The 57,671-nt window shown below is 50.4% G+C and carries 50 protein-coding genes, 2 tRNA genes, 2 rRNA genes and 1 pseudogene (1 of these 55 running past the window's edge); 25 read left to right on the forward strand and 30 right to left on the reverse strand.

The features are described from left to right. From AC1S52_RS20835 to AC1S52_RS20850, 4 genes are all read right to left on the reverse strand, one after another. Window positions 1-283, reverse strand: a 23S ribosomal RNA gene (locus tag AC1S52_RS20835); the annotation flags it as partial. A 245-nt stretch (window positions 284-528) separates the two neighbouring features. Continuing rightward, window positions 529-601: transfer RNA gene (locus tag AC1S52_RS20840), tRNA-Ala, on the reverse strand. A 4-nt stretch (window positions 602-605) separates the two neighbouring features. Continuing rightward, window positions 606-679, reverse strand: a tRNA-Ile gene (locus AC1S52_RS20845). Between the two features lie 115 nt (window positions 680-794). Next, a 16S ribosomal RNA gene (locus AC1S52_RS20850) occupies window positions 795-2,284 on the reverse strand. 321 nt (window positions 2,285-2,605) lie between these two features. On the opposite strand from AC1S52_RS20850, the gene glyQ reads away from it, so the two are divergent. Beyond that, a complete protein-coding gene (gene glyQ, locus AC1S52_RS20855; protein WP_482030975.1) occupies window positions 2,606-3,493 on the forward strand; it encodes a glycine--tRNA ligase subunit alpha in 888 nt (295 codons plus the stop codon). Between the two features lie 147 nt (window positions 3,494-3,640). Then, complete coding sequence (locus AC1S52_RS20860; RefSeq protein ID WP_482030976.1) at window positions 3,641-3,763, forward strand: hypothetical protein; 123 nt, start codon at window positions 3,641-3,643, stop codon at window positions 3,761-3,763. Window positions 3,764-3,837: 74 nt separating this feature from the next. Here AC1S52_RS20860 and AC1S52_RS20865 read toward each other — a convergent pair whose 3' ends face one another. Continuing rightward, entirely contained in the window at window positions 3,838-3,966 is a 129-nt protein-coding gene (locus AC1S52_RS20865; protein ID WP_482030977.1) for a hypothetical protein, read from the reverse strand. 110 nt (window positions 3,967-4,076) lie between these two features. On the opposite strand from AC1S52_RS20865, the gene AC1S52_RS20870 reads away from it, so the two are divergent. Next, complete coding sequence (locus AC1S52_RS20870; protein ID WP_482030978.1) at window positions 4,077-5,402, forward strand: glutamate-5-semialdehyde dehydrogenase; 1,326 nt, start codon at window positions 4,077-4,079, stop codon at window positions 5,400-5,402. Between the two features lie 108 nt (window positions 5,403-5,510). Here AC1S52_RS20870 and AC1S52_RS20875 read toward each other — a convergent pair whose 3' ends face one another. The 8 genes from AC1S52_RS20875 to AC1S52_RS20910 form a co-directional block, all read right to left on the reverse strand. Continuing rightward, window positions 5,511-5,720, reverse strand: a complete 210-nt coding sequence (locus tag AC1S52_RS20875) for a hypothetical protein (protein WP_482030979.1) — start codon at window positions 5,718-5,720, stop codon at window positions 5,511-5,513. 200 nt (window positions 5,721-5,920) lie between these two features. Then, window positions 5,921-7,141 (reverse strand): DUF790 family protein, encoded by a 1,221-nt coding sequence (locus tag AC1S52_RS20880; RefSeq protein WP_482030980.1) that lies wholly within the window; start codon window positions 7,139-7,141, stop codon window positions 5,921-5,923. Between the two features lie 37 nt (window positions 7,142-7,178). Beyond that, window positions 7,179-7,466 carry a 4a-hydroxytetrahydrobiopterin dehydratase gene (locus tag AC1S52_RS20885; RefSeq protein ID WP_482030981.1) on the reverse strand — a complete coding sequence of 96 codons (288 nt, stop codon included), beginning with the start codon at window positions 7,464-7,466 and terminating at the stop codon, window positions 7,179-7,181. Beyond that, entirely contained in the window at window positions 7,463-7,675 is a 213-nt protein-coding gene (locus AC1S52_RS20890; RefSeq protein WP_482030982.1) for a hypothetical protein, read from the reverse strand. The genes AC1S52_RS20885 and AC1S52_RS20890 overlap by 4 nt, the downstream gene beginning before the upstream one ends. A 44-nt stretch (window positions 7,676-7,719) precedes the next feature. After that, window positions 7,720-8,073: an STAS domain-containing protein gene (locus AC1S52_RS20895; RefSeq protein ID WP_482030983.1), complete on the reverse strand. Its 354-nt coding sequence runs from the start codon at window positions 8,071-8,073 to the stop codon at window positions 7,720-7,722. 389 nt (window positions 8,074-8,462) lie between these two features. Further along, complete coding sequence (gene carA / locus AC1S52_RS20900; RefSeq protein WP_482030984.1) at window positions 8,463-9,620, reverse strand: glutamine-hydrolyzing carbamoyl-phosphate synthase small subunit; 1,158 nt, start codon at window positions 9,618-9,620, stop codon at window positions 8,463-8,465. A gap of 494 nt (window positions 9,621-10,114) precedes the next feature. Further along, window positions 10,115-11,215: an anthranilate phosphoribosyltransferase gene (gene trpD / locus AC1S52_RS20905; protein ID WP_482030985.1), complete on the reverse strand. Its 1,101-nt coding sequence runs from the start codon at window positions 11,213-11,215 to the stop codon at window positions 10,115-10,117. Window positions 11,216-11,494: 279 nt separating this feature from the next. Further along, window positions 11,495-11,683: a CsbD family protein gene (locus AC1S52_RS20910; protein WP_482030986.1), complete on the reverse strand. Its 189-nt coding sequence runs from the start codon at window positions 11,681-11,683 to the stop codon at window positions 11,495-11,497. Between the two features lie 332 nt (window positions 11,684-12,015). On the opposite strand from AC1S52_RS20910, the gene hisB reads away from it, so the two are divergent. From hisB to AC1S52_RS20930, 4 genes are all read left to right on the forward strand, one after another. After that, complete coding sequence (gene hisB, locus AC1S52_RS20915) at window positions 12,016-12,675, forward strand: imidazoleglycerol-phosphate dehydratase HisB (protein WP_482030987.1); 660 nt, start codon at window positions 12,016-12,018, stop codon at window positions 12,673-12,675. 143 nt (window positions 12,676-12,818) lie between these two features. Further along, window positions 12,819-13,277 carry a thioredoxin-dependent thiol peroxidase gene (gene bcp / locus AC1S52_RS20920; protein ID WP_482030988.1) on the forward strand — a complete coding sequence of 153 codons (459 nt, stop codon included), beginning with the start codon at window positions 12,819-12,821 and terminating at the stop codon, window positions 13,275-13,277. Between the two features lie 101 nt (window positions 13,278-13,378). Beyond that, window positions 13,379-13,834, forward strand: coding sequence for an NUDIX hydrolase (locus tag AC1S52_RS20925; RefSeq protein ID WP_482030989.1), 456 nt, complete (start codon window positions 13,379-13,381; stop codon window positions 13,832-13,834). A gap of 56 nt (window positions 13,835-13,890) precedes the next feature. After that, entirely contained in the window at window positions 13,891-14,703 is an 813-nt protein-coding gene (locus AC1S52_RS20930) for an alpha/beta fold hydrolase (protein ID WP_482030990.1), read from the forward strand. 103 nt (window positions 14,704-14,806) lie between these two features. Here the strand turns inward: AC1S52_RS20930 and AC1S52_RS20935 are convergent, their stop codons facing one another. Beyond that, window positions 14,807-15,646, reverse strand: coding sequence for a pantothenate kinase (locus AC1S52_RS20935; RefSeq protein WP_482030991.1), 840 nt, complete (start codon window positions 15,644-15,646; stop codon window positions 14,807-14,809). Window positions 15,647-16,151: 505 nt separating this feature from the next. Between AC1S52_RS20935 and AC1S52_RS20940 the strand changes: the two genes are divergently transcribed. Continuing rightward, window positions 16,152-17,876: a diflavin flavoprotein gene (locus tag AC1S52_RS20940; RefSeq protein WP_482030992.1), complete on the forward strand. Its 1,725-nt coding sequence runs from the start codon at window positions 16,152-16,154 to the stop codon at window positions 17,874-17,876. Window positions 17,877-18,242: 366 nt separating this feature from the next. Continuing rightward, complete coding sequence (locus tag AC1S52_RS20945; RefSeq protein ID WP_482030993.1) at window positions 18,243-20,054, forward strand: diflavin flavoprotein; 1,812 nt, start codon at window positions 18,243-18,245, stop codon at window positions 20,052-20,054. Between the two features lie 2 nt (window positions 20,055-20,056). Here AC1S52_RS20945 and AC1S52_RS20950 read toward each other — a convergent pair whose 3' ends face one another. The 3 genes from AC1S52_RS20950 to AC1S52_RS20960 form a co-directional block, all read right to left on the reverse strand. After that, window positions 20,057-21,076, reverse strand: a complete 1,020-nt coding sequence (locus AC1S52_RS20950) for a hypothetical protein (RefSeq protein ID WP_482030994.1) — start codon at window positions 21,074-21,076, stop codon at window positions 20,057-20,059. Between the two features lie 147 nt (window positions 21,077-21,223). After that, window positions 21,224-21,514 (reverse strand): Asp-tRNA(Asn)/Glu-tRNA(Gln) amidotransferase subunit GatC, encoded by a 291-nt coding sequence (gene gatC, locus AC1S52_RS20955; protein WP_482030995.1) that lies wholly within the window; start codon window positions 21,512-21,514, stop codon window positions 21,224-21,226. A 194-nt stretch (window positions 21,515-21,708) separates the two neighbouring features. Continuing rightward, entirely contained in the window at window positions 21,709-22,230 is a 522-nt protein-coding gene (locus tag AC1S52_RS20960; RefSeq protein ID WP_482030996.1) for a photosystem I assembly protein Ycf3, read from the reverse strand. Between the two features lie 656 nt (window positions 22,231-22,886). Here AC1S52_RS20960 and AC1S52_RS20965 point away from each other — a divergent pair. The 3 genes from AC1S52_RS20965 to AC1S52_RS20975 all read left to right on the forward strand — a co-directional run bounded on the left by AC1S52_RS20965 (window position 22,887) and on the right by AC1S52_RS20975 (window position 25,933). Further along, a complete protein-coding gene (locus AC1S52_RS20965) occupies window positions 22,887-23,543 on the forward strand; it encodes a PAS domain-containing protein (protein WP_482030997.1) in 657 nt (218 codons plus the stop codon). Window positions 23,544-23,546: 3 nt separating this feature from the next. After that, on the forward strand, window positions 23,547-24,659 hold the full coding sequence (locus AC1S52_RS20970; RefSeq protein WP_482030998.1) for a zinc-dependent alcohol dehydrogenase: 1,113 nt from the start codon (window positions 23,547-23,549) through the stop codon (window positions 24,657-24,659). Between the two features lie 119 nt (window positions 24,660-24,778). Further along, window positions 24,779-25,933 (forward strand): pyridoxal-phosphate-dependent aminotransferase family protein, encoded by a 1,155-nt coding sequence (locus tag AC1S52_RS20975; protein ID WP_482030999.1) that lies wholly within the window; start codon window positions 24,779-24,781, stop codon window positions 25,931-25,933. 150 nt (window positions 25,934-26,083) lie between these two features. Here the strand turns inward: AC1S52_RS20975 and AC1S52_RS20980 are convergent, their stop codons facing one another. From AC1S52_RS20980 to AC1S52_RS21000, 5 genes and pseudogenes are all read right to left on the reverse strand, one after another. After that, window positions 26,084-27,064 (reverse strand): sensor histidine kinase, encoded by a 981-nt coding sequence (locus tag AC1S52_RS20980; RefSeq protein WP_482031028.1) that lies wholly within the window; start codon window positions 27,062-27,064, stop codon window positions 26,084-26,086. Between the two features lie 69 nt (window positions 27,065-27,133). Then, window positions 27,134-27,511: pseudogene (locus AC1S52_RS20985) on the reverse strand (response regulator); the annotation flags it as partial. A 17-nt stretch (window positions 27,512-27,528) separates the two neighbouring features. After that, complete coding sequence (locus AC1S52_RS20990; RefSeq protein WP_482031029.1) at window positions 27,529-30,195, reverse strand: hybrid sensor histidine kinase/response regulator; 2,667 nt, start codon at window positions 30,193-30,195, stop codon at window positions 27,529-27,531. Window positions 30,196-30,365: 170 nt separating this feature from the next. Continuing rightward, window positions 30,366-31,364 carry a BMP family protein gene (locus AC1S52_RS20995; protein ID WP_482031000.1) on the reverse strand — a complete coding sequence of 333 codons (999 nt, stop codon included), beginning with the start codon at window positions 31,362-31,364 and terminating at the stop codon, window positions 30,366-30,368. Window positions 31,365-31,409: 45 nt separating this feature from the next. Then, entirely contained in the window at window positions 31,410-32,738 is a 1,329-nt protein-coding gene (locus tag AC1S52_RS21000; protein WP_482031001.1) for an acetamidase/formamidase family protein, read from the reverse strand. A gap of 579 nt (window positions 32,739-33,317) precedes the next feature. Between AC1S52_RS21000 and AC1S52_RS21005 the strand changes: the two genes are divergently transcribed. Next, on the forward strand, window positions 33,318-33,941 hold the full coding sequence (locus AC1S52_RS21005; RefSeq protein ID WP_482031002.1) for a pentapeptide repeat-containing protein: 624 nt from the start codon (window positions 33,318-33,320) through the stop codon (window positions 33,939-33,941). 83 nt (window positions 33,942-34,024) lie between these two features. On the opposite strand, the gene AC1S52_RS21010 is transcribed toward AC1S52_RS21005, so the two are convergent. Together AC1S52_RS21010 and AC1S52_RS21015 are read right to left on the reverse strand one after the other, a co-directional pair. After that, window positions 34,025-35,134 (reverse strand): hybrid sensor histidine kinase/response regulator, encoded by a 1,110-nt coding sequence (locus AC1S52_RS21010; RefSeq protein WP_482031003.1) that lies wholly within the window; start codon window positions 35,132-35,134, stop codon window positions 34,025-34,027. 3 nt (window positions 35,135-35,137) lie between these two features. Further along, complete coding sequence (locus AC1S52_RS21015) at window positions 35,138-36,574, reverse strand: sensor histidine kinase (RefSeq protein WP_482031004.1); 1,437 nt, start codon at window positions 36,572-36,574, stop codon at window positions 35,138-35,140. Window positions 36,575-37,222: 648 nt separating this feature from the next. On the opposite strand from AC1S52_RS21015, the gene AC1S52_RS21020 reads away from it, so the two are divergent. From AC1S52_RS21020 to AC1S52_RS21030, 3 genes are all read left to right on the forward strand, one after another. After that, the gene (locus AC1S52_RS21020; protein WP_482031005.1) at window positions 37,223-37,588 is read left to right on the forward strand and encodes a nucleotidyltransferase family protein; all 366 of its coding nucleotides are present in this window, start codon (window positions 37,223-37,225) and stop codon (window positions 37,586-37,588) included. Then, on the forward strand, window positions 37,549-38,019 hold the full coding sequence (locus tag AC1S52_RS21025; protein ID WP_482031006.1) for a ribonuclease toxin HepT-like protein: 471 nt from the start codon (window positions 37,549-37,551) through the stop codon (window positions 38,017-38,019). The genes AC1S52_RS21020 and AC1S52_RS21025 overlap by 40 nt, the downstream gene beginning before the upstream one ends. A 363-nt stretch (window positions 38,020-38,382) precedes the next feature. Next, window positions 38,383-39,081, forward strand: a complete 699-nt coding sequence (locus AC1S52_RS21030; protein WP_482031007.1) for an esterase/lipase family protein — start codon at window positions 38,383-38,385, stop codon at window positions 39,079-39,081. A gap of 70 nt (window positions 39,082-39,151) precedes the next feature. Here AC1S52_RS21030 and AC1S52_RS21035 read toward each other — a convergent pair whose 3' ends face one another. Genes AC1S52_RS21035 through AC1S52_RS21045 form a run of 3 tightly spaced genes read right to left on the reverse strand, consistent with a single transcriptional unit; the run spans window position 39,152 to window position 41,187 of the window. Continuing rightward, window positions 39,152-39,856 carry a carbonic anhydrase gene (locus AC1S52_RS21035; protein ID WP_482031008.1) on the reverse strand — a complete coding sequence of 235 codons (705 nt, stop codon included), beginning with the start codon at window positions 39,854-39,856 and terminating at the stop codon, window positions 39,152-39,154. 40 nt (window positions 39,857-39,896) lie between these two features. Next, complete coding sequence (locus tag AC1S52_RS21040) at window positions 39,897-40,211, reverse strand: P-II family nitrogen regulator (RefSeq protein WP_482031009.1); 315 nt, start codon at window positions 40,209-40,211, stop codon at window positions 39,897-39,899. Window positions 40,212-40,215: 4 nt separating this feature from the next. Then, complete coding sequence (locus AC1S52_RS21045; RefSeq protein ID WP_482031010.1) at window positions 40,216-41,187, reverse strand: sodium-dependent bicarbonate transport family permease; 972 nt, start codon at window positions 41,185-41,187, stop codon at window positions 40,216-40,218. A gap of 374 nt (window positions 41,188-41,561) precedes the next feature. Here AC1S52_RS21045 and AC1S52_RS21050 point away from each other — a divergent pair, with 374 nt between their 5' ends. After that, window positions 41,562-42,257, forward strand: coding sequence for a cytochrome b N-terminal domain-containing protein (locus AC1S52_RS21050; protein WP_482031011.1), 696 nt, complete (start codon window positions 41,562-41,564; stop codon window positions 42,255-42,257). A gap of 172 nt (window positions 42,258-42,429) precedes the next feature. Here the strand turns inward: AC1S52_RS21050 and AC1S52_RS21055 are convergent, their stop codons facing one another. Continuing rightward, entirely contained in the window at window positions 42,430-44,370 is a 1,941-nt protein-coding gene (locus AC1S52_RS21055; protein ID WP_482031012.1) for a cation:proton antiporter, read from the reverse strand. Between the two features lie 162 nt (window positions 44,371-44,532). Continuing rightward, entirely contained in the window at window positions 44,533-46,290 is a 1,758-nt protein-coding gene (locus AC1S52_RS21060) for a PAS domain-containing sensor histidine kinase (protein WP_482031013.1), read from the reverse strand. A gap of 324 nt (window positions 46,291-46,614) precedes the next feature. Here AC1S52_RS21060 and AC1S52_RS21065 point away from each other — a divergent pair, with 324 nt between their 5' ends. From AC1S52_RS21065 to cax, 3 genes are all read left to right on the forward strand, one after another. Continuing rightward, window positions 46,615-47,886: an amidohydrolase family protein gene (locus tag AC1S52_RS21065; protein ID WP_482031014.1), complete on the forward strand. Its 1,272-nt coding sequence runs from the start codon at window positions 46,615-46,617 to the stop codon at window positions 47,884-47,886. Window positions 47,887-48,003: 117 nt separating this feature from the next. After that, entirely contained in the window at window positions 48,004-48,390 is a 387-nt protein-coding gene (locus AC1S52_RS21070; RefSeq protein ID WP_482031015.1) for a hypothetical protein, read from the forward strand. Next, on the forward strand, window positions 48,387-49,472 hold the full coding sequence (gene cax / locus AC1S52_RS21075; protein WP_482031016.1) for a calcium/proton exchanger: 1,086 nt from the start codon (window positions 48,387-48,389) through the stop codon (window positions 49,470-49,472). Before AC1S52_RS21070 ends, cax begins: the two co-directional genes overlap by 4 nt. A 150-nt stretch (window positions 49,473-49,622) precedes the next feature. On the opposite strand, the gene AC1S52_RS21080 is transcribed toward cax, so the two are convergent. Then, window positions 49,623-50,369 (reverse strand): PEP-CTERM sorting domain-containing protein, encoded by a 747-nt coding sequence (locus AC1S52_RS21080; protein WP_482031017.1) that lies wholly within the window; start codon window positions 50,367-50,369, stop codon window positions 49,623-49,625. Between the two features lie 638 nt (window positions 50,370-51,007). Between AC1S52_RS21080 and AC1S52_RS21085 the strand changes: the two genes are divergently transcribed. The 5 genes from AC1S52_RS21085 to AC1S52_RS21105 form a co-directional block, all read left to right on the forward strand. Next, window positions 51,008-52,819 carry an ABC transporter ATP-binding protein gene (locus AC1S52_RS21085; protein WP_482031018.1) on the forward strand — a complete coding sequence of 604 codons (1,812 nt, stop codon included), beginning with the start codon at window positions 51,008-51,010 and terminating at the stop codon, window positions 52,817-52,819. A 256-nt stretch (window positions 52,820-53,075) separates the two neighbouring features. Beyond that, entirely contained in the window at window positions 53,076-55,046 is a 1,971-nt protein-coding gene (gene sir / locus AC1S52_RS21090; RefSeq protein ID WP_482031019.1) for a sulfite reductase, ferredoxin dependent, read from the forward strand. 157 nt (window positions 55,047-55,203) lie between these two features. Next, window positions 55,204-55,983, forward strand: a complete 780-nt coding sequence (locus AC1S52_RS21095; RefSeq protein WP_482031020.1) for a 16S rRNA (uracil(1498)-N(3))-methyltransferase — start codon at window positions 55,204-55,206, stop codon at window positions 55,981-55,983. 254 nt (window positions 55,984-56,237) lie between these two features. Continuing rightward, a complete protein-coding gene (locus AC1S52_RS21100; protein ID WP_482031021.1) occupies window positions 56,238-57,326 on the forward strand; it encodes a tetratricopeptide repeat protein in 1,089 nt (362 codons plus the stop codon). A gap of 262 nt (window positions 57,327-57,588) precedes the next feature. Next, window positions 57,589-57,671, forward strand: partial view of a response regulator gene (locus AC1S52_RS21105; RefSeq protein WP_482031022.1) — the 5' end (the start) only. The gene runs 325 nt beyond the window's last position; only the first 83 of its 408 coding nucleotides appear in the window; it begins with the start codon at window positions 57,589-57,591; the stop codon falls past the right edge of the window.

The following is a 57,671-nucleotide window of genomic DNA, read 5'->3' on the forward strand; positions in this document are numbered from 1 at the left end:
GTGGTGCAAATTGGTCTACCATTCGTGCTCCCTACCACCTACCACCTGCCCCTGCGTCTTAGAATCGTTGCTGAACTTACGCCGCAGCCTACTAAGCTGTCCCCTTCACACAGCGAGTCTCTTTTCCACCTATGGATTCAGTGGGTAGTATTTAGGGTTGCCCCATTCGGAAACCCCCGGATCAATGCTCGCTTCCAACTCCCCGGGGCATATCGCCGGTAACCGCGTCCTTCTTCGCCTCTGTGTGCCTAGGTATCCACCGTTAGCCCTTATTAGCTTGACCACTTAACAAGTTCATTGGTGTCTGTAAAGGTCATTTGCCTTTTGTCATTTGCCCTTTGTTTCTGAGGATTAACTCATTACAAGTAACCAATGACATTTGACCATGACATCTTCTACCTGACAAGTTCTATGCAGTTTTCAAGGTTCTGGCTGGTATTAACTCCAGCAGGCTATCTAACTAAGCACAGTTGCTTACCTAGACTAGTTGCTGAAATCGCTTTTTTAATTGAAAGCTCTCGCTCTCAGTGGAGGTTAGCGGACTCGAACCGCTGACATCCTGCTTGCAAAGCAGGCGCTCTACCAACTGAGCTAAACCCCCAAGGTGGGCCATCCTGGACTCGAACCAGGGACCTCACCCTTATCAGGGGTGCGCTCTAACCACCTGAGCTAATAGCCCATTTCCGAACCAAGCTAGTTTGAAAGCCAACACTCAATCCTCGAACGACCTTGGGATGACCAACTCTATCCTAATTACATTGTGCTTTCAGATTTAGAGTGGGTAGGTCTCCCTAAAAGGAGGTGATCCAGCCACACCTTCCGGTACGGCTACCTTGTTACGACTTCACCCCAGTCATCAGCCCTGCCTTCGGCGTCCTCCTCCGCAAGCGGTTGGAGTAACGACTTCGGGCGTGGCCAACTCCCATGGTGTGACGGGCGGTGTGTACAAGGCCCGGGAACGTATTCACCGCAGTATGCTGACCTGCGATTACTAGCGATTCCGCCTTCATGCAGGCGAGTTGCAGCCTGCAATCTGAACTGAGCCGTGGTTTATGAGATTAGCGCACCGTCGCCGGTTGGCTGCTCTTTGTCCACAGCATTGTAGTACGTGTGTAGCCCAGGACGTAAGGGGCATGCTGACTTGACGTCATCCCCACCTTCCTCCGGTTTGTCACCGGCAGTCTCTCCAGAGTGCCCAACTTAATGATGGCAACTAGAAACGAGGGTTGCGCTCGTTGCGGGACTTAACCCAACATCTCACGACACGAGCTGACGACAGCCATGCACCACCTGTGTTCGCGCTCCCGAAGGCACTCCCCCCTTTCAAGGGGATTCGCGACATGTCAAGCCCTGGTAAGGTTCTTCGCGTTGCATCGAATTAAACCACATACTCCACCGCTTGTGCGGGCCCCCGTCAATTCCTTTGAGTTTCACACTTGCGTGCGTACTCCCCAGGCGGGATACTTAACGCGTTAGCTACGGCACTGCCCGGGTCGATACGGGCAACACCTAGTATCCATCGTTTACGGCTAGGACTACAGGGGTATCTAATCCCTTTCGCTCCCCTAGCTTTCGTCCATGAGTGTCAGTTCCGGTCCAGTTGCGCGCTTTCGCCGCCGGTGTTCTTCCCAATATCTACGCATTTCACCGCTACACTGGGAATTCCCGCAACCCCTACCAGACTCTAGCTGACCAGTTTCCACCGCCTTTACGGAGTTAAGCCCCGCGCTTTGACAGCAGACTTGACCAGCCACCTGCGGACGCTTTACGCCCAATAAATCCGGATAACGCTTGCATCCTCCGTATTACCGCGGCTGCTGGCACGGAGTTAGCCGATGCTGATTCGATTGGTACCGTCAGATCTTCTTCCCAATCAAAAGAGGTTTACAACCCAAAAGCCTTCCTCCCTCACGCGGTATTGCTCCGTCAGGCTTTCGCCCATTGCGGAAAATTCCCCACTGCTGCCTCCCGTAGGAGTCTGGGCCGTGTCTCAGTCCCAGTGTGGCTGATCATCCTCTCAGACCAGCTACTGATCGTTGCCTTGGTGTGCCGTTACCACTCCAACTAGCTAATCAGACGCGAGCTCTTCTTCAGGCAGCAAGCCTTTCACCTCTCGGCATATCGGGTATTAGCGACCGTTTCCAGCCGTTGTCCCCAACCTGAAGGTAGATTCTCACGCGTTACTCACCCGTCCGCCACTAAGTCCCGAAGGACTCCGTTCGACTTGCATGTGTTAAGCATACCGCCAGCGTTCATCCTGAGCCAGGATCAAACTCTCCATGATGTGATTCACTTAGAATCTGTCTTTGGCTCCAGAAACTTCTCAGTCTCCGGTTTAATCTATCTTTTAAGGATTTCTCCCTAAACACTCTTTCCTTGACGAGGTTTAAGTGCTATTCTGGCTTTCAAACTATTCTCTTTTCTTGGTTCGACTCGCAACTCGGTTCGCTCCGCTTTCGCGTCGCTTCCCCTCACCGCGCTTATCTAATGTAGCTAAATCATCTAGGCCTGTCAAGCGCTTTTTTCTGATTTCCCTAGAACGTACTATTGGCAAGCTTTGAGCGACAATAGCCAATGTGTTGTGATTGCCTGAGAGGGAAAATTTGTGAATTTTCAAACGGTCATTGTTACGCTGCACCAATTTTGGGGTGAGCGGGGATGTTTGATTGTCCAGCCCTACGATACGGAGAAGGGGGCAGGTACTATGAGTCCCCATACATTTTTGCGGGCGATCGGTCCTGAACCCTGGGCAGTCGCCTATGTAGAACCATGTCGAAGACCAACGGATGGTCGTTATGGAGAGAACCCTAACCGTTATCAGCATTATTACCAGTATCAGGTGTTGATAAAGCCATCCCTAGATAATATTCAGGATGTCTATTTGGATTCGTTGCGAGCGCTGGGAATTCAGCCAGAGGATCATGACATTCGGTTTGTGGAGGATAACTGGGAGTCTCCAACCCTAGGAGCATGGGGAGTTGGTTGGGAGGTTTGGTTAGATGGAATGGAAATCACCCAATTCACCTATTTTCAGCAGTGTGGTGGAATTGATTGTCGCCCAGTGTCGATTGAGATTACTTACGGGCTAGAACGGCTAACGATGTACCTTCAGGAGGTGAATGCTTTCACCAAGATTCGCTGGAATGATGAGGTCAGCTATGGGGATGTCCATCTTCAAGGGGAGATTGAGTATTCAACCTATAATTTCGAGGCATCCAACCCAGATATGTTGTTTACACTATTTGGATTGTATGAGCAGGAAGCCCAGCAGTTAATCGAGAAGGGTCTGGTCTTACCTGGTCTGGACTATGTTTTGAAGTGTTCGCACACATTTAACTTGCTGGATGCCCGGGGTGTTATTTCGGTGACCGAGCGAACCCGGTATATTGCCCGCATCCGAAACATGGCAAGGCAAGTAGCGCAGCTTTATCTAAGGCAGCGGGAGGAAATGGGCTTTCCACTGTTAAAGGCTGAAGATGCTAAAGCAGCTTAGCTCGGCTAATCTTTGATCGTTTTGATTTTCCTTAGGTAGGAGTGAAAAGCAAATAAAGGCGATATGGTTCATCCGAATCAGGTGAAATTGCGTGACATGGGTGGAAGACCAAATATGTGATTGTTGCTCAAGATCGACGGAATATCCATGGCAAAGGGGGTCCTTCCTCAGAAGCCCCAGGTATTAAAGGTTGGAGGGTTGTGGGGATTGAACTATGGGTTTGTGGGGCGCGATCGCATCGGCAAAATCCAGGAACACCAGGTTGGCTAGTTTCCTTTGATAGTAGAAAACTCTATGTAATCACAACATCGTTTGATCCTGCGGGTTTGCCCGGTGGGTTCAGGTCATTGCAAAAATTGCAACGGTTTGAGCCATTCCTGACTGAAAATAGTTGGCACTCTGAAGTTATCGGCTGCAAGGTAGTCAAGTTTGAGTACCTGCACCTTACGTTTTTTCTCAGAAACAACAGACATGGGACAGAAACCTCAATTTCGTGCGATCCTAAGCTATCGGTTTATGTTAGCCTGTACCCTTTAGGGAAAGGGTTTCTGAATTTTCCACAGCTTTTTTTGCCTCTAAGAACATGAGTATTTCATCTGTCACCAAGTCCAGTTCTGGGGCTGCTTTATCGCTGATTGACCTTGCCCAGCAGACCCGTGACAATGCTCGACTACTGGCTACATTGCCCACTGAGAAGAAAAATAAGGCGCTAGAGGCGATCGCCCAATCTCTGGAATCTGCTGCATCAGATATTCTGGCGGCAAACAAAGCTGACTGTCAGGCGGCAGAGGCAGAGGGCATTTCTCAGGCGATCTATGCCCGGTTGAAGTTGGACGAGGGGAAATTGCAGGGGGCGATCGCAGGTGTGCGAGATGTTGCCAAATTATCTGACCCAATAGGTGAAGTCCAAATTCATCGGGAGCTGGATCAGGGGTTGGTGCTTAAACGCATTACCTGCCCTCTGGGAGTATTAGGCGTCATTTTTGAAGCGCGACCGGATGCAGTGGTGCAAATTTCTAGTCTGGCGATTAAGTCCGGTAATGGTGTGATTTTGAAGGGGGGTAAGGAAGCTCTACAATCCTGTGAGGCATTGGTTGAGGCGATTCGCCAGGGATTGTCTGTAGCAGGAATTGACCCTTCTGTAGTTCAACTGCTAACGACACGGGAAGAAACCCTGGAACTGTTGAAGCTGGATCAGTATGTAGACCTGATTATTCCTAGAGGTTCCAATTCCTTCGTTCGGTTTGTCCAGCAAAATACGCATATTCCTGTACTGGGACATGCCGATGGAATTTGCCATTTGTACGTGGATAAGGCAGCGAACGTGCAAAAGGCGATCATGATTGCGGTAGATGCTAAGACCCAGTATCCTGCTGCCTGTAATGCAATTGAGACATTACTGGTCCACCAAGCGATCTCGTCTGAGTTTTTGCTAGAAGCGGTCGTTGCCTTGCAGTTGAGAAATGTAAAATTGCGCGGTGACGATCATACTCGCGAAATTCTCAATATCCCAGCAGCCACGGAAGAAGACTGGACAACCGAATATAGCGATCTGGTTCTGGCAATCAAGGTGGTGGACTCCCTGGAGGAGGCGATCGCCCATATTAACACCTATGGCTCCCGGCATACGGAAGCGATCGCAACTGAGGATGTACGCGCAGCGGAAATCTTTATGGCACAGGTAGATGCAGCGGGGGTGTACCACAACTGCTCAACCCGCTTTGCGGATGGGTTCCGCTATGGGTTTGGTGCTGAGGTTGGCATCAGCACTCAGAAAATGCCACCCAGAGGTCCAGTCGGTTTAGAGGGATTAGTGACCTACAAATATCAATTGGTCGGTAATGGACATATCGCAGCGACCTATTCAGGTGCTCAGGCTAAACCCTTTACCCATCGGAATTTGCATTAACTAAAGCAGATTTCAAGTGCCCGGAAGAAAAGGATAGTGCGACAGGTTGTGCGTCTGTTGACGTGTACTATTGCTTATAACTACGGCGATCAAAAGAATGGGATAGGTTTAGTCAGCAACTTTTAGAAGACCCATTTGCAGGCGATCGAGAACATCCGTCACCATATCCATTTCATAATCATTCAATGCAGTTCCGCTGGCTAATGTTTTAAAGAAAAACATCTCATCCGCGCGGGTAATTTTTCCGGTGGCAAGAATATGGTTGAGAATTTGTCCTATCGTCAGATGAGAGCGGGAACCAGGATTGATAGTCTTCATGTGATATCGAAATCTGATATTAGGGCTTATTGCTCCTACTAGATTCCCCCAGAAAGCAGCCTGATTTCGCCATCCAAATGGATGGGTCTGACTCACCCAATCGAATGAATTTAAAGATTAAGTAAAGAGAACCTCTGCCACAGAATATTCGCGACAATTAGCCAACAGAGTGGCAGAGATAGGTTTGACTGTGACAGAAGTCAGATCTCCAGTACTTCCAACACCGTTTTAGGAAGCAACTGATCCTTAAACCAAATGACCCTGGCAGCGGTCTCGTTAAACTTGACTCCCGCTTTTTCTAAATTAAGCCGTTCTGAAACCGCCAGAATCAGGTCATGCCGTCCCGCCTGTCGCACCTGGAAAAACTTCTTCTTGAGATACTCTGGACGCCAGTAGCCCACAATTTCCAGCAGAAAAGTGCGCCCATCCGGGTGAACCAACCGAAAGTCTGGAATCATCACACTACCCGGAATGGGGATCAGATCTACTTCCCGCTCCAGTTGCCAGTCAGTTTTGACTTTTGCCCAGCGATCGACAAAACCCAACTCCAGCATACTGTCGTAGGTTTTACCAGGAGGATAATGGGTCACTAAACCACAGTTGGAGTTCAGAGAAAAGCGCTTGGTTCGGGTAGCGCCAGAATAGGTGTCCTTAAGTTGCAGGGTAGCCGTCAGGCTCCACTTCGTAACATGGAGCAGAGCAGGTAGGAGCATCGCCAGCTTTAAACCATAGTTCGTATTCAATTTAAACAGGCTAGTCGGACCATCAATCGTCAGAGTGAAGCCGTGGTCGGCATCACCTTCGATATAGGTCATGAGACTAAACAGCTTCATGTACCGGAATAAGAGCTTATACTCACCTGGATCGTTACGGTGAGCATTGAGGATAACGTGACTGGCACGATAAAACACACCCTGCACCTGAGACAGGTTGTAGCGGTGCAATAATGCCTCTGGAGTCGGTGCTTCAAAACTGATCAGAATCTGATTATCGGGCAGATCTGCATATAGTCCTGCTTGAACTTGTTCTGGCAATACTCCCTGGTCAAGTTTCTGGGTCAGTTCATCTGCGACCCTTTGGAGAATAACCTGGGTTGCCTGGAGACTGGGGGCTGACTCGGCGGAGAGAGCAAAGATCCGCTGACGCAACTCCAATGGATCAAGGGGGCTGATGGTTTCAAACTGGCTAAAGGCATCACCATTGAGCAGGTGCGCCAATCCTCGCTTGATCCGGTAATCAGTACTTTCTCCCTCCAACTCCTGCAACTGACGGTTCAGTTCGCGGCGGGGGCTACCCTTTGCACACTGGAATAGATCAATCAACGTAGCTGCCGTAGTCAGATTTTCCTGACTCAGCGCCAGTCGTTTAGGAATGACCTCTTCCCCACTGTGGCGATGGATTAAAAGATTGGTGGGAAGCATTAAAGATAGTAGTTCAGCCCACTCGTTACTTCACTCATTATTTTGCTAATTCATTCGCTCTTTTAGCGAGATCAACATCTTTCTGAGTAATGCCGCCAGAGTCATGGGTAGTCAGGTCAATGGTGACGCGATTGTAGACATTGAACCACTCCGGGTGATGCCCCATCGACTCGGCAACCAGCGCCAAGCTAGACATAAACCCAAATGCCTCAACAAAAGAGCCAAATTGATACTGGCGATGGAGTTTAGCATCTTTAACACTCCAACCATCAAGCTGGCTTAAAGCGCTTTTCAGGTCGTCTTCAGAGAGACGAGCGACACTCATGGGATCTCCTGGAGTTCCTTAACAATGGCAGGTGGCTGAATCGCAGGCGGCTGAAATGCTGATTGATGAACATCCCTAGATTCGGCAGCCAACAGAACAGGCGGGCAGGTTAGAAAGGCGATCGCCACTAACAACCCTAACGCTAGAGGGACAGCAGCCCCAATTGAAGCTTGCTGCCAGAACCTCCTAAACCCCTGCTTTGAGACCATCCTTTTAAATAGGTAGGCTTTACCCCATCAGCTTCAGCATCGACTTAACCTTTCACGTTTTCAATCGCAACATCAACCGAAGTTTGCAGAGCAAGAAACTGCTCCAGACGAACTAGCTTTACGGTTTGGGTAACGCGGGCGTTCGTCACAATTTGCAGGGTGCCTTCAGCCGTCTGCGCCTTTTTGGCAAGCTGAACTAAGGCACCCAGTCCGGAGCTGTCTACGAAATCAATCTTCGACAAATCCAGAATGATGTGCTTGGGACCTTCCTCGACACATTTAGTCATCACCTTACGAAAGGTTGGTTCGGAGAAAGCATCCAGAAGACCAGTGAGGCGAAATAGCTGGTAGTTATCCTTGACTTCGCGGGTGCCTCGTAAGCTGACAGTCAAGGTCATTGGCTCAGGAATAAAACCCTCCTAGCGTTTCAGTCCTAAATTCGACGCTTCAGTATACACCCCGGCTAAATAATTTGGTACCGGCAGTGGTTCTGAAGTTCCCATATCTTAGCGAAGAATTGGCAATATAAGAAAAAAGATGAAAGATAAAGAATAAAGGGTAAAAGTTTTCATCCTTGATCCTTCAGCTTTTTTCTGAGAATCACAGACTTAACCACTCCGGCGTTTGTCATCCTGTAGCTTGCTTGCCCACCGGGTAAGAGCGCCCAGAAGCATTCGCATGAACCTTTGCTGGGGAGAACTCTGAGCTTCTAAACCTCCGACAGGCAACGCCGACGCTGTCGCCCGGAATGATAGAAAACTTTTGGATGTTATTTCATTCTCATTCCTTACTTTTGAGATTTTTTCCGATCCTGACGCATGGCTTCAACGAAGCGATCAAATAGATAATCCGCATCGTGGGGACCAGGGCTGGCTTCGGGGTGGTACTGAACAGAAAAGAGCGGCAGGGATTTATGGCGCAAACCGGCAACAGTACGATCGTTCAAGTTGAGGTGGCTGATCTCTACACTGGCATCGGGAAGGGACTCCGCCGCGATCGCAAAACCATGATTCTGACTGGTAATTTCCACCTTTTCGCGGAGTCCACAGGGCTGGTTCAGTCCCCGATGCCCAAATTTGAGCTTAAAGGTTTCACCACCCAGGGAAAGCCCTAGAATTTGGTGCCCCATGCAAATACCAAACATCGGCTTCTCAGATCCTAACAACGCTTTAGTCGTCTGAATGCCTTCGACATTGGCAGCAGGATCTCCCGGTCCATTGGATAGGAAAATACCATCCGGGTTGTATTTCAGAATTTCTTCAGGAGGCGTATCGGCAGGGACAACTATCACCCGGCAACCATAGCTGGCAAGACGACGCAGGATATTACGCTTAATGCCAAAGTCGATCGCCACTACAGTTAGCGGCTCTTGGGCGGTTCCGGGTTGAGTAGAGCCATACTCCCATTCTGGTTGGGTAATGCTAGACCACTCATAAACCTCCGAGGTAGTCACCTCACGAACCAGATTAAGCCCTGCCATACTAGGTGCATCCTGCACTTGCTCCAGCAGTTCTGCCGGATCAAGAATTTCGGTTGAGATTGCGCCATTCATCGCGCCGACTGAACGGAGTTTGCGTGTAAGGGCACGAGTGTCAATACCATAGATTGCCAGGATATAGTGCTGCTTCAGGTAGTCAGGCAGCGACTGGGTAGAACGCCAGTTACTCGGTTTAGGGCAGATGTTACGGGCGATCACTCCCCGCACCTGGGGATGGCTTGACTCCTCATCCTCAGGGTTGACACCAGTATTGCCCAACTCAGGATAGGTGAAAGTAACAATCTGCCCACAATAGCTTGGGTCGGTCAAGACTTCCTGATAACCCGTCATTCCCGTATTAAAAACGACCTCTCCAATTGTGGTGCCGGTCGCCCCAAACGACCAACCCTGGTAAGAGGTACCATCGGCTAAAACCAGCAGTGCAGGCTGAGTAGAAGAAACTGCCATAGACCTCGTTACAAAGTTATAGGAAACAAACGCCTTATTATGGCACGACCTAATTTAGACATGGAGTCAGGAATGAGCAGATTGGCGAAACTTTAGAAGGTGATGGTGGTGAGGAGTGAGGAGTGAGGAGTGAGGAGTTGTTAATAGTTAGAAATGAGAAATAAATAAGTTCGGAATTGGGGAGGGGCGGGTTTTGCTGTCAAATCCATCGCGCCAGGCAAATTGGACTGCTAAACCCGCCCGTACAGTTTGCGGGGTGATTAAATCCAGGATTCTTAGTAAGGAGCAAAGGTTTCCTGGCTACCATTACCGATTTCCCGTGTCCATTACCCATCATCCATTACAGCAGTTTTCAGATGCTTAGACCCCAGAAAATACGGGGAGTAGGGAGTGGGGAGTAGGGAATCGTGTGGCTTAACCAAATGAAAATCGCTGTAATTCTCAACTCAAAACTCTCAACTTAAAACTCTCAACTCAAAACTCTCTTCACCCTTTCACCCTGCCAAAAACTCAGCTAGTTGCTCCAGCTTTTTCCAGGCGGCACCGCTGCTTAAAACCTCTTTGGCAAGTGAAATTCCAGCCCTGTAGGAGTTTTCTGTCTGGGGGATGGCTTCGCCCACTTGTAGGGCAAGGGCAGCGTTGAGGGCAACCACATCTTTTTGTGCCTGGGTGCCACCGCCTTTCAGCACAGTTTTTAGAATCTCGGCATTTTGCTGAAGGTCACCGCCTGCGATCGCACTCAGGGGGGCAGACTCCAGCCCTAATTCGGTGGGATTGATGCTGGTCAGGTGTACCTGCTGATTTGAGAGGATTGCCAGGTCAGTCGCATCCCCTAATCCCGCCTCATCCAGGCGTTCCCGTCCATAAAGAACAATCGCCCGTTGCGTACCTAACTGGTTTAATGCCTGGGCAATCGTTTTCGCCAGGTCAGGATCACACACACCAATCACCTGTCCTGTAGGGCGCATCGGATTGACCAAAGGACCCAACAAGTTAAATATCGTTCGCACCTTCAGAGTCCGACGCATCGGCGCGATCGCTTTCATTGCCGGATGCCAACCGGGCGCAAATAGAAATGTAATTCCAACCGCTTGAACCGCCGCCTGAATTTTTTCGGCAGGGGCGGACAAATTTACACCCAACGCCTCCAGAACATCCGCAGACCCGACTCGACTGGAAGCAGAACGATTTCCATGCTTGGCGACGGGAATTCCGGCGGCGGCGGCAACAAAAGCGACAGCAGTAGAAATATTAAAGGTCCCGGCTCCATCTCCCCCCGTCCCGCAGGTATCAATTAAGGGTGTGGGGTATGGGGTGTGGGGTGTGGGGAGGGAGGCAGCCTGTGCTTGCAAAACCCGCGCCATCCCTGCCAGTTCATCCGCCGATACCCCCTTTGCCTGAAGCGCTGCCAGGATAGCGCCTGAAAGAACCGGCGGCACCCTTTCACCCAACCAGCCCTGCATTAACGCTGCTGACTGTTCTTGGGAAAGGGATTGGCGATCAAGTAACTGTTGCAGTAACCCAGACCACACGCCTGGATCATCGGCAGAAACAACAGGAATCTGTACATCAGAACTGCTAGAACTTTGAACCACGGGTTTAATGTCGCTGTTTCAAATTGTTAATCAGCATCCTACTAAAAAACCTGTAGTTAAAACAATCTATATAGGGCTGCCTGGTTCTTTACGATAACCATCAGAAAGATGCAAATTTTGATGGCGAATGAACCGGAGTCACTCCCAAAAAACGAATTTCAGCCGTCGTCTTGAATTTGCAGTCGTTGCCAATCGCATACCTTAGAAATGAGGAATTTAAAACGAAGCCCCTCTTCTAAGAATAGAAAAGGGGTTCAAAGAATTTAGGATGGGTGATAACTAGGCTCTATCAATCGTGCGCTTGACGTTATCTTTGATATCCTCTTTGCTATGACGGGCAGAAGCTTCAGCTTGCTTGAGCTGTCCCTCGACTTGATCTTGAGGATCGCCGGTCACATTTCCGATCGCTTCCTGGACTTTACCTTCTACGTTTTTGGCAGTTGCTTTTGCTCTTTCTTCTAAACTCATTGTTTTACTCCATTTATCAGAAGATCTTGTATTCGTCGTAACAGGCTGGACTAAATAGTCTATGTTTTCCAACCATGACTCCAGATTAAAATCACTTTTTTGTTTATTCATCCTTCAAAAGTAGTAACCATAACATTTACTTGGCAACCCCTTCTATGTCTACGGAAAGACCCCTCCTGGTCAATTTGCATCAGTTCATTTCAAACACCCTCTGATACTAGAGTCTTCTGAAAGACAGTAGGGGATGCCCACCTCACATAAGGGGCTTGCGGATAGGCATTTAGCAGCAATACCGGGATAATAGAATTGCCTACGTGTTTGATATAGATGCCATGCAAACTAGCGATGCTCTGTCAGAGCCACAAGAACGCCGCCTCAATCTTCCCCAAAATTTGATGCTGCCCACCCGAACAGCGTCCGTCAGCCGCAAAACCGGCGAAACCAATGTTCAGGTGAGTATCAACTTAGATGGCACTGGACAATGCACAGCGAAAACAGGTGTGCCTTTTCTGGATCACATGCTGCACCAAATTGCTTCCCACGGTTTGATTGACCTGGATGTGCAGGCGCAGGGAGATTACGAAATTGACGATCATCATACCAACGAAGATGTGGGCATCACCCTGGGAATGGCGTTAGGCAAAGCCCTGAGCGATCGCAAAGGGATTGTTCGGTTTGGGCATTTTGTCGCACCGCTGGATGAAGCCTTGATCCAGGTAGCGCTCGACTTTTCCGGTCGTCCCCATCTCACCTACGGATTAACCATTCCAACCGAACGGGTAGGCACCTATGACACCCAACTGGTACGGGAGTTCTTTGTGGCGATTGTGAACCATTCCCAGATGACGCTCCACCTGCGTCAGTTGGATGGAATCAACTCCCACCACATCATCGAAGCTAGCTTTAAAGCATTTGCCCGATCGCTCCGGATGGCAGTTGAGATCGATCCACGCCGCGCCCAAGCTATACCCAGCTCTAAGGGCGTTTTGTGACCTGGACAGTGTGTGACCTGGACAGTATGTTAAGAAACCTTTACCCTATCAAATGGGATTCTCTTTGAGATCCCTCAACCTGGTTCAAGCTTTATCCAGCCCAGTCATTCATCATTCATACCTCATCCTTCATCCTTGTACCTATGTCTCTTAAAGTTGGCGATCGCGCCCCTGATTTCAGCTTGTCTGACGCTAAAGGCAATATCGTGAATCTGTCTGACTTGAAAGGCAAGCGAGTTGTACTTTACTTTTACCCGCGTGACAACACTCCAGGTTGCACCAAAGAAGCTTGCAATTTTCGTGACTCCTACACAGAGTTTCAGGGAAAAGATGTGGTGGTTTTGGGTGTTAGCACGGACGATGCCAAATCCCATGAAAAATTTGCCACCAAGTATGACCTTCCCTTTCCCCTGCTGATTGATGAAGGGGGTAAAGTGGCTGAAACCTACGGCAGCTATGGACTGAAAAAGTTTATGGGCAAGGAGTATATGGGCATTAGCCGCAACACTTTCCTTATCGACTCAGATGGTACGATTGAAAAGATTTATACCAAAGTCAAGCCCGACAATCATGCTGAAGCAATTCTGGCTGATCTCACCTGAGACATTGCAATGTTTTAGTAATGGTTCTGAAAGGGTTTTATACAAACCTGGGCATCTGCTTGCGATCGCTAGTAGGAGTTTCTGCTAAATAGCCTTAATTTATGCGTCGATGGTGGCACTTTACACAAACAGTTCTGGGTATTCTATTCCGCCATCCGGTCATGGGAACCAGCATCATTCCCATTCTGCCGGATGGTCGCATCGTGCTGATTCGGCGGCGCGATAACGGCATGTGGGGGTTGCCCGGTGGCATGGTCAACTGGGGCGAAGACATTCCCACAACGGTTCAGCGGGAATTGGAGGAGGAAACCGGGTTGCAATTATCAACCATTCGCCGTCTGGTCGGTGTCTATTCCTCTCCAGAACGGGACCCACGGGTTCATTCCATCTGTGTCGTGATTGAGGTGGAGGCCCACGGAGAGATGCAGGTTCAGGACACGATGGAAATTGCCGATGTGCAGGCATTTTCTCCCAATTCTCTGCCCATTGGTACCCTTTCCCACGACCACGATCGCCAGTTGCAAGACTATTTCAATGGGTTGACCACACTGGCTTAGGCGATTTTGTAGTTTTGAAAAGTGATAGGGTACAGGGAATGCATGGCTCAATCAGGATGGCTCTACCAGTCCGAAACTCTCGTATCAAGCTATCTCAAGGGTTAGTCTTCTGGCGCGAAGTCGGTCAAGGTACTGCCCTGGTGTTTTTGCATGGTTCCTGGCAGGAAAGCAGCCAGTGGATGGCTGTGATTGAACAGTTAAGCCTGGACTATCACTGTCTGGCACCGGATCTTTTAGGATTTGGCGAGTCAGAAAACCCCAATATCCATTACTCCATTGATCTGGAGGTGGACTGTCTGGCGGAGTGGGTGAAGGCGTTAAAACTGCCAAAAGTTTACCTCGTAGGGCATTCGCTGGGAGGATGGGTAGCTGCCAGCTTTGCCCTCAAGTATTCCAAGCAGGTGGCAGGGCTTGTGCTGCTGGGTTCCGAAGGAGTACAAATTCGCCAGAAAGGCGATCGCTGGTCCTCATCACGGTTGCTCCTGGCTCCCTGGATAGAGTGGGGGCTGCGATCGCTCCTCCCCCTGAGCAAATTCTTCAAATTTCGAGTGATTGAGCGCCTGCTGCACCAACGCAGACAGTTATTAGAGTCTCTTCCCGCCTGCAAATTACTGTTCTACCGCCGCCGATCCGAAGTAAAAGCAGAGTATTTGGACGATCGGTTGCGCTGGCTAAAAATTCCGGTACTGGTTTTACAAGGTCAACAGGATCACACCATTTCTGCTTCCTTAAATCAGGCTTACACCCAACTGACTCCCAAAGCCAAGCTTGAACAAATCCTCCAGGCTGGTGAGAATATTTTAGAAACCCATCCTGACCAGGTTGCAGAAAGGATTCGGGAATTTATTGCAGTGACAGGCAAAGGGTGAGGAGTGGAAAGTTGAGAGTTTTGAGTTGAGAGTTTTGAGTTAGAAAGAATGCCGTGTGGGACAGAGGCAACTCTCATCCCCCCTACTCATCTGCCCCTCACCGCTACCGCTGGTTCCTGATCATACTGATGCCTGCAAAAATGATGTGGGGATTCAGGCTGATTTTCGCTATCAGGTTGGGGGTCTCTCCACTGGAAAGTTTGTGCCAATGGGCGGTCAAGCAGTGATACAGGAATTCACCGTCGCCGCCAGTTAATACCACTGGGCTGTCTGGAAATTGCTGCCACCAGTTTTCAACAAAGGATTGAATGCCTGCCAGTAGGGTATGGAGGATGCCACTGGCGATCGCACTGTCGGTGGTGCGTGCCCAGCGATCGGGGAGGGGAGTGGGGAGTGGGGAGTGGGGAGTAGGGAGTGCGGGTAAGGCAGCGGTTTCCTGTACCAGGGATTGAAATTGCAGGCGTAGACCGGGCAGAATGGCTCCGCCAATCAGTCGACGGTGGCGATCGGCTCCGGTAAAGGTGAGGGCGGTACCCGCATCAATGACTAAAACCGGATTACCGATGGTAGAAATGGCACCCCACAACGCCAGGGCGCGATCGATGCCAAGGGTAGGGTAAGTCTCCTTCAGGGGTACCTGTTCCAGAGTCAGAAAGCGGACAGGAAAGTAATCTTGCCAGAGGTCACTCTGAGATGGCACAACCGAGGCAATCCAGAGTTCGGGAGAGATTAAGGAAATGTCAATATGGTTGGCAATGATGCCAATCCCTTCCGCCAGGGAAGATAGATGGGGGGTGTCCCAGGTAGATAGGAGTTGATCTTTACAGAAGATCGCCCAGTGCAAGCGGGAATTGCCAATCACCAGTGCCAACCAGGAGTTTCTGGTCATGGGAAGGACTGGGCGATCGCCAGAGTTGCTGTTAGATGAAGAGGATTGGCTCAAGGGTTTGTGCCCAGAAATTCAAAGTCTTACTAGGAGATTTCTCCAAAACAATACACCCGTCTTACAGCGATTTTCACTTGGTTAAGCCACACGATTCCCTACTCCCCACTCCCTACTCCCCGTCTTTGCTGTGGTCTACGCATCTGGAAAACTGCTGTAAGGTGCCAGCCCTGCGGGCATGGCTACGCTAAAGCGAAGCGTAACGCACTATAAGTTGGTATTTTCATTGCTGGAAATTTCCGTAGGAGTGGATTTGTCCATCAGGTGAATGGCGCTGAACTGAGGGATTTAGATCCCCGGCATCTTTAAGGTGCTGGGGATCTGGACAGAGGTTTATGCTTGAATCAGTCTTCTGTAATAACCGTTGCCTGCTCGATGCAACGAGGTTGATAAGACTGGCTAATAAGTAACTTTACCTAACAAAACTTTACACAATGGGGGCGTTTGCATCAATAATAGGAAAGGAATGTTGCAAACATTACGATTTTGAGCAGGAGGCAGTTTAATGATCGCACTCACTCCAGAACGAGTTCAATCCAGACTGACCCTGGAAACGATTGATATTGCAACGGACACCACTGCCATTCGCTGCCTCGACTGGGATCGCGATCGCTTCGACATTGAATTTGCCCTGCAAAACGGCACCACCTACAACTCTTTCTTAATTCGGGGAGAGAAGATTGCCCTGGTGGACACCTCCCACGAAAAGTTTCGCCAGCCTTACCTGGATACCTTGACCGGGTTGATTGACCCGACCCAGATTGACTACATCATCATCAGCCATACCGAACCAGACCACAGTGGTTTGGTCGCAGATGTTTTGAAGTTGGCTCCCCAAGCAACCGTAGTCGGAGCAAAAGTCGCCATCCAATTCCTGGAAGACCTGGTGCATCAGCCGTTTAAGCGCAAACTGGTCAAGAGTGGAGAACACCTCGACCTGGGTAATGGTCACGATCTGGAATTTGTTTCTGCCCCTAACCTGCATTGGCCCGACACTATCTTTACCTACGACCACAAGACCCAGGTATTGTTTACCTGTGATGCCTTTGGGATGCACTTCTGCGACGACTGCACCTACGACGAAGACCTGGAACTGCTCAACCCCGACTTCCGCACCTACTACGAATGCCTGATGGAACCGAATGCCCGATCGGTACTGTCTGCCATCAAGCGGATGAATGAATTACCGGCGATCGCTCAAATTGCCACCGGGCATGGTCCCCTGCTACAACACCATGTTTCTGAGTTGGTCGGACGCTACAAGGAATGGAGTCAGGCAAAGGCAAAGGCAGAAACCACTGTGGTTTTGTTTCATATGTCGGAGTATGGGCACAGCGATCGCCTGGTCCATGCCATTGCCCAGGGAATTGCTAAAACCGGAGTTGCTGTCGAGCAGGTGGATTTCCGCGCGGTTGAACCCCAGGATGTCCGCGAGTTAATTGACATTGCTGCGGGCATCGTGATTGGGATGCCACCTCAATCCCAATCGGCAACCACTCAAACCGTATTAAGCACCATTCTGGCTGAAGCGAACAGTAAACAGTCCTTCGGCTTGTTTGAATCTGGCGGGGGGGATGATGAGTCGGTTTACCCATTACGGAACCGATTTCAGGAACTGGGGTTGAGCGAAGGGTTTCCTCCTATCTTGATTAAGGAAACCCCCACCGAAAACACCTATCAGCTTTGTGATGAAGCCGGAACCGACCTGGGACAGTGGCTTACCCGCGATCGCAGCATCAAACAAATGAAGTCCCTCAACAGCGATCTGGACAAAGCCCTGGGTCGGATCAGCGGTGGACTCTACATCATCACCGCAAAAAAAGGTGATGCCTCCAGTGCCATGCTGGCATCCTGGGTGGCACAGGCAAGCCTGGAACCGTTAGGGATTACAATCGCGGTTGCCAAAGATCGGGCAATTGAATCATTCATGCATGTGGGCGATCGCTTCATCCTCAACGTTCTTCAGGAGGGCAACTACCAGCCCTTAATGAAACACTTCCTCAAGCGATTTCCCCCCGGTGCTGACCGATTTGAAGGGGTCAAAACCTATCCCGCCAATAACGGCTCTCCCATCCTGGCAGATGCCCTGGCATACCTGGAGTGCGAAGTCATCAGCCGCCTGGACTGCAACGACCACTGGCTAGTTTACAGCTCTGTAGAAACGGGGCGTGTTTCCAGCACCGATGCCCTGACAGCCGTCCACCATCGTAAGGTGGGGAATCACTATTGATGAGTGAGGGGAGAGGGGAAAGGGGTTGTTAGTTGTTGGTTGGTGGTGGTTAGTCAGTGGTTAGTGGTTAGTAGTTCTGGATTAATTGGTCATTGATCATTAGTCATTGGTCATTGGGATTTTACAGAGCACCAAGGATGAATGACAAAGGACAAACGACAACCGATTGGGTAAGCCTTAAAGACTGTGCCTTAACTCCTTGAACCCCTGACTCCCTCGACTACCTTTCCAAAATTGACACAAACCAATTGACAAACCCAACCGATTACCCATTCCCTATAAACTCTGAGTTCCAAACTTTCAACTCTCAACTTTTAATTTCTTCCCCTCACTCGTGCCCCTCTGCTCCCCCTCCCATCCCTTACCATGACTCTCCTCACCCCTCATCCTTCCTCTCTCACCTCCAAGCCTCGCGATGTCCAAACGGCTGAAATTGGGACCAATACATTGGTGCTGCGATCGCGCACCTGGGATCGGCTTAAGTTTGAGGTGGAATATGCTCGGCAGAAAGGAACGACTGCAAACGCTTATCTGATTCAGGCACGGGAGTCTGCTCTGATTGACCCACCAGGAGAGTCCTTTACTGACCTCTTTTTGGATGAGTTGCAACAGTACCAATATCTTCAACGGCTGAATTACATTATTCTGAGTCATGTCAACCCCAACCGGATTGCGACCCTGAAACGGTTACTGGAGTTAGCCCCTTACACCACAGTCATTTGCTCCAAACCGGGTGCCCTGACACTGCGATCGACCCTGGTGGAGCAGGTAGTTCCGGCAATGATTGATGATCAAGCGCTGGACTTAGGGATTGAGTATGCGGCAAACCGGACACTCCAGGTGCATATCGTTCGGGATGAGGAAGTCATTGACTTGGGAGATGGTCACGAACTTCAGTTCCGTTTTGTGCCAACGCCCCGCCACCCGGATGCGCTCTGCATCTATGACCCGACTACGCGCATTTTATTTACTGACAAGCTCTTTGGGGCACACGTCTGTGATGAATCGGTCATGGACGAACACTGGAAACAATATGAAGACGATCGGCGTTACTACTTCGATTGCCTCCATGCGGCTCAGGCAACCCAGGTTGAAACGGTTCTGGATCGGTTGGCTCCCCTGCCTACCAAAATCTATGCCCCTGCTCATGGTCCCATGGTGCGCCATAGCCTCAGCCGGTTAAGGCTGGAATATCGTCAGTGGTGTCAGCAGCAACAAAGCCAGGATGTAAGTGTTGCCATGCTTTACACCTCGGCGTATGGCAATACGGCAGCGCTGGCGCAGGCGATCGCGAAAGGGATTACAGAGGCAGGGGCGGCGGTTGAATCCATCAATTGTGAATATACTGACCCGGAGGACATTGCCCAGGCAATTGAGCGATCGGATGGCTTTGTCATCGGTTCGCCAACCCTGGGGGGTCATGCCCCAATCCAGATTCAAACCGCGCTGGGAATTGTCCTATCCTCTGCGGCAAAGACCAAAGTGGCAGGGGTGTTTGGCTCCTATGGCTGGAGTGGAGAAGCGGTTGACCAGATTGAAAATAAACTTCAGGACGCGGGCTATCGGTTTGGATTTGACACCATTCGGGTCAAGTTCAAACCCACGGAAGAAACGTTACAGCAATGTGTAACGGCTGGGAGTGAGTTTGTCCAGGCAGTCAAAAAAACCAAAAAAGTGCGGACTCCCCGCCAAATGGCGGTTGAGACTCAAACCGATCGCACCGCCCAGGCAGTGGGAAGAGTCACAGGTTCACTGTGCCTGATCACGGCAAAGCAGGGTAATACGTTGCTAGGTGTCCTCACTTCCTGGGTGTCCCAGGCTAGCTTTAGTCCGCCAGGGTTAACCATCTCGGTCAGGAAGGATGGGGTGGGTGCCATGCTGGCATCCCCAGACGAGCAATTTGTGCTCAACCTTTTTAAGGAAGGCAAAACTATTCCCCGTTCTCTACTCAAGCCTCAAGTTCCCGGTGAAGACCGATTTGCTGGCGTGGCAATTCAGACAGCCTCCAATGACTGCCCAATTTTGACAGATGCTCTGGCATATCTGGAATGTACCGTGAAGAAACGGATGGAGTGCGGCGATCACTGGTTAATTTATGCCACGGTTAATACCGGCAAAGTAATAGATGCCACTGGCATGACTGCCGTCAATCATCGTAAAGCTGGAAACCAGTATTAAACCTACTCGTACTCCCCAATTCGCTGATAGCCAACTTCTTCATAGGCAGCCAGTTGGAGCTTCAGAAACTGGTTCTGGTCTTCAATTTCCTGGAGTTCTGCTAATCGTTGGGCGATCGCCCGTGTGAAGTTATCGGAGTTGGGTAATTGGTCAGCTATCCAGGAGGTATCGATTTCAATCTCAATCATCTTCAGGGTACGTCGGTATTCCCGTATCAGGCGATAGTTATTCGCAATTTGCTGTTTCAAAATACCCACAGCCCCCGTTGAACGATGGATCCGAACCGAGTACAGATCCCGATCCAGATTCAGCATTTTTTGTTTCAGGTCTTCTATCTGTTCAATTAAAAACTGAGTCGATTGGCACTCATGGTTGATTTCATCCACCCGATGTTCCAGCTTGGCTTTGTGCGCCAAGAGTTTCTGATCTGCCATCAACCGATTTCCTTCTCGTCCATGGGTTTCTAACGATGGGCTGTTCAGATGAGCGGTATCGGTAGCTTTCAAAATCAACACCGCTGTCAGCGCACTGACCGCAGCCGTCAGAAACAGGCTAACCCCAGCCACATAGGAGCTAATCAATAGTCCGAGGATGACAGTACCCAGAATCACCGTTAAATAGCTGGTACTGGGAATTGGGTTAGGTAGAATGTAGCGCTTCCCTGTCGTGTGATTGGTAATCACAACCAGCTTTTTCATGACATAGCCCTGTAACGTATACAGGGCAGAGACAATATCTCCATGCTGTACCGGCAGCACATCGGTTTTGCCTGGAACCGAAAACTGGAGCAATTTCAGGTTGCGATCGGGTGTGGTGATCTGTAAGGTATAGTGCCGTCTGTAGAACGTCGGCAATTTTGCAGAGAGGTGAAGCAGAGTTTCGTAGATGGACGATCGCCGCGAGAGCTTGCCATAAACGACCCCGTACCGACTTTTGCAAAATGCGCAAGAGACTTGAGAGGTTACACCCCTTAAATCTGAAATCGGACGTGAACAGGAGGGGCATTGCAGCGACGGTTTCATCAAAGATCACTCCCAGGGCAAAAGCACGTCAGGCTTTTTGGATCTTAGTACTCCCAAGCAATGAACTGGGGAGCCACGTAATACCGTTTAACAAATCCCACCCTGACCCCAAAGGATTCTATTGGGTAGTGATGCCACGTCAATTTTTCATTCAGGATTAATGATCTTAGGCACCTTAAAGAAATCCCCTTCCCGGTCGGGGGCACAGTCTAAAATCGCTTCCCGGTTTGGATAGGGCTGAAGCGCATCAGTACGGGTCACATTGCTGACCTCGATCGCCCGTGTGGTAGGCGGTACATTGCTGGTGTCCAATTCGCTCAACTGCTCAAAGTACTGCAAAATGTCACTCAGTTGGGTTGTAAACCGCTCTTCTTCCTCAGAAGTCAATTCTAACCGGGCAAGATGGGCAACTTTATGAACTTGATCGCGATCGAGCATGGGCTTTGTTATGCCTGGTAAGTGGTTAGCAGGTCAGTCTTTCGATTGGCTGGGCAGCTAGTACAGTAAACAAAAAGTTTTGAAAGGGTGAAGGGGTTCCACCCCTTCTTGGGGGCTTCGCCCCCAACCCCCCATGTTGCAAAATTTAGTCTTTGTAACACCAGTTTGCTCATCCCTAACCACCCACCAATGACTTAAAAATAAACGTCTATTTGAGACCGTCCAGTGGTCTTGAGCCAGTTTTGGGCTTCGATGTAGTTATTGGGAGCAAGGCGAATCGCCCGCTTCCAGTAATCGGCTGCTTGAATGAAAAAGGCTTCCGCTTCGTCACCATTGCCTGCCTCTTTTTCCCGTTCTCCCAAATAGTGGAAAATGACCGCGACATTGTTGAGTGCCTGGGGCATTCTGGGGTTCAGCTCTAGCGCCTGATGGTAGAGATCTAGCGCCACGTCATGTTCTCCATTGCTGGCATGAATCAGCCCCATGTTGTAGAGAATATAGCTGCGATCATAGGGGTCTTCTTCGAGCTTGAGCGCTTCATCGTAGTTTTCCAGCGCTTCTGCATATTCACCATCCGCCTGAGCTGACATGCCATCGCGATAGTAGGCAAAGGCTTCTTTTGCTTTCTGGTTCGCAGGCAGAATTTTCAGGATGATATCTGCCATCACAGTAAAGCTCTTGTCAATGAAGTTGTCGTTGCGTTGAGTTCTGGGCATAGGTCATTCCGCGATCGCGACTGGAGAATAAAGCAGATAACTCTAGAGATTTTTAACCAATGTCCATTAGTTTAGCGCTGACAGGTATCCCTGAGATCGTTCGATCTGGGACAAACACCCTCGCAGTTTTACTGGGTTCAATCAGAAAGTCACTCAACCAATTTTCTTAACAAATCCGGGAATCTACTGTTGTCAGTGATAGGGGGCACCCGATCGGGTGAATCTGGTCAGCCTAAAGCATAGCTTTTAATCACCTGTAAGGAAGACTACATTCACACGCTGGCAGCATCTTTATCACCCAACCTGGGCTAGAAGTTGTCCATAGTAGAGAGCAGGGTGACATAAGAGGCATTACAGAAAGATTGTTTTGTGTGGTTTCCTTTCCGTATAAATGCGACCTTGCTACCCATCTGCCAGTAACAGGTGTTACGTAGTAAGCGCCAGGGGGAGGAAAAGGCAGTATGCCTGAGTTTGTACCTCATGCTTGTGGTCTAACGCTTCTGGCTGGGGCTATAGATAGACCCTTCAACCTCAATCCCCAAAACCATCCTCAAAAATCAGTCCCACGGCTGCCATAGCAAAAGCCAGGGTTTCGGCTAGCACACCTACCCTGGCTTGACTCCACCGTCCAGTAGAACTTGAGGAGCTAATTTCCCATGGTAAACAAAATCCCTTCACAGGCTCAAAAGCCACCTAACCAGGTTGCGGATCTACCGTCCCAGGTTATCGATTCGCAATTGCACCAGTCCCGGTTAAACCATGACTATGCCGACGCAGACATCCTGCGACTATCCACATTTTTTAGAAACAACCCCAACCCCATTCTGGTATTTAATCCCGATGGCAACGTGCTGAAAGTGAACCCAGCGGCTGAACGGCTGCTCAAGCGTTTGCACATTAACGAATCCGATCTTCTACCAGCGGAGCATGTTCAGATTGTGGAGGCATGTCTTGATCAGCGGATGCGGGAATGGGCGATCGAAGTGAACACCCATCACCACATATTTGCCCTGACCTATCACGCACTCCCAGCCTTTCAGTTGGTCTACCTCTATGCCATTGAAATTACAGAATTCAGACGCGCAGAGGAAGATTTACTGCGAGTGGTCGCCAGTACGCTCACCCTGGCAAAGCAAGCCGTTCTGCGTTTGAAAGCATTTCGTCAAACATTGCCTAAACCAGCAAAGCAGTCCCGGCAGCCAGATGCCTTTTCAGAAATGTTTGTGGCAATGGATGGCTGTGTTTTCACATCCAATGACCGGCTGGGAGAGTGGGATTTGGGTTCCAGCAGGCACACAAACCCAGTAAGATGATGGGTGGCAATTTCTGAGAGGTTGAAAGGCTTGCTGGCAGCACTACTTTACGGGCAAGAGGATCTGCGTCTGGAGCAAGTTGAAGACCCGACTCCAGCGGCAGGGGAAGTAGTGATTCGGGTGGGAGCCGCTACGACCTGTGGGACAGACTTGAAGGTGTGGCGCAGGGGTGGTCATGCCCGCATGCTAAAGCCGCCAACCCTGTTTGGACATGAGGCGGCGGGTGAAATTGTTGCCCTTGGTGAGGGAGTGACAGACTGGCAGGTCGGCGATCGCGTGGTTGCCAATAACTCCGCGCCCTGTCTGGAATGTTTCTTCTGTAAAAAAGAAGAGTACTCCCTCTGCCAGAACTTGCTGTTTAACAATGGCACCTTTGCCGAATATCTGAAAATTCCGGCTGCGATTGTGCAACACAATTTGCTGTCTATTCCCGACGAATTACCGTTTGCACTGGCATCGATGACCGAACCTTTAGCCTGTGTTCTGCATGGAGCCGCCCGCTCCAATGTCAAACCAGGCGATCGCGTCGTGGTTCTGGGGGATGGGGCGATCGGCTTAATGTTTGTGGCGGCACTGGCTTCGGGACAGGGAGACTGGAACAGCCATCTGCCTTCCCCTGGCTTCAATTCCAGCGTATCCGATCCTTATATCAACGTGTTTTTGTTGGGGGGCAGCGATCGCCGTTTGCAAGTCGGCGAACAATTAGGAGCGGTGAAAACCTTTAACTATCGTCAGGTAGAAAATATTCCTGCGCTGGTGCAAGACCTGACGGATGGTTGGGGAGCCGATGTGGTGATTGAAGCAACTGGTGTGCCGTCGGTCTGGGAAACGGCGATCGCCTGTGCGCGACCGGGGGCGACCGTGAATTTGTTTGGTGGTTGTCCCCGTGACACGACGATTACGGTCAATACTGAATTACTCCACTACAGTGAACTCACTCTTAAAGGGGTGTTTCACAATACCCCCCAATACGTCCGGGCTGCTCTAAAGTTACTGGCAGGTCAAACCTTGCCCTTTGAGTTGCTAATCAGTGCAGAACAACCTCTAAGCCAGCTAGGGCAGGTATTTGAAGAAATGAAGCAGCGAAAAGTCATTAAGGTAGCAATGGTTCCCTGAAGCACAGACACAAAATCTATCGCACCTTCATAACTGGAATAGCAGCATCCCTTCTGAAATTGTGTAATCCTGGATCTTGCACAATTGAAAGGAACTTCTTTGAGACAAGGGGCAGACAAATGGACGACAAGCTGATGCTGATGATTCCCGGTCCAACGCCGGTACCAGAGCAGGTTTTGCTGGCAATGGCAAAGCACCCAATGGGACACCGAAGCGGTGATTTCTCGAAGATTATGGAAGAGGTGACCGAAAACCTGAAGTGGTTGCACCAAACCCAGAACGATGTCCTGAGTCTGACGGTGAGTGGTACGGGAGCAATGGAAGCGGGGATCATTAACTTTCTCAGCCCTGGCGATCGCGTCCTGGTGGGGACAAATGGTAAGTTTGGGGAGCGTTGGGCATTGGTCTGCAAGGCATACGGAGTTCAGGCAGAAGTTATTTCGGCGGAATGGGGGCAAGCCCTTGATCCAGAACAATTCCGCGCCCAGTTAGAAGCAGACACCGAAAAGTCGATCAAAGCCGTGATTGTCACCCATAGCGAAACCTCGACTGGCGTTCGGAATGATCTGGAAACTATTAACCGCTATGTCAAAGCGCATGGTGAAGCGCTGATTATGGTTGATACCGTGACCAGTCTGGGTGCTTACAACGTCCCGGTCGATGAGTGGGGGTTGGATGTCGTCGCTTCTGGCTCTCAGAAAGGTTATATGATTCCCCCTGGATTAGGCTTTGTAGCGGTCAGTGCCAAAGCCTGGAAGGCTTATGAAACGGCAAAACTGCCCCGTTTTTACCTGGATCTGGGCAAGTACAAAAAAGATGCCGCCAAGCATACCACCCCGTTTACGCCGCCGGTTAACCTGTTTTTTGCGCTGCAAGCAGCCCTGCGAATGATGAAAGCGGAAGGGTTAGAGAAGATCTTTGCCCGTCATCTCCGCCTCATGAATGCCACCCGTGCTGCGATTAAAGCGTTAGGTTTACCGCTGTTTGCTGCCGATGATGCCGCCAGTACTGCCATTACTGCCGTTGCTCCGGAGCAGGTAGAAGCAGAACAAATTCGCTCCGTGATGAAGAAGCGGTTTGATATTGCTCTGGCAGGCGGACAGGATCATCTCAAGGGCAAGATTTTCCGAATTGGTCACCTGGGCTTTGTCGGCGATCGCGACATTCTCGCTGCGATCGCTGCCCTGGAAGCCACCCTGCAAGAACTAGGATACGAAAACTTTACCCCCGGAGCCGGAGTCACGGCGGCGGCAAAGGTGATTGGGGGCTTTTAGGAAGGTTGTTGGTTGTTAGTTGTTGGTTGTTGGTAGCAGAACCTGAACCTCCCAGACCTCCGAGGTTTTGAAAACCTCGGAGATCTAAGCCTAGCCTGCCTTCCCTTGCTCAACGCTCAACTCCTCACCCCTTACTCCTCACTCCTCTTCCTAAGCAGCAGTTGCCTCGGCGGTCATCTGGTGAATCGGCAACTTAATCCAAAATTCTGACCCCTTGCCTGGTTCTGAAACACACCAGAGGGAACCTTTGTGTTTTTCAGTCACAACCTGATGACTGATCGATAGGCCCAACCCGGTTCCCTTGCCCATCGGTTTCGTTGTAAAAAAGGGATCAAACAGGCGCTTTCTGACTTCTTCCGACATTCCCGTTCCGTTATCCGCAATTCTGATGGTAATGAAGCTGGATTCTGCCACTTCAGTGTAAATGCTAATGGTCGGGTGGGAAGTCGGGAGGGAGGGGGTTTGGCTGGACTCAGAATTCAAACCTTTGACCTTTGAACTATCTTCCAAGGCATCGATCGCATTGCTTAAAAGATTCATGAACACCTGGTTCAGTTGTCCGGCGTAGCACTCTACAGCAGGCAGGTTGCCATATTCCTTAATCACCTGAATTTCAGGATGGTCTGGTTTTGCCTTTAAGCGGTTGTGCAGAATGAGCAGGGTACTGTCGATGCCCTCATGAATATCGACAGCTTTAAACTCTGCTTCATCCAGGCGCGAGAAGTTACGCAGGGAAAGGACAATCTGGCGGATGCGATCGACCCCCAGCTTCATAGATCGGACGATTTTCTGCAAGTCTTCCTTGAGAAACTCCAGGTCAATTTCTTCCAGGTATTGTTGCAGGGTAGGGGCAGGGTCTGGATAATTTTCTTCAAATCGATGGATAAACTCCACCAGGTTCTGGGTGTACTCATCAATATGGGTCAGGTTGCCCGCAATAAAATTGACGGGATTGTTGATCTCATGGGCAACTCCAGCCACCAGTTGACCCAGGCTGGATAATTTTTCACTTTGAACGAGCTGAATCTGAGTTTGCTGAATCTGATGTAAGGCTTTAGAAAGGTCTGCGGTGCGATCTGCAACCCGTTGTTCTAACTCCTGAGTCAGTTGTTGCAGGGAAGCTTCTGCCATCCGGCGTTCTTCCACTTCTCTTTTAAGCAGCCCATTTTGCTGCTCCAGGGTACGAGCCAGTTTTTTGAGTTTGAGGTGTAATTTGACCCGTGCCAGTACTTCCTCTTGCTGAAACGGCTTGGTAATGTAGTCCACCGCGCCTAAACTCAGCCCTTTTACCTTATCGGCAGCGTCGGAGAGGGCAGTCATGAAAATAATCGGAATATCCTGGGTTGTCGGGTTCATCTTCAACCGCTGGCAGGTTTCAAACCCATCAATTCCCGGCATCATCACATCTAACAAAATCAGATCGGGAGGATCATAGGCAATTTGGGCGATCGCCCCTTCGCCATCGTTTGCCACCGCCGTTTCATAGCCAAAACTTGCCAGTGCATTAGACAGGACTTCTAAATTAGTCGGGTTGTCATCAACAACTAAAACAACCCCCATTTCTTGTGCTTGAATCATAATTTGCGCTCTCTTTGCTATCGTTCCATAGAGGAATCTGCCATTTGCGATCGAATAAATTCCCGTATTCGCTGAACCTGAAAGCCTCTAGCAAGTTGGCGCAGGTGATTAGCAAAGGGAGTGAGGTGGGAATTGGCTTGCTCCAGAGTTTCTAAATGGTCGATCAGGCTTTTGACTCGTCCCTTCATTGCCAGGTCATACAGAGCTGTCAGGTCTTCTGGGGCAGGCAGTGCCATGGTTGCCGTGGGAGCATTTGAAGTGTCTGAGAAACTTTGAATTATCGTAATTGGCTCTGCATCCTGCTCATAAGTCCATTCCAGGTGAAGATGCTTTTGCAGAATGTGGAGCAGATCGTTTGCCTGGACGGGTTTAGGCAGAAAATCCGCTCCCCCCGCCTGCAAGAATTTGCGCTGGTCACTCTCAAACACGCTGGCAGAGGAAATGATGATCACGGTTGCCCGTAACTCTTCTGCCTCACAGAGTTTGTGGATCAGTTCCAGTTCATCCATCCCATGCACGTGGGGTTCTGTAATAATCACATCCATCTGGGACGACAGGGCTTTGCTGAGGGCATCGGAGGCGTTATCTGCCTCGATCATGTCAAACCCCAGGGGTTCCAGCAGATTCAGGACAACGGAGCGATTTTCCCATTTGTCATCCACCACCAAAATCCTTTTCTTGGAACCTTGGTAGCCTTTGATTCGTTTTTGATCCAGCGCCAGACCTGTCTGTGCCCATTCGCTGGCTTCTGTCAGGTTCAGATCGATCCAGAACATGCTGCCTTCCGCTGGATAGCTCTTAACCTGAATGGTTGAACCCATGATTTCAATGATTTTCTGACTAATCGCCAGCCCTAAGCCCGTGCCCTCTGCCTGTTGTTTGAGATGACCCACCTGCTCGAAGGGCAGGAAGATTTTTTCTAAATGTGCCGTTTCCATTCCAATGCCGGTGTCTTCTACCTGAAACCGGATTTTATAGCAGGTGGGCACAATCCCTTTCCCCGCTCCACCACCTGACGGCTGCTTTTCCAGCACGTCTACTCGAAAGGTAACGCTACCCACTTCGGTAAATTTGATGGCGTTACCCAACAGATTAATCAACACCTGGCGCAGGCGTTTTTCATCGGCGTAGACTCCCACAGGCACTTCAGGAGATAGCTGGTAAACAAAGGTAAGTTGCTTTTGCTCTGCTCGCACCTGGGAAATTTCAGCGATGCCCTGGAGAAAAGAGGGAAAGTGAAACTCGGTGGGGCACAGTTCTAACTTACGGGCTTCGATTTTGGAAATGTCGAGAACGTCGTTGATCAGAGTGAGCAGGTGGGTGCTGCACTGGCGGACGATCTCAATGCCCCGCAGATCTTTGGCAGTCATGGTCGGCGATCGCTCCAGGATTTGGGCATAGCCCAGAATGCCGTTGAGCGGCGTGCGTAATTCATGGCTCATGTTTGCCAGAAACTCACTCTTGGCACTGTTGGCAGCATCGGCGGCTTCCTTTGCCTCCTGTAACTCCATCGTGCGCTGTTCAACTCGCTGTTCCAGGTCTGTGTTTGTCTTTTCCAGGGCAGTGAAAGACTCCTGCAACTGCCGTGCCATTCGGTTGAACGAGCCTGCCAGCAACCCCAGTTCGTTGTGGGCGCGGGTGGTGACCTGGATACTGAGGTCACCACTACTAATGCCAGCAGCGGCAGCGGTGAGTTTCTGTAAGGGAGAAATGATACGGCGAGACATCAAGAAGCCCAAGCCAGCGGCAACCAGAGTAGCGATACCCAGCACGCCCGATGTTGCCCAAATGGAGTTGCGAATGGCTCGGTAGGCTTCCTCCGTCGGCAGTTCTACGACCACGCGCCAGAAGGTCGTGGGCACGATCGCAGTGGCTCCCAGTACTTCCTGATCATGCAATCCCCGATAAATCATGGGTGGGGTGGCAGTGGTCAGAGAAAGTTGTTTAACAAAGGGGCGACTGGCAACGTCCTCCAGTTCAAAGCGGTTATCGTTTGTGGTTCTGGCTCTGGCAATCACCACATTGCGATTGTCAATGACGTAGGTATAGCCCGTTTTCCCCACTTCCGTTTTAGAAACGACGAAATCCAGAAACCGTAAATTGACTTTGGCAACCAGAACCCCGTCTACCACATCTTGCTGATTCCGAATGGGAACCGCCAGCATGGTGGAAAGGTTACCGTCTGCACCAAAGTCCACCGTATCGACAAAATCTTCCTGGGCTTTAAACGCCCGCCGAAATAACGGTGTGCTGGCAAAACTGCCAATTCGCAACTGGGCATAGGGGGTGATGACCGAGACCGGCGTGCCAGTGTTGTTGACGATTGCCACCATCTCATAGGCATCATTATTGCGGGTTAATGCTTCCAACAAAGTCTGTTGCATCGCCGGTGGCAGGTTAGTTAAGCCTCGAATCCTTGCCACATAGTTCAGCTTTCGGATTAAGTCATCCATGTAGGCATTGATGGTTTCAGCCGCTGCCCGCGATCGCTCTTTTTGCAGCAGTTTTGACTGCTGCTGCTGCACCTCATAGCTGGAATAAATTAACATTCCTCCCGTCACCAGCAAGCTAGAAGCCACCAGGCACACGAGTCCGACACAAAGCTGATTCGCGATCGACGATTTCCACAAATGGCGTAGTTTACGGCTGGAGTGGGCGATCGAATGATGATTTTTCTTGAACATGCGTGCCACTGAGAACCTTCCTCCATCTTTCTTGGCTTGGCGATCTCAGGTTGGGTGGATAGGTGTGAGGTGTGAGGTATCAGTCGTCCGCCTAAAACTCTCAACTTTCAACTCAAAACTGGTTCCCTCCCCTTCATCCGCTCTCCTCTCACCCTCCTCCCCTCACCTCCCTACAGGGAAACATCAACCTTGCCAGTGAGAATGTCTTCTTTGACTTGTTGTACTGTGGCTTCTTCCTCAGGTTTAAGCGCTCCCCGAAAGGGAGCCAGATCTTGCACCCCTTCCCGCAGTCCAAACCTGTACTGTTTCCCTTCCCATCGCCCCAGGCGGACCAGATTAGCACCTTGCAGCATTAGCTCAGGCATCCGCTGAATGCCACTGGTCAGCACGGCTGCCGGAGCCAGGTCGTACTGGTCTTTGCCCCAGCCAATCGTATACACATTCATCTCCTCAGCCATCTGGTGGACTGCCTCTCCTGCTTGGTCCGCTTTCACCAGGAGAACGTCGCTGCCCTCGCGGATCTGGCGCTGAGCAATTTCCTTTGCCCTGGTTGGATTGGTTGAACGACCTATCCATTGGGTACGAACCGTGATACCAGATTTGACGGATTTTGCTCCCCGCTCAAACAGGAGAGCCACTTCCCTAGAATCGAGGGAATCACCACTGCCAATGAACGCAATCTTGCCCGTGGTGCTCTTTAATGCAGCCACGACCCCACACAGATAACCCAGTTCACCGTCCCTAAACGAGAGGCTACCAACATTGAAATTGTTTCCTGGATAGGAAGCCACGATCGCAAATTTTGTGCGGGGAAACTGCCGGGCGATCGCTTCCACAGAGGGAATATAGGTCCCACTTTCACCAATCACAAAATCAAATCCCTGTTCGGCATACTGACTAAAAATGTTTCTCGTCTGCGTTGTCGGCAGGTCAGCAACCTGGCTGGTATAGGCAGTCTTGGCAACGAGTTGTTTTTCAATCAGCTTTAGCCCCTGGTAGGCAGACTCACCCAAGGCTTGATCGTCCACTTCGGTGGGTAAAATCGCCGCTACTTTGAAATTACTGACTAACTCTCGCTCAGGCTCCGTCCCTACCCCGTTACAACTTGCCATCAGTCCAGCCAGAACTGCCAGGGTGCTGTATCTAACCAACCCGATAAGTCTATTCATTGCACGAATGGCAAATCACCACGATAAATTGCATCGGCACGGACTTTACCCTTCATAGGGCGCTGGCAGAAAGATGTTTTTGGGTAAGGCAGCATGACACCCCTGCCGAATATCCACAACCTGGGTCACCCCAAAGTCAACCCCTGCCGAAATGATGCTATACGCCTCATCAGCGCTGATCTTCTTCTTCGTTTGCAGAAAGTCCATCATCTGCTCGGCACACTGTCGCATGGCTTTGTTCAAATCCTCGTTAAAGCCGTGGGTAATCCAGTGGGCATCGGTTTCCAGGATCGGGTTGGTGATTGGAAAATCTTTAAGCACAAAGATTTGTAGATAGCCATTCATCGAAGCCTCGATCGCCGTTCCTGCTAGCTCCGCATCCCCCTGTGCCATGTGGGGATCCCCCACATAAAAGTTTGCCCCTTTGTTGAACACCGGATAGTACATCGTGGCACCCGCACCGATGCGCCAGTTGTCGATGTTGCCGCCAAAGGGACCCGGAGGAATGCTGTTAATTCGTCCACTTTCTGCTGGGGCAACTCCCATGACCCCAAAGTGGGGACGCATCGGAATCGCAACTCTGGCTTTGAAATCCTGCCTTGCTCCTTTATTGGGCTGGGTGATGTGTCCCGGTTTGTTATAGAGGGGCAGATCCTTGAAGTCATAACCAAAAATCGGCTGTGCGAATCCTGCCAGAGAATCTAATCGGTAAATGGTGATGCGTTCCTTCTTAAAGGTGTTGTAGAGATAGCCCCAATGGGCAGCGGCGTTGCTGCCGTAGGGCAGGCGAGGCTGGGCGTTAAGGATTCTGACCATGAGCGTATCGCCCGGTTCGGCTCCTTTGACGGCGATCGGACCCGTCATGATGTGAACCCCGGGACCTCGCTCTGTGAGTTTGTCATAAACCTCTCTGACCCCATCATCCATCAGCAGATCGGGAGCATCACCGGCATGGTGGGTAAGGGATTCAACATAGACAATGTCACCCGACTCAATCGTCAAAACAGGGGGAAGAGTTTTGTCAAAAAAGCCCCAAAAGCACGTCTTAGAGGTTGCCTTGAGGGTATGAAAATTGCCTGCACTGCGGATGGCATCGCCTGCGGCAATGGTTTCCTGCTTGGCTTCTTCCGGATCCCGATTAAATCCTCGGCTCGAACAACTGGAGGCTGTGATCGCTGCCATTGCGGCTGTAGAAGCCAGAAATGCTCGTCGAGATTGTTTAGAGAGAAACTGGGGATGCTCCTCTAGCGAATCATCTTCCGGTTGCACCGGAGTAGACCTCAGCGGTTCAGCATGCTGCGCATCGGCGGTACTGGGTTCATGGTGGTTACAATCAGAACCATGTTCGTGGGCGTGGTGGTTGTGTTCTTCCATAATTTCCCTGGGGCAAGTCAGCAGTCGTTCGGATTACACAGTCATCGTAATAGCAGCTTTTATTTAGATGAGATATATCGACACCCCGTTTCCAATTGCGATCGCGCGGATGGCTAGTGGTCTGTCAAGAATTAATTTTGGGGTGGCTGGTTGAAAGGCTGAAGCTGGAAACGTTCAAAGATTCACAAACTGTTCTAAATCGACGGGACAATCGCAATAATGGGAATAGATCTGATTTAAATTAGGCTTCTGAAGTTCTTTAAGCGTTATGCACCGGGCAGATTCACCAACCTTGCACTACAAGGGTTCCCTGACAGCTTGTAGCAGTAACAGGTATTTTTTAAGAAGCGTCTCTAGCGATCGCCCGCCTGGTCGGCGTGGCTGATTCCAGGTATGAGTTAGAGGTTGTATGAATTGAAACTTTGTTCCCCTTCATACGGCTATTCAGATCCTCCGTATAGTCAGGACATTTTGGATCTGAATCGTTCAAACGTTAAGCTGTTCATAGCATTCGCGAGTTGTCCTGCTGGATGGGGTGCTATTAGGGATAAGAAACCCTGACAAAATGCAAACTAAGTGATGAATCGTAAACCAATGCTGACGGCAACCTTTCTTCCTGGCGCTGATTTAGAAGATGAAGACCTGTCGGGTCAAAATCTTCAAGGAGTTAACCTGGCAGGGGCAAAACTGACCGGGGCAGACCTGAGTCAGGCAATTCTGAGCGGAGCTTCTCTAGAAGGTGCGAATTTAATTGGCTGCCAGCTAGTCCGGGCAGACCTGCGTGCCAACTTGATGGGGGCAAACCTGATGCAGGCGGATTTAACCGAAGCTGACCTACGGGGCGCAAATCTGCGAGGTGCAAACCTGATGCGATCGCGTCTGCACAAATCCACCTTCTCTGGGGCATTCCTCAGTGGCGCAAATCTGATGGGTGTTAATCTCCAGGGTGTTGACCTGCGCGGTGCTGACCTGCGGGGAGCCAACCTGAGTAGTGCCAACCTGCATGGGGCGAACCTGAGTCAGGCAGATTTGCAGGGAGCCTTATTAGCCGAAGCCAACCTGGAGGAAGCCGACCTCCAAGGGGCAAACCTGGCAGGAGCCAATTTTTCAGGTGCCAACCTGCTCTGTGCCGAGCTAGAAAACGCCAACCTGGAGGGAACTAATTTTGCAGGAGCCTGTTTAGTAGGGACAGTGAGGGGATGAAGGATGAAGGCTAAAAACACCTACCACCGTTCGGCTTCGACGTGAACGCTCAGCCGAACACCTCACCCCTGACACCTCACCCCTCACCCATTCGGCAACGCAACCGTAAAACAGGTTCCCTGTCCCACAGTGCTTTCGACGAAAATTTGTCCCTGGTGCAGGTCAACGCATTGTTTGGCGATCGCTAACCCCAGTCCGGTGCCTGGAATTTTACCGACGTTACTGGCTCGCTGAAAGGGCTGAAACAGATTTCCTAGAGCCTCTTCTGGGATGCCGATGCCTTCATCCTTGACTTGCAGATAAATGGTTTTGGGGTGACAAGTCAGTTTCAGCGAAATAGTACCGCCCTGGGGCGAGTATTTAATCGCATTGGATAGCAAATTATTCAGTAGGTGCCACAGCAACTTTTCGTCTAGTGGGGGATTACAGTCATCACTATTAGCGGTGAAGATGAGTCGGTACTGATCACCCACACTAAACTTCAACGCTTCAATCAACTCCTGGCAAGAAGTGATTAAGTTAACAGGGACAGGATTAAACTGAAATCCAGAATCTATCCGTTCCAGGGTCAATACGTCTTCCAGCAGGTAGTTCAGGCTTTCAATGGCTGATTTAATTCGTTCCAGGTGTTGCTGTTTCTTGTCTTCGGGTAGCTGATCTCCGTAACGCTGCAAAAAATCTGCCGCAAACTGAATCGTTGCCAGGGGATTCCGAAATTCATGGGATGCCATTGAGAAATACTCGGACTTGACCTGAGCGTAAGACTCTACCCGCTTCCGATGGCTTTCAGCCGATATGAGTGCTTGATACACCTGGTTTTCTGCCCGATGGCGCGCCAGGGCAATTTCGATGGTGGTTGCCAGAATGGTCTCATTGAAGGGTTTCAGAATGTAGCCATAGGGGTGAGTGCCTTTAACCCGTTCTAGAGTTGCCCGGTCAGCATTGGCGGTCAGGTAGACAACGGGAATTTGAAACGTAGATTGGATATGCTCTGATGCTTCAATTCCATCCATTGCCCCAGCCAGTCGAATATCCATTAAGACCAGATCAGGCTGAAGTTGCGCTGCCTGCTGGATTGCCTCTTCGCCAGTTGCTGCCAGAGCAGGGACTTGATAGCCCAGAAGCTCCAGCGTTTCTCTCAAATCATCTGCAACCAGATGTTCGTCTTCAACCACGAGAACGTTTAGAGGCATGGTTCATGTCCTTGGAAACGTAATGCAGAAATGGGTGCCCTGGCTTTGTCTCAGGGTAAGGGTGCCTTTCAGTTGAGTGACCAAGTTGCGAACAATTCTTAAACCTAAGGATGGGGAGGTTTGCCAGTCAAGGTTTTGTGGGATGCCAATGCCATTGTCTGAGATCGTTAGTATGCCCTGGTAGCTATCGATACGCTCATGGCAAGGCTGGGATTGTAACTGGATAGCAATGGTGCCTGATTGACCATTGGGGAAGGCGTATTTGAGGGAGTTTGAAACCAGTTCATTCACAATTAACCCACAGGGAATTGCGGTGTTGAGGGTGAGGTTTGGCTCGTTCGTTTCAATTTCGAGGGCGATTTGCTGCTGACTGATGCCGTAGGAGTGGAACAGATTATTGACCAGTCTATAGAGGTAATCACCAAAGTCAATCTGGGAAAGATTGGGAGACTGATAAAGCTGTTCGTGGATCAGCGACATGGACTGCACCCGATGTTGGGCATCCTGGAACAGGGCTGCGGTGCTGCCATCGTTGGTCTGTCTGGCTTGCATTCTGAGCAAACTGGAGATGACCTGAAGGTTGTTTTTGACTCGGTGATGGACTTCTTTGAGCAGCACTTCTTTTTCCTGGAGAGAGGCTTTGATTTGCTGTTCGACTTGCTTGCGAACGACTTCGTCATGCTTCGCTTCGCTAATATCTTCAACCATGCCCATGCTGTAAAGCGGAGTACCGTCTTGGTGCCGGATCAAGGTTGCGGTCAAATTGCCCCACATCACCGCTCCATCTTTTTTAATAAACCGTTTTTCCATTTGGAACCTGGATGTGGTGCCTGCGATCATTTGCTGAAGCTGCTCCAGATCGGAATGAATATCATCCGGGTGGGTGAGTTGGATGAAGTCCATCTGGGTCAGTTCGGCTTCACTGTAACCCAGCATCTCAGCCAGCATGGCGTTTGCCCGGAGGCAACGGCAGGTTTCTGGGTGCATCAGCCCCACACCGATAGGGGCATCTTCAAACAGTTGGCGGAAAATGATATCAGGTATATTTTCCACGAGGGTACACAATTCGTGCTCCCCCTGATATAGGATTTCTGGGGAAGTTGGCAGTTCCTGGGTGCGTTTCAGCCTGGTTTCGTACTGTGGTTTGGCTGCCCGTTCCTGCTGAAGGGTAAGCTCGTACTGCCGCACCTGTTCTTCCAACTCTGCAATTCTGGCTTGGAGGTTTGCCAGAGACTCGGTTGTGGATGAGGGGTTATTGGGGGAAGGCTGGGCAGCCATTGGAGGAACACGATCCGAGGAAAAATAGATTGCCGTGTAAGGGGAATGGTCAGAAACCAGGCTAATTATAGGGGTTGATTCATGGGGCAAACTGGATCGGCGATCGCCTAAAACGCCCACACTGTAAATCTCCTCTATTCTACTTTGTAGAGCAATTTTCACCGATATCTCCTACACCCTCACCCTGTCTTAACGGGATGTACCTGACTGAAGAGAAGTCACCATTGATCCATATTTGGTCATTTGTCTTGGTCATCCATCAGTCAAACAAGAGTTGAGTGAATTAAAACTCTGTTCTTGCTTCATCCTGTTTGTCAGCACAAAAAAAGACCAGCCCCAAGGACTGGTCAATTGAAGTCAATTACGTTGTTCTCTCATATTGGAGGAAAACCGACTGCGCGTTCCCAAACTTGCAGCGGGTTACTATTCAAAGTAATCCCCCATTCGAAAGTATTGTAACAAGATACACAAACTTTGTGACATGAATCTTCACAGTTTCCTGACATAAGTCTTTCTAACGGAGGAGGAAAACGTAAAACACCACCCATCCATTTTTTCCCTACCCTCCCTCTCATTCCTCTCTTCACGCACCCTTGAGAGATCCCAAAAGGAAACTCCTCAAGCGCGATCGCATGGCAAAGACCGACAATCAATTAAGGGAGACAATCTCATTTGTGAAGGGCAAATCACCCGCCTCGCCGTGAGATCGCCCGACCGCGAAGAACCTCACCATAGTAATGCACCTCTCGGCGTCCGTATCCTAAACTAGGAGCATAGGAAAATACCCTGAATACTCTGAGAAAGAGTGAAATGACAACCCAGTTGCTGAATCAACTTATTCAACAGCGACGCGAGATCCAGGAGCAAGAACGCCAGGCGATCGTGCAAAAAGTTCAGCAATGGTTCGATCAGCATGGATTTGACTATGGCATCAGGCAAGCGTTTATCTTTGGGTCTGCCAGCCGCGCAGGACAGTTCCATGACACCTCCGACGTAGACATTGCCGTTGAACAGATTAAGTCCGATCAATACTTCATCGCCATCAGCCTGCTGTCTGCCTATTTAGAGCGAGATGTCGATCTCATCGAACTGGGAAAGTGCCCATTTCAGCATCGTATTCGCGAAACAGGAATTGCATGGACAGAGCAGCCCGACTTATCTTTGTCACCGACCTGACGGCTCAGTTGGCGACCCTGCGTCGTATTGCTCACCGTCTCAATGATCGAGCCACAGGCTTAAGTCCTGACAATGTTATTCGTATGGAGAGTGTGGCTTATCAACTTCACAACTTCTACAACGCGGTTGAAGATTTGCTCAAACTCATTGCCACTCATTTTGAAAACAATATTTCAGACTCAGCTCGGTGGCACTCTGCCCTACTACAGCGCATGATGCAGGATGTGCCTGACATTAGACCATCCGTTCTCTCCCTCGAAACTTTTATTGCCTTAAACGGGCTGCGTGGATTTCGCCACTTTTTTCGCCATGCCTACGAGGTACCTCTCAATTATGAGCAACTCACGGTCAATCTGACGTTGGCAAAGTCTGTTTTACCCCAGCTAGAGCAGGATATTGAAATGTTCTTGAGCAAGATTCAGGAGTCGTAAATGGGATGGATCGGTACTGCCGTCTGATCGCTGTTCCATTTACAGCCAGTTGAAGCCTGTCCCTTTCTCCACAGACACTTGTTAAGCTTGGGCTGGACATAGACTTCAGTGCTGAATGCAAGCTTGAAAACGATGAAAGCCAGAGTCTACTAACTTACAGCGTTCTTCAGAGGAGTAACCCACAATTGCATGGGGATGAGTGGATGTGGGTGGGTGGCTTACGCAAGCGGAAACGGCTATAAGGCTGTTGTCAGTAACAGCCTTGAGAACCTTAGCTAGTCCAATGAGACGATCCGGGGCGGATATTACAATGCTGGTTTAGACTAGATTGAAAGAACTTCATAATTCGTTACGTGAAATAGCATGGCACTGCCAACGGTTATTTTGCCGGGATATCTTGCCGGGGCACCGGAGTATCAGGAGATCGCACAAAGCTTACAAGCCAGGGGCATCCCTGCAACAGTGGTGCCAATTCGCTGGCAGGACTGGATTCCAACTCTAGGAGGGCGGTCAGTCACTCCCATCCTGCGAAAACTGGACAGCACCGTTAAGCAGGTACTTCAGCACAGTGGGTCTAGTCAGATCAATCTGGTAGGGCACTCGGCAGGAGGATGGCTGTCGCGTATTTATTTAGGTGAAAAGCCCTACTGTGTTCATCCCAAAGATACGGAAGATTGCGTCTGGAATGCACGCGAGTCCGTCTCCACGCTGATTACCCTGGGTACCCCCCATACCAGCCTGGAGCGCTGGACACGCAAGAACCTGGATTTTGTCAACCTCAGCTATCCAGGGGCGTTTTATCCAGAGGTCCGCTATGTGTGTGTGGCAGGCAAAGCAGTCTATGGCGATCGCTTCAAGTCCTGGCTGGCATACAGCAGCTACAAGCTCACCTGTGGGCAGGGCAATTGCTGGGGCGACGGCATCACGCCCATCGCATCAGCCCACCTGGAAGGTGCAGAAAACCTGACTCTGGATGGCGTGCGCCACTCGCTCAAAGCAGGGCTATGGTACGGATCGCCTGAGCCTATCGACACCTGGCTTCCCTACCTGGGGAAAGAATGAAGGATGAAGGAAAGAGTTGAAAATGACCAGTGACCCCACTCCAACAACAACCAACAATTCCTCCACCTCTCTAGGTCACAATAGAGACTTCCCCATTATCCAGGTCATACCGACCACCTACGATTTTGAGCTTCCCCTCAGCCACTAATTGAGTCAGAACCGGGGACTGTTGCCGCATCCGATCAATCTGGTAGCGGACATTTTCAACCACCACTTGCTCAACCAGGTCAGCAGGCTTTCCTTTTACCCTGCCAACTGCCGGTTTAATTGCCGTCACCAGAGAGCCAATACTACCGGGCAGTGGCTCATCTTCTACGGCTGCGGTGACTGCCCCACAGCGTTCATGTCCCAGTACCATAATTAGACTGGTATGCAGAAGCGCTGCCGCATACTCCAGGCTACCCAAGACCTCCGGTGTGATGATATTTCCAGCAACGCGGATGTCAAACAGGTCGCCAACACCTGCATCAAACAGGATTTCCACAGGCACCCGTGAGTCAGCACAACTGAGCACCGTGGCAAAGGGATGTTGACTCAGGGCAACTTCTTTCAGCCGACTTGCGGATTGATGGGGATAGGTAGGTTTGTGCTGAACAAACCGCTGATTGCCGGACTGAAGCGCTTGCAGCGCATCGTCAGGACCAAGGGTATCGTCTGCCCTGGCTGGGGTAGCATTCCAGGTAACTCCGGCGATCGCCCCTGCAACACCACCTGCCACCATTCCCGTTGCCTGCAAAAAGCTCCGCCGACCAATCAATCCATAAATTTGACTCATATTCTCTAGTTCCTTCGTGACTACTGACCTAATCACCTACCTACATAGACGCAATACATCTGACCGAGCGAATCTCCAGGACTTCTGAGATCCAGCAAGATCCGCCAAATTTGTTGAGAATAGGACGAATGGCTTCTATAACTGGCTTCAACTTGTCGGGTGGACAAAAAGCAATGACATAGGCATTGTCCAGCATAGTGACCGCAGAGTCATCAAACACGGTTCCCTTAATTCCTTTGCTTTCCACGTTATGAATTACGGTATAGCTAGAAATCCCTGTTTTCTTTAGCCCTTCCAGGATCTTTCCAAGTTCTACCGAGTCCGAGATAATTTCTATGCGTTTGACCGGATGCATAATTTTAGCTCCAAAACAAATTGATACCGTACAGGTACAGCGGTATACCAACAATGATATTGAAGGGAAAGGTCACAGCCAGGGCAGTTGAAATATAAAGGCTGGGATTCGCTTCAGGGACGGTTAACCGCATGGCAGCGGGTACCGCAATGTAGGATGCACTGGCACAAAGGACTGAGAACAACAGGGCATCACCTTGAGGCATGTTGATTAGTTTGGCAACAAAAAGCCCGATGACTGCATTCACAATTGGAATCAGAATGGCAAAGGAAATCAGGAAAGCACCCGTTTTTTCCAGATCTTTTATTCTTTTCGCCGCAACCAGCCCCATATCGAGCAGAAAGAAGGTCAAAACGCCATAGAACATATCCTGGGTGAAGGGAGACAAAACCTTCCAGCCATGCTCCCCCGTCAGAAAACCAATTAAAAGGCTCCCGACTAGTAGAAAGACAGAGCCATTGAGAAAAGCTTCTCGCAATACTTCAGACCAGACAAATTCCTGATCGCTATCTCGCTCAGCCGTTAGATTCACCAGAATCAATCCCACAATAATGGCGGGCGATTCCATCAGAGCCAGGGCAGCTACCATGTAGCCATCAAAGTCAATCCCTAGCTGTTGCAAAAAGGAACTGGCAGTGATGAAGGTAACGGCGCTGATAGAACCGTAGGTGGCAGCGATCGCGGCTGAATTATAGGGATCGAGTTTCAGCCTCAAAATAAAAAACGTGTAGACAGGCACTGCACATGCCATCACAATGGCTGCCAGCATGGTCAACCCCACTTCCAGATTGATGCCGCTCTTTGCCAACTCGACCCCACCCTTAAACCCGATCGCAAACAGCAGATAGAGCGAAAACAGTTTGGGAATTGGGGGTGGAATTTCCAGATCGGATTTAACAAAGATTGCCGTCATGCCTAAGAAAAAGAACAGAACGGGTGGGTTCAAGATATTAGAGAGAATCAGGCTAACGTCCATTTTTATCCCCCAACCCGGAAAAATTAGTTTCTACAAGCCGTTTCACCATGCCGCAGTTCAGAACGTAGTTCAAGATGTGAAGTTTGAGTTACTAAATTACATACGTAAAAACACTGTATGGCAATAAGGGCAAGCTTCCGCAAATTCCTTGGAGAAATTTGCTCAAAATTCTACTCAACCTGGCAGCATCAGGGTTCGCCACCAGACTTCAATAAATTTTTTGTTACAAAACAATATATTTGGCGACAATTTCCAAGAAACCCATCCACCATCAATTTCAATTCAAAACTCGGATGAAAGCTTGGAATCACCCTTAATATTTCGTTAAAATTGAGTTACAAAACTATATATACTCGAACGGCGGGTACAGCCTCATGAAAACCCTGGCATTTGTTCTCCGACGGCTTTCGACAATACTGGCGGTGGTGGTTCTCACCCTCACACTGACTGCCACATTGACTGGAATTTTGCTTGCATTTTATTACGAACCTACGGCGGGTGGTGCCTATCAGTCGCTGAAAGTCGTGACGACCAATGTGGAAAACGGTTGGCTAATTCGCACGATTCACGATATTGCCGGAAATGGCGTGATCGGGGTTGCTCTGATTCAACTAGTGGTGATGTTTCTGAGCGAACGACTGCGCCCAAGCTGGTTAACGGCATGGGTCAGCGGTATCTTGTTCACGCTAGTAGCGATCGCCCTCAGTTGGACTGCCATTATCCTGGATTGGTCGCAAATCGGCTTCTGGCGGTTCAAAATCGAACTGGGCACCATTGAAGCCATTCCGCTCATTGGTCACCCACTGCGGCAAATCCTGACGGGTGGAAACGCTGTGGGGACACTCACGGTTGCCCACATGTATACCTTGCATAGTTATCTGCTGGCTGTAGGTGCAGTCGCCCTGGCGATCGCCCATCTTACTGGACTGCTATGGCAGGAACGGGAAATTCAACAGGAAGCCAATCCTTTACCAAAATCAGCCGGTGCCTCAGCGGGCGATGGGGAGTCCGGGGCGATCGCTGAGGGCTTGTTAACAAGCAACTTTACAGAGTTGACTAGTAGAACTTAGCTTAGAGCTACTTACTGTTCCGGGCACCTGGCACCTGATACCTGGCACCTAACACCTGACACCCCTGATTCAACCAGAGCAGAGTTCGGAGTGCGAAGCAGGTCAACGTATCCAGATTTCCGCTTGAGTACTGGCTATTCGCTAGTTGCTAACGGCTAAAAGCCTATGGCAGTTACTGCTTAACGGCTCCTTCGTCTATTCGCACTTCTTCCAGAACCTCTTCGGATTTCACCTGGGGTAAGGGAATGGCTTCTACCTCAGATATTTTTTCAGGGTTGAGCCGGGTCTGACTGGAGCCAGACAGGAGCTTTAGCAACTTGGGTTTGGGGTCGTGTAACAGGTAAATCAGGCGATCTCCTGCCTGCCAGTTCTCGTCTGCCAGAGCAACCTGGAGGCACTCTTCCCGCTCTAGTACTAGCGGTACCAACCTGCCCTCAGCCACCATTGCCTTTAAGTGAAGCTGGCGTTGGGTCAAGTCCTCCTCCGTCAAAGTCGTTTCTCCCAGCTTGACCGCCCCATCGTTGATATGCTGGATCCATTCCTTGACCGAAATTTGGGGGATAAACGCCTGCCGAATCGTAATTTTAGGATTCGTTGTATTCAACTGGGACTCGCGCGGAAACACCGCCAGTACCCTGGGCGGACCAAACTCTTCAGCCGCCTGTTGGGCAACCACCAGATTCACCTCACCATTTTTGGTCATTGCCAGAAACGTGCCCATCGTTGCCAGTCCGGCTTCCTCCAACACCTCCGTATCCAGGGCACTGTTGATAAAAATTCGGATGTTTTCCTTCTCTGCCTGCTGGCGTGCTTCTGGGGCAGTATCAATCAACGCGACGGGTTCCCCCTGGTCAGCAAATAACCGGGCAATCAACAGACTCAGCGGGTTGCATCCCACAATCACTGCCCCCGTTGCCGACTTTAGATTCACTTGCAGCAGGTTTGCCATTCCCTGAGCCGTCAACGCCTGCAAAAACACTGTCAGAATAATCGTGAGAAACACGAGCGCTTTGATGGCATCACCCCCATTAATCCCCCGCTGGGTCAGCAGAATGGAAAATAGGGAGGCAACCGAAGCGGAAACAATTCCCCTGGGTGAAATCCAGGACACAAATAACTTTTGCCGCCAGTTCAGTTCGCTATTTAAGGTGCAGATCCAGACGTTGATGGGGCGCACCACAAACATTAAGGTAAGCACCGTAAACAAACCGCCCCAGCCCAGGGCAAGTACACCCGGAATCGACAGATCCGCCGCCAGCAGGATAAACAGGACAGACACCGCCAGGATCGTGAGTTGTCCCTTAAACCGTCGGAGCAATCGTTCTTCTGGTAGGGAAGAGGCTCGCAGCACAATTCCCGCCGCTACCACCGCCATCAGCCCAGATTCGCTGCGGATCATCTGCCCCAGCCCATAGAAACCCCACAAGCCCGCCAGCACCACCAGGTTTTTCAAATCATCGGAAAGAAAGCCCACTCGTTTCAGGATCACGCCCAAGAGCCACCCACCCGCGACTCCAATCCCCCCCCCAATGCCAAGGCGCAAAATCAAACCGCTGGCAATGTTTAAAGGGGCAGCATCCCCATTCAGCAGAATGTTCAAAACTACAACTGCCAGAATTGCCCCTACCGGATCAATCAAAACCCCTTCGCTTTCTAGCAGAGTGGCAATCTGCCGATCGACCTTGACCTGGCGCAGCAGCGGGTTGATCACGGTCGGACCTGTAACCACAACCAGGGAAGCATAGAGAAAGGCGATCGCCCAGGGAAACTCACTCAACCAATGGGCTGCCATGCCCCCACCCAACAGCGTGATCAGTGTCCCCACTGTGACCAGGTTCCTTAAGCTACCCGAAACCCTGTCTAAATCTCGCAATTGCAGATTAAAGCCGCCCTCAAACAGAATGACCGCTACCAGCAGGGAAACAATCACTTCTAAGCCAATGCCGAGGCGATCGGGATTGAGTAATCCCGTTGCACTGGGACCCAGCAGAATCCCAAACAGCAGCAGAAACACAATGCCGGGAAGTTTGAGAAACTCCGCTAACACCTGTGCGCCAATCCCTGCGATCACCGTCAGAATGATCTGCAAGGTTATGTTCAGCGGTGCTTCCATAAGTGAGGTGTATATCCACCTGGGTGACAACGCTCATTGTACCGATGTCAGGGGTGAGGTGTCAGGGTGAGGAACAGGTGTTGGGTGTTTAGGTGTTAGGTGTTAGGTGTTAGGTATCAGGGATATGTCCTAAAAAGGGTGTCCTGCCCCGACTCTCAACTCTCAACTCCTCCTCCCCCCCTCTCTCACCTTCTGAAAAACGGGAATCTCAATATAAAACTCGCTGCCCTGTCCCAGGTTTGAGCTACAGGTAAGGTTTCCCTGGTGCTTTTCGGTCACAATCTGATAGCTGATGGAAAGCCCCAATCCCGTTCCCTGCCCCACGGGTTTAGTTGTAAAGAAGGGATCAAACAGCCGTCTTCTGACAGATTCTGCCATGCCGGGTCCGTTGTCCTGGATCCGGATGGCAACCCGGTCAGTGCTGATCTGCTCTGTGCGGAGGGTAATGGTGCTGGGGCGATCGCTCAGGTCTGTAAATGATCGCTGATTGTCTCGTTCTTCCAGGGCATCAATGGCATTCGCAATAATATTCATAAATACCTGGTTGAGCTGTCCAGCGTAACACTCCACATCAGGCAAATTGCCGTATTGCTTGACGACCTGAATGCCGGGATGGTCATGTCTGGCTTTCAGGCGATTGTGCAAGATCAGCAGCGTACTCTCCAGCCCGTCATGCAGGTTAACGGCTTTCATATCTGCCTCGTCCATGCGGGAGAAATTGCGGAGTGACAGCACAATTTTCTGAATCCGTTCTGCCCCTACGCGCATAGATGCCAGCAACTTGGGCAAATCTTCCAGCAAAAACTCAAGGTCGATCGCGGCTGCCTCTTCTGCGATCGCGGCAACGGGATTGGGGTAATGGTCCCGATACAAATGAATTAGATTTAGCAAATCCTTGGTGTATTCATTCGCATGAACCAGGTTGCCAAAGATAAAATTCACCGGATTATTGATTTCGTGGGCGACTCCGGCAACCAGTTGACCCAGACTCGACATTTTTTCAGTCTGCACTAACTGAGCCTGGGTTTGTTGGAGTTCGTTCAGGGTTTCTTCTAGATGCTGTTTTTGTTCTCGGAGTTCGGCTTCCGATTCTTGCAGGGCAACTTCTGCCTGTTTCCGTTCGGTAATGTCTTCAATCGTGCCCAGAATCCCAATCACATTGCCCTCTGCATCATGGATTGGGATTTTATTGACATCAATCCAGGCGTTTTTACCATCTGCCTGCTGGCGATGCTCAATCAGGTGCAGAACGGGAGTATCCGTTTCCATTGCCCGACGATCCTGTTCACAATAGAGTTGAGCTTCCTCTGGAGTCCAGAACAGCTCAAAGTCGTTTTTGCCCACGACATCCTCCGGTGAAATTCCGGCTGCCTGTGCCCAATTTTTATTGCAGCCCAGATATACCGAGTCCCGGTCTTTCCAAAAAATCGCCTGGGGAATATTGTCCAGGACGAGTTGGAGGAGTTCAGCGCTTTTATTTAGCTTTTCAGCCGCCTGTTGGTGTTCGGTAATGTCTTCAAACATGCAGAGAATTCCGATGACTTGACCGTTTGCATCGAAGATGGGGACTTTGCTGGCATCAAACCAGAGTTGTTCGCCGCTGGCTTTGAGACGGGTTGTCAGAATGTGAAGTTCTGGTTGAGCGGCTGTAATGGTGAGGCGATCGTGCTCCTGATAGCCCTCTGCTTCGTCCCGCGCCCAGGGCAAGTCATGATCGGTTTTGCCCACAATCTCTTCGGGGTCTGCAATTCCTACCACGTCTGCCCAGCGTTGATTACAGCCCCGATAAACGGCATGAGTATCTTTCCAAAAAACGCATTGGGGAATGTTCTCTAACAGAAGAGGGAGAAATGCGTTTTGACTCTGGAAGGCGAGTTCTGCTGATGAAAGTTTGTCGGGAGCCTGACTGAATGCATTCATTGCAAATTGACCAAAGCTGAAAGGGCAGGGAACTGTGCTAGGTAGAGCATCGGTATCATCATCGAAAGTCTGTGATTTTCTGCCTATCGTATTTCTACAGAACCTCAGCGGCTGAAATTTGACGAGATGGTTAAAAGTACTTGCGGATTGGGGACAATCCGCCGTATTCCTTAGGATCCTGGATTTAATAACCCCGCAAACTGTACGGGCGGGTTTAGCAGTCCAATTTGTCTGGTGCGATGGATTTGACGGTAAAACCCGCCCCTACCCAATTCCGAACTTATTTAATTCTCATTCCTTTAGGAATGCAAACTCCACTCAACAATGGACTTAAAAATTACCGATGCTCGTTTACCAGAGCGGGATGGATTTTGGGATATTACAATTTCTCAAGGCTATATCAGCGAGGTTGCTGAATCTGCCTCTTCTAGCCTCAGCTTTGCCAGTGCTAATCCTGCCAGTGCTAATCCTGCCAGCGCTAGAGTGACCCTAAACGCTCAGGGTAAATTGCTGATTCCTGGCTTAGTCGATGCTCACATGCATCTAGATAAAGTATTTCTGCTCGATCGCTGCCAGCGCGTAGAGGGCGACTTTGATGAAGCGTTGCGAGAGACCTGGCGGGCAAAACGAGCGTTTACGGTTGAAGACATTCAAGCCAGGGCAAGGCGGGCAATAGAGCAGGCGATCAGCTTTGGTACGACGACAATGCGATCGCATGTTGAAGTTGATCCAGGTGTCGGCTTAACCGCCATCCAGGCGCTATTACCGTTGCAAGCAGAATATGCCTGGGGCATGACCTTACAGTTAGCCATCTTTGCCCAGGAAGGGATTACCAACCAACCGGGCACAGAGACGTTACTACGGCAAGCACTCGCACTGGGTGGGGCAGTCATTGGTTCCGCGCCCTATGTAGACCCTGACCCAGAGCAAAATATTCGGGTCATCTTCGATCTTGCCCAGGAGTTTGACTGCGATGTGGACTTTCACCTGGACTTTTTGGATGATGATCAGCCCTTACTGTTACCCTTTGTGATTCAGGAAACGGTACGACGAGGCTGGCAGGGGCGGGTTTGCCTGGGACACATGACCAAACTGGCAGGCTCACCTCCCACCGAATTGACCGCGATCGCCCATGCTGTTCGTGATGCCGGAATCTCGATCCTGGCGCTACCTGCGTCTGACCTGTACATGATGGCAAGGAGGGATACGCATGATGTACGGCGAGGCGTTGCCCCGGTCCATTCCCTGGCAACGATGGGAGTCATCAGTGGGGTAGCAACAAACAATATTCAGAACCTTTTCACCCCATTCGGGGACGGGGATGTGCTGAAAATTGGTACGTTGCTGGCGCAGGTTCTACATTTGGGCACCCCTGCCAGCCATCAGCTTTGTCTAAATCTGGCAACAACTCTGGCTGCCCAGGCGATTGGGCTGCATCAGGGTGAAATTGTGCCAGGAGCAGTTGCCGATCTGGTGTTACTAAATGTGAAGTCGGTAAGTGAAGCGATCGCTGCCCCCCCGGTCGAACGCACTGTGATCAAACAAGGGGAAATCGTTGCCCAAAGCCAGTTTGAACAGCAGTTCTTTCCAAGATAGTTTTCTGAGTGTTTAATTTTCGTTAAGATGCTAACCAGACAACATTTTGGACAAGGGTGCTGGAACGCTGCTTGTGGAAGCCGCTTTGTGCGCTGGATGATTTGACACGGGATTGCCATGCTGAGTGAATTCTTACAGTTTGATTTAGAAATTGACCCAATCATGATTGCGGGGGTGGGGTTATGGTCCCTGGCTTTATACCTGGGATTTTCTCCTGTAAGCGATTGGGTGACATTGCAATTGAATCGCTGGTTCAATTTTGCGGAGCGATCGCTCTATGCCTCAGTGGAGGAGTTTGAGCGCACCCGCCATGCCAGGGAAGCGCTCAACAGTTTCTATGCATCGATTTTCAGTGTTGTACCCTTTTTATTTGTGGGCAGTATTTGTAACTACGGTGTGGAATTGGGTTTAGGGCGGAGCTGGTCAATCAGCATGGGAATGCTGGCGTGTATTGGCAGTGGCATTTATGAATTGGGCCGGCGAGATGGAGAAGCCTCAAAGTGAAGAACCTTTTGTCGATTGGCTTGTTGATTTTTATCCCAATTTCAGTGGCGGCTGAGTACCTGGAGTGGGGAGCTTTGACGGTTTTTATCACGTCAGCGATCGCGATCGTTCCCCTGGCAATCTGGCTTAGTACGGCAACCGAGGAAGTGGCTGTGGTTACGGGCCCATCGGTGGGGGGCTTGCTGAATGCGGTTTTTGGGAATGCCACTGAACTGATTATTGCTTTGGTTGCGCTGAAAGCTGGACTGGTCGATATTGTGAAAGCCAGCCTTACCGGCACCATTATCAGCAACCTGCTCCTGGTAATGGGGCTGTCGATGTTTTTGGGCGGGCTGCGCTATAAGGAACAGGAGTTTCAGCCCGTTGTGGCGCGGGTGAATGGTTCCACGATGACCCTGGCAGTCAGCGCGATCGTTGTTCCAGCAATGGTAATCTCGACATCGGATGGGGTCGAGCCATCGGCGATTCAGGGACTTTCCGTAACGGTTGCCGTTGTCTTGATTGTGGTTTATGCCCTGACTGTATTTTTCTCCCTCAATACGCATACCTATCTGTACGAAGTCGCAGAAGCAGATCTGGAGAATGAACTAACCGAAGCTGAACACGGAACTGACCACAAACCAAACGTCTGGCTTTGGGTCGGGATTTTATTAATCGCCACGATCGCCGTTGCCTTTGAGTCTGAGATTTTTGTCGGTGCCGTTGAAGAAGCCACCAAAGGGCTGGGACTAACTCCCCTGTTCACGGGTGTGATTTTGCTACCGTTAGTCGGTGGCGCAGCCGAGTATGTCACGGCTGTACGGGTGGCAATGAAAAACAATATGGATTTATCCGTTTCAGTGGCAATGGGTTCAAGTCTGCTGGTGGCATTGTTGGTTGCCCCCATTCTGGTGCTGGTAGGGCTGGTAATTGGGCAGCCCATGGACTTGAACTTTAACCTGTTTGAGGTGGTCGCGGTCACCCTGGCAGTGGCGATCGCCAATCTAATCAGCCTGGATGGTCGCTCAAACTGGCTAGAAGGAGTTTTACTTCTGGCAACTTACACGGTTTTGGGAGCTGCGTTTTATTTTCATCCAGCTTGAGGAAAGAGAAGGGAGGGGAGAGTTAAGAGTTGAGAGTTGAAAGTGAAGAGTTAGGAAATATTCGTTTCTTCATTCTTCCTGCCCCTCTCTCCCCCTGACCCTCTGCCTCTCCGCCCCCTTGCTCCTCTGCTCAAAAACTTCTGCCCACCTTCACGAGTCTCTTTTATCAAGAACTGAGCACGATTTTCTCCGCCTCTTTAAGCCCAGCCCCAGAAAACTAAGGGCGAGAAGAGTACCTGCAATTTCTGACGGTTCTGGAACTGCTTCCGCTGGTCCACCTGGGTCGGGGGTAGGAGTTGGGTAAGGAGTTGGAGAGGGGTCAGGGCTGGGACTCGGACTCGGAGAGGGACTTGGAGAAGGGTCAGGGCTGGGAGTTGGAGTTGGAGTTGGTTCTGGGTCAGGGTTACCCGCAGCTACTCGGTATCTGATAGTTGAGCTAACAAGTGTGCCGTTAAAAGGATCTGTATTACCAACATATAAACCTTCCGGCAAGCTACTGATATTACCTGGAACAATGAAGAAGCCAGGGTTTATACCCGATGCGACAACCAGAAAACTCAGCCCCAAGAGTTCTCCATTAGAGAAATACACTTGTGGATATACGGGAAACTCTGCATCATTGTTTGCGACGAATAAACTTCTCAGAAAGTTAAATTCCACCGCCAAACTTCCCAATGCCGTGGAAGGAGCCGCAGATTCAAGAGGTCTGCCGAGGAGATGGTCATCATCAAAGCTGAAGCTACCGCTATGGGTGCCAGCGTAAGCGCCAGTGGGAACGTCGATGGAAAAGTCGTAAGTTACCCTGGCGGCGTAACTGGGTGCGATAGCCACGGTCAGGCTCAGGGCGGTAGTTCCCAGGGTGGTAGCAAGTAGGGTTTTGAGAGCAGACTTGATCATGATTTCCCCATGTGCAGAAGCGTTAACTGCGGATTAAAGATTCAGAGATGCTTGGGATCAGTACTTAACTGCCTTGACAATTCTCTATCCGTAGAGTGGAAAGGTACTTCCGGAAAAGTTTGTGCAAGACGATCGCAAATGGCCGGGAACTACACAACAGAGATGCCACCCATTTTGCCTGTTAGAAATGTAGACATATTGCTTGCCAGCCTAGCCAAGGATCCGGGCGATCGCCCAGGGGAATTACGGAGACTTTATCAAGACAAAATAAAACAGATTGAATGCTAACAGTATCCTTACGAAGTCACTAGATTAATGGATGCAGTAGAAAGTTCCCGCAGAATATTTCATCCTTCCGCCTTCTATCTTTACCCCCGTCCCAATTCCCCCAACGGTTAATCGGGAATTTAGCCACGGGAATTGTATCTGTATTACAATACTACTTTCGTAGTATCGCTATATTCGGTCGCCTGGTTTGGGCTGACCGGACATTGGCAAGCTTACCTAGTACTCACAGGCGTAAATCTGAATCCCCCTGACCTACTACACTCTGAACTCCGCTTTGGCTGAACCAGGGGTGCCAAACTTACGCCGCAGTCTACTAGCAATGCCACCTGTTTTCCCTGGAAGGAGGAATCATGGCGAAATTTAAGGACATCGTCCGTTACTACCGCAGGTATCGGCGGGCGACCGTGTTCAGCGTTGCAATGATGAGTGCCTTCGAAATCATTGATTTATTCGTTCCCTATGCGATCGGGCAGATTCTGAACGTGCTGTCCAATCAACCCCTGGATGCCCCACTTCAAAGCCTGGTTGCCAATGTTGCCGTTGTGACAGGTCAACCCCAAAACTCAACCCTTTCGCTGATTGTATTGCTGTCTCTGGTGGGGCTGGTATCCGTCGGTCGCGCCCCCATTCAGCCCTGGCTTGGCCCCTGGTTTAGCTGGGACACTGCCTTCCGCGCTCACCGTGACCACGCCCGTAAATCCCTGGAAAAGGTGTTGACTTTGCCGCTGGAGTTCTATGACGAGAACAATTCTGGACGAATTGCAGCGCGGGTCGCGAAGGGGTTGTCTAACCATATGTGGAGCTACCCACTAGTGGTAGGGCAGATGATGCCTAAAATGCTCCGTCTGGTGGGTATTTTTGTCCTCATCTGGATGATTGAATGGCGGATTGCCCTCCTGACGATGCTTTCGTTCATTGTAATTCTCTGGTTGAATCTGTCCGGTCTGGTACCGCTGATGGAGCGGGACAAGAAGCTGGACAAATATATGGAGGATACTGAGAGTCGTACTTCTGAGGTGATTACCAACATCAAAACGGTGAAAGCCTTTGCAACCGAAGCAACCGAGTTAACCCGCCAGAAACAGCGGTTTAACCGTGAATTCAAGGTGTTGGATTATCGGATTCACAAAGGGTTTGTCATGCTCGGTATGCGGCAGCGCACGATTGTGCAAACCTGTGTGTTTCTGGTGCTGGTGTTTACATTGATCGCAACCGTGCGGGGTCAAATCTCGTTGGGGCATTTCATCACGACGCTGACCGTTTCCAGCATGGCTTATGCCGAAGTAGAGCCGATTAGCGATATTGCTGAGATGGTTGCCCGCCGCTATGCTTCCATGATTCACTTCCACGAGTTCATGCAACTTCCCAATGGCAAGGATGCGGGCAATCTGGTTCTCGATGCCGTACCCTCCTACCAGTTCACAGGCAAAGTGGAGTTCTCTCACCTCACCTTTGGCTATGATGCAGAGCGACCGGTGTTGCAAGATGTCAACCTGCTGGTTGAACCTTATCAGACCGTGGCGCTGGTGGGGCGATCGGGTTCAGGGAAATCTACGCTGGTGAAGCTGCTATTCCGTTACTTCGAGCCAAATCAAGGCACGATATTGATGGATGGTGAGGATATTCGGCGGCTGGATGTGACAGGTTACCGAAAACGGCTGGCGATCGTGCATCAGGAAGTGGATATTTTCAATGGCACCCTGCTGGATAATCTGACCTACGGCAACCCAAAGGCAACCTTAGAGCAGGTGAAGGAAGCCTGTCGCATTGCCCAGGCAGACGACTTCATTCGTCAGATGCCGAATGGCTACGCAACGGTTGTGGGGGAGCGAGGGGTAAGACTCTCCGGTGGTCAGCGTCAGCGAGTCGGAATCGCCCGTGCCCTGGTTATGGAACCAGATGTGCTGGTGTTTGACGAGGCAACCTCTAGCCTGGACTACGAATCGGAGCGATCGATCCAACTGGCAATGCGCGCCATTCTGGGCACCCGCACCCTGATCATCATTGCCCACCGGCTGAGTACGGTACGGGAAGCTGACAAGATTGTGGTGTTAGAGAAAGGACAGATTGTGGAAGTGGGTAGCCACGAAGCCTTGCTGAACCACGGCGGCATCTATCAACGTCTGCACTCGTTGCAGGAAACTGGCGAGTTGTTGGCGTAAGTCTAGGAAGCAGAAAAAAGGCTTTAACCTTTCTTCTGCTTCTTACTTGCTTTGTCTTGGCTTTTCTTCAAAATTCCTTAGGAACCGTGCGGGATCGAAAAAGCAGTGGTAGGATCAACTTTACTGATATAACAGAATTCCGACCGACTTACCGGGAATCTATACCTGCTGGGTGAAGGTTCCCGGTCTTGAAGTTTGTATCTTCTTAGTTCGGGCGGATGTTATTTCAGATGCCTCTCCACTTGCAGTCGATCCGATGGTTAATACTCAGACACCTCCCCTTGTTCGTAAGCCTTCAAAAGTTGAAGGACTTAAAGACCGTAGCAATTTTTTGCGTGAGCCAGTTGCCTCTGAACTGCGGCTAGACACGACCCACTTTTCAGAAGATGCGATTCAAATCCTAAAATTTCATGGCTCCTACCAGCAGGACAACCGGGATAACCGGGTGAAAGGTCAGGAAAAAGATTTTCAGTTCATGTTGCGCACTCGTAACCCTGGTGGTTTTATTCCACCGGAGCTTTACCTGACGTTGGATCGCCTATCGGATGAGTACGGCAACCACACTATCCGGGCAACTACCCGCCAGGGCTTTCAGCTTCACGGCATTTTGAAGAAGAACTTGAAAGCCTCGATCGCCGCCATTGTCAAGAGTATGGGTTCTACGCTGGGTGCTTGCGGTGACCTCAACCGTAATGTGATGGCTCCCCCCGCTCCCTACAAAAATCGCCCAGAGTACCAGTACGCCTGGGAATATGCTGATAACATCGCCGACTTGCTAACTCCCCAGACTGGTGCATACTACGAAATCTGGCTGGATGGGGAAAAGGCGATTTCGGCGGAAGAGGATCCGGAGGTGGTCGCTGCTCGCCAACAAAATGGCAACGGTACGGTTTTCCACGATCAGGAAGAGCCGATTTACGGTGCCCATTACATGCCGCGCAAGTTCAAATGCTCTGTGACGGTTCCTGGGGATAACTCGGTTGATCTGTTCTCCCAGGATGTTAGCCTGGTGGTTATCACCGACGAGAGCAATGAACTGCAAGGCTTTAATGTGTTTGCTGGGGGTGGGCTGGGTCGTACCCACAACAAGGAAGAAACCTTTCCCCGGATTGCTGACCCGATTGGGTACGTGGATAAAGCCGAGGTTTATGGACTGATAAAGGCAATTGTGGCAACTCAGCGGGATTATGGCGATCGCACCAATCGTCGCCATGCTCGTATGAAATACCTGATCGAAGACTGGGGGGTAGGGCGCTTCCGGGAAAAGGTTGAAAGCTACTTCGGTAAACCACTTCAACCACTGAAGCCCTTACCAGAGTTTAAGTACCTGGACTTCCTCGGCTGGCATGAGCAGGGCGACGGTAACCTGTTTGTCGGTATTTCTGTTGATAACGGTCGGATCAAGGATGAGGGCAGTTTCAAGCTCAAGGCGGCATTAAAAGAAATTGTGCAGAAGTACAACCTGCCCATGCGGCTGACCCCCAGCCAGAACATTATTCTTTACGAAATTGCCCCCGCCCAACAGGCAGACATTCAGGCAATTCTGACTCGCTGCGGCATCAAGCGTGAAGATGAAATTGACCCACTGGAGCGCTATGCAATGGCGTGTCCGGCATTACCTACCTGCGGTCTGGCGACCACTGAATCTGAACGGGTCATTCCCAGTATTCTTGAACGCATTCGGGCGGTGCTGGTGAAAGTGGGATTGCCCCAGGAGCATTTCATTACCCGCATGACCGGATGTCCCAATGGCTGCGCCCGTCCCTATCTGGCAGAACTGGGATTTGTGGGCAATGGTCCCGGTCTTTACCAGGTCTGGCTGGGCGCTGCCCCGAATCAAACCCGGTTGGCAAAACCCTATCTCGAAAAAATGCACGTCGATGACCTGGAAACCACACTGGAGCCGATTTTCGTCTACTTCAGGCAGTGGAGACAAGCGGATGAGAGCTTCGGTGACTTCTGCGATCGCGTTGGTCTGGATGCGATTCATCAATACGTTGCCAGCTACGAACCAGACAGTGTTGCCAGCCCGCAGGACAGTTCTACCCAGAACGGCGAGAGCGTCACCCTACCCACCAAAACGACCAAAGTTCGTCGTCGTGTCACCGTGCCAGAGGCGACCTACAGCCGTCTTCAAGCAGCAGCAACCGAATTAGGTAAGCCAATGAGTCATCTGGCGAATGAGGCGATCGAGGCATTTCTTGAAAGGATGAAGGATGAAGGATAAGGGGTTTATCGGTTTTTAGTTGTTAGTTTTTAGTTGTGAGCGATGGGGAAGAGTTGAGAATGAACCGGGAGGAATCAATATTTCTACCTCAAAATTCTTAACCAAAACTCAAAACTCTCAACTCAAAACACCCCTACTACCCAACATCTCCTCCCCTATGCCCCAGTTGCAGCGGCTTGTGGTTGCCCCTCAGCAAATTCAGAATCAGCAAATTGATTTGAACCCGGAGCAGATGCATTATCTGTTGCGGGTTTTGCGTTTAAAGTCGGGCGATCGCTTTGTTGCAATGGATGGACAGGGGCATTCCTGGGTAGCAACTCTGGGAGAAACAGCGGCTTCGGCTCAAGTCCAGGCAGAAATTTTGGCACCCCTGATCAGCGACACCGAATTGGCTGTCACGACTACTCTGGTCATGGCATTGCCCAAGGGAAGCGGGTTTGATGAAGTCGTGCGCCAGGTTACAGAATTGGGAGTTTCAACCATTGCGCCGGTGATCAGCGATCGCACCTTGCTTAACCCCAGCCCCCAAAAGCTGGAACGCTGGCGACGGATCGCCCAGGAAGCTGCCGAACAATCCGAACGCCAGATCGTTCCCACGATTCTGGAACCTGCCCTTTTTGACCAATTCTTAAACACTAGCGATTCGTCCTCCCTTAAATACATCTGCGTTACCCGTCAGTCAGTTCCCCACTTGCTTACCCGCCTCCTCCCCCTGGCATTGTCTCCCCTGCCCCTTATTATCACCATCGGTCCCGAAGGGGGCTGGACAGAACCCGAAATTGAGCAAGCGATCGCCGCAGGGTATCATCCAGTCTCCCTTGGCTCCCGCATTCTCCGGGCAGTCACCGCTCCAATTGTTGCCCTATCCTTAGTGGCAGCAGTTTATGAAGCTGGGGGGAGGAAGGAAACGATGGGGGAGTTGAGAGTTGAGAGTTGAAAGTTGGGAGTTGGGAGTTGAGAGTTGAGAGTTGAGAATTTTGAGTTAAGAATTGAGAGGGAACATTTCTAAAGTTTAGGAATATATCTGCCGTGCTTTCGTTGCCAAGCTTGTGCCTCGGCAATGGCTGTTGAAAGCTTCATTCTTTGGAAAGCTTATAAAACCAAACTTCATACCTCCAAAACTTTCTCCCCCTTCCCTCTACTCCTCTACTCCTCTGCTCCTCTGCCCCTCTCTCCCCCTCTCCTCCTCCTATGCTCGACCAAGTAGCTGCTGCCTTTGAACGTCAGGATTATCAGACGGCTGCCCAACTGTTGAAAGAGCTGCTGAAGCAGTCGCCTCACGATCCGTGGGTGCAACTCTATACTGCCCGGTTGCAGGAGGTGGCTGGAAAGCTTGACACCGCAGAGGAAACCTATCGCCAATTGTTACGGAATGCGACCAACTCGAAACTGGTGATCCAGTCCCGGCAGGGGATACAGCGGGTAGAGGATAGGCGGCGAGAGCGCCGCCAACAGGCGATCGCCCAAACAACCAGTGATCCGTCCAACAGTGAACCCGGATTTATGGTTCTGGAGGCAATAGCGGGAGATGACCGTGGGGCAGCCGTGCAAAATTTTGCCAGTGTCATGAAGTTAGATGCTTATACCGCAAGGATGCTACTGCCCAGTCGGGGATGGCGGCTCTACCGCAGTGGTTCCGTGGGTGAATTGCAGGTCTATGGTCAGGAGCTTCTTGATGCCGGAGTTCCAGTGTTTTGGGCACCTCTCCCTGAACTGCAAAAAATTCAGGTGTTTCAGGTCAGCTATTTCCAGTCCATTTCACCCAAGGTCAACGTTGTTTGTCGTAATGAACATGACCAGTTGGGCACGCTGACGTTTGATTGGTCGGAGATCAGCCAGCGAGTGGAGGGGATGCTACCCGTATTTGAGCAAGTGTTAACCCTGGGTTATCGCGATCGCCTGGAGCGCAAGGAAGCGACTCAGGACTATAGCCACCTTTGCGATCTCCACCTGCCCGGTAGACGCTGCATCCTGCGCTTGCAGGATACCCAGTACGATTTTCATCAGGGTATTTCAGTCGTCCCCAGGCAAGGAACGGTTGGAAAATTAGATCGCAACACCATTCGGACAAACTGGAACCACTTACTAGAACTGCTGAACCAACAGTTACCCAATCGCCCTGTCTGGGCAGACTTCACTGCCTTTGCCGACACCGCATCCGATTTTATAATTCCCTTGAGACGGCTCAAATCCCATATCCATCTTCTACGTCATTCAGAAAGCCATTGGGACTCGGCATTCCAGCTATATAGCGGCATGATGTTTTTGCGGAATCAATAACCTCTTTGCTTCTGCTTATTCCACCATTATCTAGCTTCGCAGAATTGTCTGAATCAGGCTAAAGTTATTCCAGGCTAATCGAATGGATTCTCAAAAAGACTTTTAACTATAGCGATTCGATTTGAATTGTGAGAAAGGATTCCAAGGGAATTCTTTCTCACAAAACCACAAAACCCCTCATTCTCATACGTAATTTAGGGCTGCTATATATAAGTTTAGGTAATGAACGCTAAGTTATTAGGTCGATAGGCAGCAATAGGCAATGTTTACCGCTTCGACATCTAATCCAGAGGTAACTATCCGAATACTTCTGATAGAGGATAATGATATCAATCGTCAATTGAT

The organism is Kovacikia sp. CALU 1929, assembly GCF_056784235.1.

Coding starts and splice junctions, on each gene's coding strand:
- AC1S52_RS21050 (WP_482031011.1), top strand. CDS start 41,562: ATGAAAACCCTGGCATTTGTTCTCCGACGGCTTTCGACAATACTGGCG.
- AC1S52_RS20870 (WP_482030978.1), top strand. CDS start 4,077: ATGAGTATTTCATCTGTCACCAAGTCCAGTTCTGGGGCTGCTTTATCG.
- AC1S52_RS20890 (WP_482030982.1), bottom strand. CDS start 7,675: ATGGTCTCAAAGCAGGGGTTTAGGAGGTTCTGGCAGCAAGCTTCAATT.
- AC1S52_RS20895 (WP_482030983.1), bottom strand. CDS start 8,073: ATGACCTTGACTGTCAGCTTACGAGGCACCCGCGAAGTCAAGGATAAC.
- AC1S52_RS21000 (WP_482031001.1), bottom strand. CDS start 32,738: ATGGAAGAACACAACCACCACGCCCACGAACATGGTTCTGATTGTAAC.
- AC1S52_RS21070 (WP_482031015.1), top strand. CDS start 48,004: ATGCTGAGTGAATTCTTACAGTTTGATTTAGAAATTGACCCAATCATG.
- AC1S52_RS20940 (WP_482030992.1), top strand. CDS start 16,152: ATGATCGCACTCACTCCAGAACGAGTTCAATCCAGACTGACCCTGGAA.
- AC1S52_RS21025 (WP_482031006.1), top strand. CDS start 37,549: ATGGACAGAGCAGCCCGACTTATCTTTGTCACCGACCTGACGGCTCAG.
- AC1S52_RS20990 (WP_482031029.1), bottom strand. CDS start 30,195: ATGTTCAAGAAAAATCATCATTCGATCGCCCACTCCAGCCGTAAACTA.
- AC1S52_RS20945 (WP_482030993.1), top strand. CDS start 18,243: ATGACTCTCCTCACCCCTCATCCTTCCTCTCTCACCTCCAAGCCTCGC.
- AC1S52_RS21020 (WP_482031005.1), top strand. CDS start 37,223: ATGACAACCCAGTTGCTGAATCAACTTATTCAACAGCGACGCGAGATC.
- AC1S52_RS21010 (WP_482031003.1), bottom strand. CDS start 35,134: ATGCCTCTAAACGTTCTCGTGGTTGAAGACGAACATCTGGTTGCAGAT.
- AC1S52_RS20865 (WP_482030977.1), bottom strand. CDS start 3,966: ATGTCTGTTGTTTCTGAGAAAAAACGTAAGGTGCAGGTACTCAAACTT.
- AC1S52_RS20860 (WP_482030976.1), top strand. CDS start 3,641: ATGGCAAAGGGGGTCCTTCCTCAGAAGCCCCAGGTATTAAAGGTTGGA.
- AC1S52_RS20950 (WP_482030994.1), bottom strand. CDS start 21,076: ATGAAACCGTCGCTGCAATGCCCCTCCTGTTCACGTCCGATTTCAGAT.
- AC1S52_RS20925 (WP_482030989.1), top strand. CDS start 13,379: ATGCGTCGATGGTGGCACTTTACACAAACAGTTCTGGGTATTCTATTC.
- AC1S52_RS20875 (WP_482030979.1), bottom strand. CDS start 5,720: ATGAAGACTATCAATCCTGGTTCCCGCTCTCATCTGACGATAGGACAA.
- AC1S52_RS21060 (WP_482031013.1), bottom strand. CDS start 46,290: ATGAATGCATTCAGTCAGGCTCCCGACAAACTTTCATCAGCAGAACTC.
- AC1S52_RS20975 (WP_482030999.1), top strand. CDS start 24,779: ATGGACGACAAGCTGATGCTGATGATTCCCGGTCCAACGCCGGTACCA.
- hisB (WP_482030987.1), top strand. CDS start 12,016: ATGCAAACTAGCGATGCTCTGTCAGAGCCACAAGAACGCCGCCTCAAT.
- AC1S52_RS21005 (WP_482031002.1), top strand. CDS start 33,318: ATGAATCGTAAACCAATGCTGACGGCAACCTTTCTTCCTGGCGCTGAT.
- AC1S52_RS20980 (WP_482031028.1), bottom strand. CDS start 27,064: ATGGCAGAAGCTTCCCTGCAACAACTGACTCAGGAGTTAGAACAACGG.
- AC1S52_RS21095 (WP_482031020.1), top strand. CDS start 55,204: ATGCCCCAGTTGCAGCGGCTTGTGGTTGCCCCTCAGCAAATTCAGAAT.
- AC1S52_RS20965 (WP_482030997.1), top strand. CDS start 22,887: ATGGTAAACAAAATCCCTTCACAGGCTCAAAAGCCACCTAACCAGGTT.
- AC1S52_RS21065 (WP_482031014.1), top strand. CDS start 46,615: ATGGACTTAAAAATTACCGATGCTCGTTTACCAGAGCGGGATGGATTT.
- AC1S52_RS20930 (WP_482030990.1), top strand. CDS start 13,891: ATGGCTCTACCAGTCCGAAACTCTCGTATCAAGCTATCTCAAGGGTTA.
- AC1S52_RS21085 (WP_482031018.1), top strand. CDS start 51,008: ATGGCGAAATTTAAGGACATCGTCCGTTACTACCGCAGGTATCGGCGG.
- AC1S52_RS21100 (WP_482031021.1), top strand. CDS start 56,238: ATGCTCGACCAAGTAGCTGCTGCCTTTGAACGTCAGGATTATCAGACG.
- AC1S52_RS21055 (WP_482031012.1), bottom strand. CDS start 44,370: ATGGAAGCACCGCTGAACATAACCTTGCAGATCATTCTGACGGTGATC.
- AC1S52_RS21040 (WP_482031009.1), bottom strand. CDS start 40,211: ATGCATCCGGTCAAACGCATAGAAATTATCTCGGACTCGGTAGAACTT.
- AC1S52_RS20995 (WP_482031000.1), bottom strand. CDS start 31,364: ATGAATAGACTTATCGGGTTGGTTAGATACAGCACCCTGGCAGTTCTG.
- AC1S52_RS20880 (WP_482030980.1), bottom strand. CDS start 7,141: ATGCTTCCCACCAATCTTTTAATCCATCGCCACAGTGGGGAAGAGGTC.
- AC1S52_RS21045 (WP_482031010.1), bottom strand. CDS start 41,187: ATGGACGTTAGCCTGATTCTCTCTAATATCTTGAACCCACCCGTTCTG.
- AC1S52_RS20910 (WP_482030986.1), bottom strand. CDS start 11,683: ATGAGTTTAGAAGAAAGAGCAAAAGCAACTGCCAAAAACGTAGAAGGT.
- carA (WP_482030984.1), bottom strand. CDS start 9,620: ATGGCAGTTTCTTCTACTCAGCCTGCACTGCTGGTTTTAGCCGATGGT.
- AC1S52_RS21030 (WP_482031007.1), top strand. CDS start 38,383: ATGGCACTGCCAACGGTTATTTTGCCGGGATATCTTGCCGGGGCACCG.
- AC1S52_RS21035 (WP_482031008.1), bottom strand. CDS start 39,856: ATGAGTCAAATTTATGGATTGATTGGTCGGCGGAGCTTTTTGCAGGCA.
- AC1S52_RS20885 (WP_482030981.1), bottom strand. CDS start 7,466: ATGAGTGTCGCTCGTCTCTCTGAAGACGACCTGAAAAGCGCTTTAAGC.
- sir (WP_482031019.1), top strand. CDS start 53,076: ATGGTTAATACTCAGACACCTCCCCTTGTTCGTAAGCCTTCAAAAGTT.
- bcp (WP_482030988.1), top strand. CDS start 12,819: ATGTCTCTTAAAGTTGGCGATCGCGCCCCTGATTTCAGCTTGTCTGAC.
- AC1S52_RS20960 (WP_482030996.1), bottom strand. CDS start 22,230: ATGCCCAGAACTCAACGCAACGACAACTTCATTGACAAGAGCTTTACT.
- AC1S52_RS21080 (WP_482031017.1), bottom strand. CDS start 50,369: ATGATCAAGTCTGCTCTCAAAACCCTACTTGCTACCACCCTGGGAACT.
- gatC (WP_482030995.1), bottom strand. CDS start 21,514: ATGCTCGATCGCGATCAAGTTCATAAAGTTGCCCATCTTGCCCGGTTA.